Raw genomic sequence first — 48456 nt, 5'->3', positions numbered from 1 at the left:
GCTGTGGGGGCTTTTGGGGCTGCCGCTGCTGCTCGTCTGGCTGGGCGCGGCGGTGAGCCTGCTGGGCGCGCCGGTGGAAGCCCGGGCGGACCTGCTGTTCGGGCGCACCTGGCGCACCTGCCCGCTGAACATCGCCTTGCTCTCGGTACCCACCTTCATTGCGGTGTTCTGGGCGATACGCGGCCTGGCACCCACCCGCCTGCGACAGGCCGGTGCTGCGGGCGGCTTGCTTGCAGGTGGCACGGCCACTCTGGCTTATTGCCTGCATTGCCCGGAGATGGCTATGCCGTTCTGGGGGCTGTGGTACGTACTGGGGTTGCTGGTGCCGACCGCCGTCGGGGCGGCGCTGGGGCCACGCTTCTTACGCTGGTGATCCCGGCACTTCGAGCGCTGAACCCACTGGGTCACAAGGCTTCCGGTTCATCAGGCACACGCCCCGTCCAGCGCTGACTTGAAGCGGCGGTGTGAGGGTGCCGGGCGTCTCGTCGCACCGCTCATCTGCTGCGTCGAAATCAAAACGAATCCTTCAAGGTGGATTGGACTCGTCAGGGGTAAGTCTTTTTGAAAAACAACGAGAACCCTTGTGGCGATGACGAAGAGTGGTGCGGCGACCGACAAGGTGCCCGATGGGCTGGAGCATCGCTATCGGCTGATGCTCGACGGCCGCGACCCCACGGCCAAGGCCTGGCTGGAGGGGCAGTTGCGCTACGTCCGCACCCTTGCAGACGACATGCCGGACGATCCAGCCCAGTTGCCGCGATGGGCGAGCGCCCATGCAGACGGGGTTGCCAGTGAACATGCGGCGTACCTGGCACAACGGCGTGAGGGCGCTCCACGCCGCTATTTCGGCAACCGAGCCCATGCCTTGTGGTTCCTGCAGCAGATCGCGCCGACCAAGGCGGTGGATGGCGCATGGCTGCACGGTACGCTGTGGCATTGGCAAGACCCGCGCTTTCACGGGTTGATCCGCACCTACCTCGAAGAACTGGGTGACGGCGACCCGCACTGCAACCATGTGTTGATCTACCAGCGCCTGCTCAGTCGCCTCGGCTGCCTGCAAGGACCCCCGCTGCCCCCCGAACGTTATCTGCAAGGCGCAGTGCAGCTGGCCTTGGGACAGCTGTGCGAAAGTTTCCTGCCGGAGGTGATCGGTTATAACCTGGGCTACGAACAGCCACCCCTGCACCTGCTGATCACCACCCATGAGTTGGCCGAACTGGGTATCGACGCCCATTACTTCCAGCTGCATGTAACCATCGATAACGCCGCCAGCGGTCACGCACGGCGCGCCCTGGAGAGCTTTACGGCCCTTGCCCGGGATCAGCCGCCCGCGTTCTACGAGCGTGTCAGGCACGGCTACCGGCTCAATGACCTGGGCATCGACACCCCGTCGCTGGTCGCCTCGTTCGACTTGCAAGCCGAGTTGCTCGCTGCGCTGGAACGCAAGCGTATCTATGGGCAGTGCATGCATTCCGACCGCTGTCGTCTGCAAGGGCGGACCATCAATCAGTGGCTCGCCGAACCCGATGCGATGCCCGGCTTCCTGCAAGCTTTGCAGGAACAGGGTTGGGTCAAGCGCCACAGCGATCCCAGGCAAAGCCGTTTCTGGTCGTTGATCGATGGCCCGGTTGCCGCCATGTTCGGTGTGTTCGACGCCTATGAAAAGCAGCTCTGGCACGACTGGATCGCAGGAACCTGGCAAGGCACCACGACGCGTCGGGTACCGCCTGGGCAGTGGGAGCACGCCTTGCAACTGGAGGATGAGCCGCTCATCGGGCCGCAGGTAGCAGACATGGCTGCGCTGATAAAGGCATTGGCGGGTAATCGGCATTCCACCCCCCAGGGCCTGCGCGCCACTCGCGCGTTTATCCAGGCCACCGGACTGATGCACGGAGGGCCCAACTGATGGTGCTCGACCAGGACCAGACGCGTGCCGACCAGGCCCTGCTGCAACTTGGGCGGCGCCTGCTTGCCGACGGTTACCGTTTTACCTGCGTGACCCCGGCAACGCACGCCCGTGTCAATGCCCGCGCCGATGTTTGCCCAGCCAGCAGCTTGCGTGATGTGTTCGGCTGGAGCCGACCGTTCGCCGCGTCGCTGCTCAGCACCGACGAACTCGAGCAACTGCGTGCTGCCAGCCTGCTGGAAGCGCAGGGGCCGCTGTGGCGCAGCAGGGTACGCTGGTCCAGCCTGGACGATCTGCTGCTGGTCCACTCCGCCTGGCCGACCGATAGCCGCGACGCGGTGTTCTTCGGCCCGGACAGCTATCGATTCGCTCAGGTGATCAAGGATCATCTGCGCAACAGGACCCGGCGCGTGCAGCATGCCGTCGACATTGGCTGCGGCAGTGGTGTCGGCGCGCTACTGATCGCACGTGCCGCGCCGCACGCGCAGGTCAGCGCGGTGGACATCAACCCCTTGGCCTTGCGTCATACCGCCGTCAATGCCGCGCTGGCCGGTGTGGCCAATGTTTCGGTGCAGCCCAGCAACCTGCTCGACGACGTCGCCGGCACGTTCGACTTGATCGTCGCCAACCCTCCCTACATGCTCGATGCCGGGCAGCGCGCCTATCGCCATGGCGGCGGCGCGCTGGGTGCCGAACTGTCGCTGCGCATCGTCGAGCAAGCCTGTGAGCGCTTGTCCGCCGGGGGCACGTTGCTGCTGTATACCGGCGTCGCGATCGTCAAGGGACGCGACGCGCTGCTCGACACCGTTCGCCCAAGCCTGGCCGGGCCGGCACTCAGCTGGTCTTATCGGGAGCTGGACCCGGACGTGTTCGGCGAGCAGTTGCTCGAACCCGGGTACGAACAGGTCGAGCGTATCGCCGCCGTGGCCCTGACCGTCACTCGAAGCGGCTGATGCCGCCATGGCGCGGCCTTGCACGTTCGGCATCGAGGAAGAATACCTGCTGGTGGACCTGGCCACAGGTCGGGTCTTGGCCGCGCCCTCACGGGCCGTGGCCCGCTGTTGCCAAGACGTGCTGGGCCCCTGGTTCGCTGAAGAAATGTTCCACTGCCAGGTCGAGCTCGCCTCGCCGGTGTTCGACACGTTGCACCAGGCCCGCAAGTTCTTTGTCGATCAGCGCCAGCGCTTGAGCCAGGCGCTGGCCGTCGAGGGGGCCGGCCTGTATTGCGCAGCAAGCCATCCCAGCGCGCAGTGGCTACGACAGCGTCCGCGTGCTACCCCGCACTATCGCCAGTTGTTCGACGACTACCGGTTCGTGGCCCGACGCAGCCTTTTGAACGGCTTGCACGTGCATGTTGGGGTGCCGGCAGGCGTTGACCGCATGCAGGTGGTCAACCGGGTGCTGTACTGGCTGCCCTTGCTGTTGTCGCTCTGCACATCGTCCCCGTACTGGGGTGGCCAGGACACCGGATACATGAGCTATCGACGTGTGATGTGCGGGGAATGGCCGCACATGGGGCTGCCCGAATCGCTGCCGGACTGGAGCGCCTACACGCGCTATCGGGCGCTGTTGCAACGTACCGGCAGCCTGGCCGAGGACGGCGACTTCTGGTGGGCGATCCGGCCGTCGCGGCGGTTTCCCACGGTGGAGTTGCGCATCTGCGATGGTTGTCCGCGGCTGGAGGATGCCTTGGCCGTCGCCGGTCTGTTTCGCCATCTGGTCGAGCATGCGCTGGACCGGCACGATGGCGCCACCCGCCGCGAGATGCGCTGGGTGACCCAGGAAAACTACTGGCGGGCCATGCGTCATGGCCGGCTGGCCACCTTCATCGGCGTGCACGATCAACAGCCGGTGAGCGCTGAAGGCTGGCTGACGCAGCTACAAGTGCAATGCCCGGCCGACACCGCCGATGCCGAGCGTTCATTCATGCAGGCCCGGCGTATCCTGCACGACGGCACCAGTGCTGATCGCCAGCGCTACGCTTATGCCCTGGCCCGCGAACACGGCCTGGATGACCGCCAGGCGATGCGCGCTGTGGTAAAGCAGGTAATGGGAGACAGCCTGTGTACCTGAATTCGCAGTGCCAGGCACTTGCAGGGGCGGTGCCGGTGCGAGCCATTCAGGACGTGCGCGGGGCGGGCTTTCTTCCAGAAACTCTGAATCATTGCCCCCGAGGGGAGTCGACCGAATGAAGCCCACAGACGGAGAACGTTCATGTCCAAACCCGATGACCCAAAACCGCAGGTTGAGATCGACGACACCGAAGACCGCATGGGCTCTGTCCACGAGCTGGATTTCAGCGAGCGCCGTGATGAGCGCCAGGGCCGTATCGGCGACGAACGTCCGGCTCGCGAGGTAAACGAGGAATTCCCGCCCCGGCGTGTCGCTGAAAGTGGCATGACAGGCGGTGAGACCCTCAATGACAGCTTGCACGAGGACAATGTCTCCCTCGACGACTTGAGCCCGGACACCTTGCTGGATGAAAGCGGCGCCCGTGATCCCTATGAGCCAGGGACCGAGGGCGGCCCGGCGGACGAGACGTTGCGCCAGGTAGAGGCCCACGAGATCGGTGGCGGCATCGGCTTGGACGAGGCCGAACTGGCACGCTCCGCGCCGCTGGACGGCGAGCCATGGACCGATGATGTGGCGTCTGAAGACGACAGCAGAGAACCGTGAGCTAGGACAGTTCCTGGACCGTTTATGCCCATGCCGTAACCCGGCATGGGCATAAACGGTCCATCAGCGCTTGTCGGCAGCCAGCCCGGCCTGTTGGCGCAAAGCCTTGGCACGCTTCTCGAGGACCAGGTAGATGACCACTGCCAACAGCAGCGGTATCAGGTAGTACAACGTGCGATAGCCCAGCAGCGCGGCGACCAGGGTGCCCTGGCCGATCTGGCCGTGGAGCAGGGCGAGGAACACGGTCTCCAGCACGCCAAGGCCTGCGGGAATATGCGCCACCACGCCGGCCACGCAACTGATCAGCAACACGCCCAGCACCGAGGGATACACCAACTCAGGGGGCAGCAGCAGGTGGATAAGCGCTGCCATCAACGCCCAGTTGCTTGCGCCCAGCGCCACCTGGCACAGCGCCAGGCGCAGGCTTGGCAGGGTTACTTCATGGCCCCGCAGGTTCCACGTGCGCCGCTTGGCGAACGCGCAGGCAAGCAGGTAGGCCACCGCTATTGCCACCATCAGCATGCCGATCAGGCGCAGGCCGCCAGAACCGACCGCCCAGCTTTCCGGCAGTTTCACCAGCCCCAACGCGAACACGGTACCGGCCAGCAGCAAATAGCCCATCCAGTTGGTCAGCAGGCCCAGGGTAAGGATACGGGTGATGGTCGCAGTATCCAGCCCCAGCCTGCCGTAGAGTCGGTAACGCAGGGCCACACCGCCAACCCAGGTGGTGAAGCTGAGGTTGAACGCATAGCACACGAATGCCACCGGCAGCACCTGGCGGGCCGGCAGGCGGTGACCGGTGTAGGCACGGGCGAGCAAATCGTAGCTGGCGAACACCAGGTAGCTGCACAGGGCAAGCAACAGACCGAGGGCCAAGGTCGAGGGCCGATATGCCAGCAGCGACTGGCGCACTTCGTTCCAGTCCAGATTGCGCGCCAGGGTGAACAGCAGCATCGGGATCAGTATCAGGAACAACACGGTCAGAAGGCGTTTGCCCCAGGTCTTCCAGCGTGGACTGGCCATCAGGTTTGGCCCTCGTGGTAGTCGACCGGGATTTCGCTGCCTGCTTGCAGCGACTGCAGGCGTTGCCGGTGTGCAGGGAACCAGCCGGCGATGCGCGGAAAATAGCGGGTGAGGTGGAAGCCCAGGAAGATCAAGGGTGCACGCCACCAGTAACCACGCACCGCGCGTTCCAGAGTCACGGTCTTGCAATGCTCCTGGCTCAGTTCGCTCAAGTGAGCGTACAGGCCATGGTTGAATGCGCGGTCCCGGATGATCAGGTTGGCTTCGAGGTTGAACGACAGGCTCAGCGGGTCAAGGTTGCTTGAGCCGACAGTGGACCAGTCGTCGTCCACCAACGCCACCTTGCCGTGCAGCGGGCGCTTGCAATACTCGTGGATGCGCACGTCGTCGCGCAGCAGGTAGTTGTAAAGCAGGCGCGACAGGGCGCGTACCCAGCGCATGTCCGGTTGCCCCTGGAGGATCAGGGTCACCTCGACCCCGCGGCGGGCAGCGTTGCGCAGTTCGCGCAGCAGGCGATAGCCGGGAAAGAAGTAGGCGTTGGCAACGACGATGCGCTGCCTGGCCTCGCGAAAGGCTTGCAGGTAACAGACCTCGATATCGTTGCGATGGCGACCGTTGTCGCGCTCCACCAGCACGGCGCTGGCCGTGCCGGCAGAGGCGTTGGCCGGCTCGACCCGGCCCACGCTATCCAATACCGGTGCGAGCATCCTGCTGCAGGATGCGTGCACCTGGGCAACCACGGGGCCGACGACTTCCACCGCGTAGTCCTGCTTGGCCTGTGGCCCAAAGTCGCCGAGGTGGTCGGCGCTGTAGTTGATGCCGCCGATGAACGCGCGCTGCCCGTCGATCACCACGATCTTGCGGTGCAGGCGGCGGAACAGGTTGGTGCGCATGCCGGCCAGCCGTGGTTGCGGGTCGAACGAGTGAAAACGCACGCCGGCCGCGGTCATGGACGAAATGAAATCGTCGGGTAGATCGGCAGTGCCGTAGCCATCTGCCGCCACCTCGACCCGCACCCCACGCTGGGCGGCCTCGATCAGTGACTGGCGCAAGGCCTGGCCGACCTTGTCATCGAAGATGATGAAGGTTTCCAGGAGCACTTCCTCGCGGGCCTGGGCGATGGCCTCGAACACGCGTGGATAGTACTGCTCGCCATTGATCAGCAGTTCGACGTGGTTGCCGTCGCTCCAGGACCGTTTCATAGCATCACCTCGGCTACCAGCGGGGCATGGTCGGAAAGGTGCGACCAGGGGTAGCTGGACAACACCCGCGCCTTGCAGGTTTGCGCGTTGCGCAGGTAAATACGGTCCAGGCGCAGCAGGGGCAGGCGGGCCGGAAAGCTGCGCGCCGGTTTGCCGAAGGCTTCGATCAGGTGCCCCGAAAGCCGCGCATCGGCTTTCAGGCGCCAGTCGTTGAAGTCACCGGCGACGATGACCGGCTCCTCCGGCGGCAGGCTCTCGAGCAATGCCATGAGCAGGTCGAGCTGACGCTGGCGATGGTTTTCGCGCAGGCCCAGGTGTACGCAGATCGCATGCACCTGTTCATGGCCCGGCACTTCGAGCTGGCAGTGCAGCAGGCCGCGCTCCTCGTCGCCCTGGATCGAAACGTCCAAGTTGTCGTAGGCGCGGATCGGGAACTTGGACAGCAGCGCGTTGCCATGGTCGCCATGGGGGTAGGCCGCATTGCGCCCGTAGGCGAACTGCGGCCACATGCTGTCGGCGAGAAATTCGTATTGCGGGGTCTGCGGCCAGGCCGAGTGGCGCTCGGCATGGTGTTGGTGGCTGCCATGCACCTCTTGCAGGAACACCAGATCGGCGCCGGTGGCGCGCACTGCCTCGCGCAGCTCCGGCAGGATGAAGCGGCGGTTGAGCGGCGTGAAGCCTTTGTGCACGTTCAGGGTGAGCACCGTCAGGCGGTGCACGGCGGTCACCTTGTCGATAATGCAGCTGGGGGTGGGCAGGGTCTTGGTCATAGCTGCTCCTGCAGCCCGTTGGGGCAGGGCTTGTTGCGCCATGTGCGCCATAGGCCACGGGGCCAACCGGAAATACCTTTGCAGTTCTCGCTCACGAGGGCTCCCATACATTCGTGCACTCATCATTAGCGACCGGCGTCGGGGCGAGAGGTTTCAGCAAGATTGACGAATGGGCGGGCCAGCAAGAGAAACCGGGGCTTTGCCGGGGTCGTGAGCGCCCATGGATACCTGCCAGCGGTGCGAAAGCTGGCAGGTTATGGCTTCGTCAGGCCGCGCGCAGCTCCGCTTTGCGCATCTTTTTCTGCATTTCCATGGTCTGCCCCAGCTCTTCCAGAGTGTCTTTGCCGAGAAGCTTCTTGGCAGTGGGGAAGAGCTCGCCTTCCTCTTCCTCGATGTGGTGCTCAAGCAGCTCCTTCATCACTTTCAGCCGGCCGGCAAATTCAAGGGTGCCGGTATCCGTATGAAGCAGGTCAGGGAGCACCAGGGAATCGACTGTCCGGTGTTCTTCCTTGGCCTCGTAATACATTTTGGCTTCCTCTTTACCACCGGCTTGTTTGATCGCGGGGTAGAGGATTTCCTCCTCCAAGGCAGTGTGGATTTGCAGTTCCTGCTCAATGCGGTGCAGCAGTTCTGCGCGTTTTTTTACGGCACGTTCAGTGGTCGATGAGAGTTCTTCCAGCAGTTTCTTGACCACTTTATGGTCTTGAATCAGCAGATCGATGGCATTCATGGCGGCACCTCGTCGTGGGCGGATAAACACGGGCTTCCCAGAAGTTGAGTGGCCGTCATTGGCAGGGTTCAACCTTGATGATGATTGGTGCAGAGTCGGCCTGTTTCAGCGCTTTGGCCTTTGAGCTGAACTTTGTTGCCCGCGTTGAAATCACTGTAGGGAAGACCCAGCGGGGCTGCGAACTGCTGTTTCAATCAGAGAGAAAAGGTGAGGGCAGGCCATGAAAAAGCACACAGACGGGGGACCCAGGCCGCACGCGCCGTCAAAACCTCAGGGTGAAGAGGAACGCGATAACGATGCACATCGGCCGGACGGCTCGTCAGGGACCGATCATGACTCGACCGCGCAGAAAACGGCGCGTCACGAAGGCGAGAAGAAGCGTTGAGACCAGCAACAGCTGGCCTCGTTAATGCCATCAGAGGATCGGTTTGCCACCGGTTACCCCGTAGCGCGAGCCCGAGATGTAACTGGCTTCGTCAGAGCCCAGCAAGACGTAGATCGGAGCCACCTCCACGGGCTGCCCAGGCCGCCCCATCGGGTAGCTGGAACCGAAGTTCCTGACTGCTTCATCGGGCATGGTGGCAGGGATCAGCGGTGTCCAGATAGGGCCGGGCGCGACGCTGTTGACCCGAATGCCTTTCTTGCCCAGTGACTGTGCCAGGCCTGCGGTGAAATTGGCGATGGCCCCCTTGGTGGCGGCATACGCCAACAGGCTGGGTGAGGGGTCGTCGGAGTTGACCGAGCTGGTGTTGATGATCGAGCCACCTTTTGGCATCGAGGGCAGCGCGCGCTGGCAAATGCGGAAAATGGCGGTGATGTTGGTATCGAAGGTCTTGACCCATTCATCATCGTCAATCTCGTCCAGGCCTTCATGGGCCATCTGGAACGCGGCGTTATTGACCAGGATATCGATACGACCGAACTGCGCCACGGTCTTGTCGACGATGTCATAGCAATGCTGTTTCTGCGCCAGGTCGCCGGGCAGCAGCAGGCATTGGCGGCCAGCGGCTTCGACCCAACGCGCCGTTTCCTGCGCATCTTCGTGCTCGTTCAGATAGGAAATGGCAACGTCAGCGCCCTCGCGGGCATAGGCAATCGCTACCGCCCGGCCAATGCCGCTGTCGGCACCGGTGATCAAGGCGATTTTGCCTTCCAGTCGGTTGTTGCCGGTGTAGGTTTGCTCACCACAATCCGGATACGGTTCCATTTTGCGTTGTGAGCCCGGCACGCTTTGCGGTTGGGACGGGAATGGAGGGGTAGGGTAGTCGCTCATGGTGGAAGCTCCTGCAGGTGGGAACGGTCATTACCGTTCGAGACGTGCGCGAAGCCAGCGTTGAAGTGGATGCTCGGTCAGCGCGACGAGCGGATGGTACACGCAGTCCTAATGAATTTTTGCCAAGCGGCTAGCTCTATCGCTGACTGGTCTTGCACTGTCATGGGTGGGGCTTACGATATCAAGGAGTACCCAGGTGCCTCGAATCATCACGCCCACCACACCGCAACACGAGATCGACCAAAGCAATGCGAGGATGTTCGGCACGCCGAAAGAGCGGCTGGATTTCTATCGACGCGAAATCCAGTACGAGACCACCATCCTGGCCAACCGCACTGACGCTTATCTTGCTGCCCAGTCGTTTCTGGTGATCGCGTTCGTGTCATCGATGGGCAACCTGAACCAGAGCTGGGGCGAAATGTTCACCTTGATGGTGCCGGCTTTTCTCGCACTGCTCGGCGTGCTCAGCACGTTGAATGCCTGGCCAGGCATCCGTGCGGCCTTCCGGATTATCGAGCACTGGCAGATGAAACAGAGCCACTTGCTGCGCAGCGAGCCGATGATGGGCCTGGCCTATGACGAATCGCCGTTGTTCTGCGAGGCGGAAACCTCTCAGGCGGGGCACCGCAAATCACTGCTGTTTTCCCTGCGCACGCCCTGGATTTTCCTCTGCTTCTGGGTCTTGCTGGGGAGCTATTCGGTGTATATCCAGTTGGCATGACCAGCGCTACTCGCCCTGATAGAACTCCCGAATGCCCGCCGGTGGAAGATAAGGCTGTGCAGCCCACGCAGCCCATGAACTTGGCCTACAGTTAGCGACACAGAAGATGGCGCAATCATTTATTGACCAGTGCCACAACTATTTTCATCGGTAGATGTCATTTTCGAAGCCGGCACGAACATCGGTGAGCCGGCCAGGCATTTTTCAGGAGCAAACCGCACATGGCAGCACTGCAGAACAGTACCTTGGAAGCAATCGCCGGTAATCAGGCGCAGTTGTTGGCGCAGTGGCTCAGCGCCCTGGAGGCCAACGGCGCGACACGCAATATTCGTGAACACGACTTGCGCCAGGAAACCCGTGACTTCCTGCAGCTGCTGATCGACGGGCTGCGCAAGGAGGCGGGTACGCAGATCGGCGTAGAAGAGTGGGAAGAAACGCGTAGTTTCCTCGAAAAACTGTCTGCCAGCCGTGCGCAGGCTGGGCACGAATCGCACCAGACTGCCTATTTCATCTTCGCCCTCAAGGGGCCGCTATTTACACTGCTGCAAGCCCATTACCGCGAACAGCCAGCGCTGTTAGCCGAACAACTGTGGGAAATCTCCCAACTGCTCGATGCGCTCGGCCTGCACACCATTCGCACCTATCAAAAAAACCGCGAAGGCGTCATCAAGCGCCAGCAGGAAGAGCTGCTTGAGCTATCCACGCCGGTGGTCAAACTCTGGGAGGGTGTACTGGCCCTGCCGTTGATCGGCACACTCGACTCGCAACGCAGCCAGACAGTAATGGAATCGCTGCTGCAGCGCATTGTCGATACCGGCTCCGAGATTGCCATCATCGATATCACCGGCGTGCCTACTGTCGACACCCTGGTCGCCCAGCACCTGCTCAAGACCGTGACGGCCATCCGCCTGATGGGTGCCGATTGCATCATCAGCGGTGTTCGCCCGCAGATCGCCCAGACTATCGTGCACCTGGGCCTTGACCTGGGCACGCTGACCACCAAGTCCAACCTTGCGGATGCCTTGAAGTTGGCGCTTTCGCGTCTCGGTACCAGCACTGGCGAGAAGGTGTGAGCCGATGGAGCGTATTCCCATTCTGCAAATGGGTGAATTCCTGCTGGTAACCATTCAGGTCGACATGCATGACCAACTGGCGCTGCGCCTGCAGGATGACCTTACCGACCGTATCGACCACACCTCGGCCCGTGGCGTGCTGATCGATATTTCCGCGCTGGATATGGTCGATTCGTTCATCGGCCGCATGATCGCCAGTATCTCCGGGCTTTCCCGGATCATGGATGCCGAGACGGTCCTGGTCGGTATGCAACCCGCGGTGGCCATCACCCTCGTGGAGCTCGGCCTGACCTTGCCCGGCGTAAGCACTGCACTGAATGTGGACCGCGGCATGCACCTGTTGCGCCAGCGGGTAGGCCACTCATGAGCATCCGCCAAAGCGGCAGCCAGCCGGTGCGCATTGAGCAGGACGTGGTGCTGGCCCGTCAGTTGGCACGCAAGATCGCCAGCGAGTGCGGCATGCGGTTGGTCGACCTCACCAAACTGGTCACGGCTGTGAGTGAGCTGGCGCGTAACACCGTGGTATACGGCGGCGGCGGTGACATGGACTGGTCGGTCATCGAAGAAACCGGGCGGGTTGGCCTGCGCCTGGTGTTTCGTGACGAGGGGCCGGGTATCGCCGACGTCAAGCTGGCCCTCACCGATGGCTGGACATCGGGCGGGGGGCTTGGCCTGGGCTTGACCGGCGCCCGCCGACTGGTAGACGAATTTGAACTGGACACCACCCCCGGGCAAGGCACCCGGGTAACGATCACACGATGGGCCTGAACCTGGCAGCGAGTTTGACACAGGTCCTGCGCCTTGATGATGCCAGCCAGGTCGGCCATGCCCGGCGTGTTGCCCAGAGGCTGGCCGAGCAGCTTGGTTTCAATGCCGCCGACGCCGGCCGGGCGGCCATTGTCGCCACCGAGCTTGCCAGCAATGTACTCAAACACGCCGAGCGTGGTGAATTGCATCTTCGCGTGCTTGCGGATGGCGCCCACCCGGGTATGGAACTGGTGGCGGTGGACCGTGCACAAGGGTTCGACCTGGCTAACTGCCTGGCCGATGGCTATTCCACCGGAGGTACCCAGGGCATCGGGCTGGGGGCGGTCAGCCGCCTGGCGCAGGTATTCGATGTGCATGCGGACGCGCATGGCGCTGTGGTGCTGGCGCGCCTTTACCGTCAGGACCATACGGGCCGGGACATACGCATCGGCGTGACCCAGCATTCGCTGCACGATGACCCGGCCTGCGGTGATAGCTGGCATGTGACGCTGGCCGAACAGCGTATCAGCGCCGTGCTGATCGATGGGCTTGGCCATGGCGAGGAGGCCGAGCGTGCGGCCAAGGCGGGTGTTCAGGCCTTTACCCTGGCGCCCTTCAGCGCACCGGAGCACTTGCTTGGCGAACTGCACCATGCCATGGCCGGCACCCGCGGCGGTGCGGTTGCCATTGCCCAGTACGAAGGTACGGGTGACCACCTGTCGTTCATCGGCATCGGCAATATCGGCGCAACCCTGGTCGGCACCGAACGGCCGCGCGGCCTGGCCTCGCACCCCGGTATCGTCGGCGGGCAATACCGCAAGGGCCAGGTGTTCGACTACGCTCACGTGAAGGGAACTCTGTTGATCATGTTCAGCGACGGCCTGCAGTCCCGTTGGAACCTGCAAACCTACCCGGGCCTTGTTCACCGCCACCCGGCGGTCATCGCTGCCGTATTGCATCGCGATTTCTGCCGTGGGCGGGACGACGTGACGGTGTTGGTCATCGACCTGGAGACCGTGCATGGCTGAATCATCATCCAACAACAGCGTCGAGCAGGCCGACCTCATCGCCCGGTTGCAGGCGGAAAACCAGGCGCTGCGCGCCGAACTGGAGGAGACCAACCAGGGGGTGCTGGCGCTGTATGCCGAGCTGGACATCCAGGCTGAGCAACTGCGCCAGGCCTCGGACCTGAAAAGCCGCTTCCTGTCCTACATGAGCCACGAGTTCCGCACGCCGTTGGGCTCGATCCTGAGCATCACCAGCCTGCTCGCCGACGAGGTGGACGGGCCGCTGAGCAAGGAGCAGCAGTTGCAGGTGGCTTTTATCAACACTGCAACCCGTGAGCTGGGCGACATGGTCGACGACCTGCTCGACCTTGCCAAGATCGAAGCCGGCCGCATCACCATATCGCCTGCCTGGTTCGATATGCTCGACCTGTTCGCGGCCCTGCGCGGCATGTTCCGCCCGATCGTCGACACCGGGAGCGTGGACCTGATCTTCGAAGAGCCGCAGGGCCTGCCGAAGATGTATACCGATGACAAGAAGCTGGCGCAGATCCTGCGCAACTTCATTTCCAACGCCCTGAAGTTCACCACCCGTGGCGAAGTGCGCGTGTCCGCGCAGCTGCTGGGCAGCGAACAGGTGCGTTTTGCCGTGAGCGATACGGGTATCGGAATTGCGCCCGAGCTGCTAGGTGGCTTGTTTGAAGATTTCGCCCAGATTGACTCGCCGCTGCAGAAGCGCCTGCGTGGCACGGGGCTGGGGCTTTCGCTGTGCAAGCGTTTTGCGGCGCTGCTGGGCGGCGAGGTTGGGGTGGAAAGTACACCCGGCAGCGGATCGTCGTTCTTTGTCATCCTGCCAATGGCGCTGGCCCAGGAGGGCGCTGATGAACGCTGACATCCGCCTGCTGATCGTTGACGACAATGCCGCCACACGTTATGCGCTGCGCCGTCGCCTGGCATTGCATGATTACATCGTGACGGAGGCCGGCACCGGTGGCGAGGGGCTGGCGTTGATCGATAGCGAGCATTTCGATGCCCTGATCCTGGACGTCAACCTGCCAGACATGAGCGGCTTCGATATCGTCCGCCTGCTGCGTGCCAGGCCCGAGACCGCCTTGCTGCCGGTGATCCACGTGTCGGCAGCGTCGATCCAGACGGGTGACATCATTACCGGGCTCGACGCAGGCGCCGACGCCTATCTGGTTCACCCCGTGGACGCCGATGTGCTGGTGGCCACCCTGCGGACCCTGCTGCGGGTACGCGACACCGAGCGGGCCTTGCGGGAAAGCGAGGCCAGTTTTCGGGAAATCTTCACCAATGTTTCAGCCCCGATCGCTGTGCTTGATGCCGGGCTGAAGGTGCATGAATGCAACCATGCCTTCGAGCAGTTGACCCAGGACAACCGCAACCCCGAGGCGCTGCAGGAATGCTTTGCCGATGACCAGCAAACCGCCATGGCCGAGTTGCGTCAGCACCTGCTTGCGGGGCAGCGCTGGCGTGGCACGTTGGGCATGCACGTGGGCGGCATGCCCAGGGACACCGAATGGCAGCTATCGCCCTACCGCGCGCCTGGGTTGTGCCTGGTGTTCGTAGAAGACGTCACCGAACATCGCCACCGCGAGCGCTCGCACCTGGCGCGCCTTGAGGACGCCAACACCCAGTTGGCGCGGGAAACGGCCCAGCGCGAGCAGACCGAGGCGCAACTGCTGCAACTGCAGAAGATGGATGCCCTGGGCAGTCTGACAGGCGGCATCGCCCATGACTTCAACAACCTGTTGACCGGCATCATCACCAGCCTTGAGCTGATTCGCAAACGGGTGGCAGAGAACCGTCTCGAAAAGGTCCCTGCATACGCCGACGCGGCTCTGAGCTCTGCCATGAGCGCCGCCTCGCTGACCCATCGGCTGCTCGCCTTCGCGCGGCAGCAGCCTCTGGACACGCGTCCGGTGGATATCAACGAGCGGGTGCGCTCGCTGGAGGAACTGATCAACCGCACCATCGGTGAGCGAATCGTGCTGCAACTGGAGCTGTCCCGTGAGCCGACGATCGCGCTGGTAGACCCGATCCAGCTGGAAAGCGCGGTGCTCAACCTGGTGATCAATGCCCGCGACGCCTTGGCCAAGGGCGGGCATATCTGGGTGAATACGGCCGCGACCTTCTCACTCGGCGACCCCAACCTGCAGGATGGCCCTTATGTTGCGGTGACGGTACGCGATGATGGCTGTGGCATTGCGCCAGATCTGCTGGAAAAGGTATTCGATCCGTTTTTCACCACCAAGCCGGTAGGGCAGGGTACCGGGCTGGGGTTGTCGACCATCTACGGTTTCGCTCGCCAGTCGGGCGGGCACGTGACCATCCACAGCGTGCCGGGGCTGGGCACTCAGGTCATCCTGATGTTGCCTGCCAGCAACCGGCAGGCATCCTGCGAGCAGCGCAGCCTTCAAGTCGACCAGCAAGGGGCAGGTGAACATGTGCTGGTGGTCGAGGACATGGCCTCGGTGCGCTTGTCAGTGGCAGAAGTGCTGGCCGATGCCGGATACCGCTGCAGCTTGGCCGAGACCATCGAGCAGGCACTCGATCATCTGCGGGAAGATGCCAGTATTCAGTTGCTGCTCACCGATGTCGGTCTGGCAGGGATCAGTGGGCGCGAGCTGGCCGACATGGCGCGGGCCTACCGCCCGGGGTTGCCGGTGCTGTTCATGACCGGCTATGCGGAGACGGCCCTGGACCGTCAGGCGTTTCTGGGCAGTGGAATGGACCTGCTGATCAAGCCGTTCCAGATCGGCGAGCTGCTGGCCAAGGTACGCCGGGGGCTTGATCAGGCGGCTTGAAGGGTGTGGCTGACCGTTTCGGAGCAGCGTTAACTGTGGGGGCTCAAGCCGCGAACACCGGCCAGGCCGAGCCCAGTCATCGCAGCGGAACGACGCGTCGTAACGGCAAGTCAAAAGCTGATCGACAACTCTACCAGGGCACCTGCGCAGATGACCTTCATCGTCTGGTTCGCCATGCTGGGCGTGGTCTTGCTGCTGCTCGCGCTCTCATCCTCCTATCTACGCTGGATGCCTGTGACATCCTCTGTGGTGTGCCTTGCCCTGGGCATCGGGCTGGGAGCCTCCGGGCTGGGTTTTCTTCATCTGGATGTCAGCAAGTCCAGTGAGTGGATGGAGCACCTGACCGAGGTCGCGGTGCTGTTTTCGCTGTTCTTCAGCGGTTTGAAACTGCGCCTGCCCTTGCATGACCGCCGATGGTTGGCGGCGTTTTACCTGGCAGGGCCTGTGATGATGATCTGCATCGGTGGCGTAACGCTGGTGCTGCACTACGGCCTGCACCTTGAATGGGGTGTTTCGGTGCTGATCGGGGCGATCCTGGCACCCACAGACCCAGTGCTTGCAACACTTGTGCAGGTGGCCGATGCCCAGGACGAAGATCCTGTTCGTTTGAGTTTGTCCGGGGAGGCGGGCCTGAACGACGGAGTGGCCTTTCCCTTTGTCATCCTTGGGCTGCTGCTGCAACAGGACACGGGCCAGGCCTGGCTCGGTGGCTGGTTGATGAAGGACATGCTGTGGGCGGTAACAGCGGGTCTGCTGCTTGGCTACTGGATGGGGCGCGGGCTGGGCAAACTCACGCTGTTCCTGCGGCTGCGCAACGACGACAGTACCGTATCGCCCAACGATTACCTGGCCCTGGCACTGATCGCGCTGGCCTATGTGATCGCCGAATCGATTCAGGCCTACGGTTTTCTCGCGGTGTTCGCCGCCGGGCTGGGCCTGCGTCAGGCAGAGGTTCATACGTCCAGCAGCCCGGAACAGCCGGCCGCCGAACACCTGGTGCAGCCTGTCGTCGGCCACCAGCATGTCGCGCCCGAGTTGGCCGTGACAGGTGATGTGAAAGGGCTGGAAGATTCTCAGGTTGCAGCGGGGATCATGCTGGGGGACATGCTGGCCTTCGGTAGCTTGATCGAGCGGGCAATGGAAGTGTTTCTCGTGACCTTGCTCGGGGTGGTGCTGATAGAACACTGGGACTGGCGGGCGTTGCTGGTCGCCGGTGCGTTGTTCCTGCTGATTCGTCCCTTCGCCATTGCCCTGTTCCCCATTCGGGGGCTGGTGGATATTCGGCAACGTGGGCTGCTTGGATGGTTTGGCATCCGGGGGATCGGCAGTTTCTACTACCTGTTCTATGCCCTTAACCATGGGCTGCTTCCGGGCTACGCGGCACTGAGCACCAACCTGGTGTTGTCGGTGGTGGCGTTGAGCATCCTGCTGCACGGGTTGAGCGTTCAGCCGCTGCTTGCCCGCTACGAAGCATGGAAGGAGCGGGCGTCATGAGGATGCTTCAGTCGAACGGAGGACAGGCCGATCATTCTCGCGGGTAGCCGGTTGCAGCAGGATGGCCTTGCACAAGTGGGTGGGCATTTGCGGGCAAAAGAAAGCCCGCTGCTAGGCGGGCAAGGTCTATCACACGTAGGGATAGCTTCAGGTTCTCAGGAATGCTGTGAAAATTTAGTCAAAGAAAAGTCCTTACCGCGTGATCGAGTTGCTCCCGGTATACGGGCTGGTTCCGCAAGCAGCGCCAAGCCGACTGCTCCATGCCGAGCCGCAGGCGTGATGGTATTTGGCGCTACGTTATTGATGATCCATTCGGGGTTCTGAATGCAGGGCGGCTCGATCAGTGAGACGAGACTCGGTTTCGATCCTGATAGCCGCCCAGGCGACCTGCATCTAGTCCGCTTTCGTCCACTCCAACGTACCAGGGAACTTGGCTACGAAGCGCGTGCCAGCTTCAGGCGTAGAGGTTACTGTCAGCGTGCCGTTGTGACCCGTGACGATCTGAGATGCGATATACAAACCCAGCCCCAGCCCCTCTGCGCGACCACCGCCTGCCGACCGTTTAAACGGCTGGAACAGTAGCGGTAACAAAACGTCGGGGATTTCTGGGCCCTGGTTCATCACTGACAGGACTATATGATTTTCTTGCATGCTTGCAATCACCTCTATCGGGTGATCACACGCCCCATGTGCAACTGCATTACCCAATAGGTTGGAAAGCAACTGCCCCATTCTCCCGGCATCACAGAAGATGCCAGGTGAGATGATGACTTCTTGATGGATTTTGACATTGGGATGACTCGTCATGATTTCATGTATGACGGCGATAAAAATGTCACCAAGGTTGTCCACCAGAGTCCGTTTGACCGGAATGCCGCCCCCCAGCTTGCCTCGGGAAAAATCCAGGACATCTTCAATCAAGTTGTTCATCCGCTGCGAGCTTTGTCGTATGGCAGTGGCAAGCTTCTGCTCGCGACCGGCGGGAAGCTTAGCCTCCAGCAGATCGGCGCTCATTCTGATAGCGCTCAGTGGTGAACGGAGGTCATGGCCCAGTACGGCAATGAATTGCTCCCGGACAATACCCGCCTCGGCGGCATCGGCCAGTTCAATCGTTTTGGTCTCAAGATCCGCCAAAACGTCTAGTTGAACTGCTATTAGCTGGGCGAATAGCGACAGTGTTTTGCACACCGCATCTTCATCAAAATGGGCCGGAACCTCATCGATAGCGCAGAGCGTGCCGAAAAAATCTCCGTTTGTCCTGGTGATAGGAATTGAGACGTAGCTTTCCAGACCGTAGGTCTGAGGTGTGTGATGGGCCGAGTATACCGGATGCTCAGTGGCATTCTTGAATATAACGGGTTGGCGGTGCTGACGAATTTCGTGGCAAATAGTCGTTTCCAGTACCAACTCGCCGCCAGGTATGAGCCCAAAATCAATAGCGTCATCGACGGCGCAAGCCACCCATCTTGTCTCGGTGACACGCGCAATGGCAGCAAAGCGCATGCCGGTAATGTGCTTCACCATATTGAGAATAAGCGGCACGGCCTCAATCCTGGCAATCGTACTGATGTCGTGTGAAAGGTCAGACGGATGAGGCATCTATATAGCCGATTGGGTAAGTGGCAAATTGGAATTAAAGCGTAAGGCCCAGCTTTTGACAACGAGCCCGCGTAGGGTACGCGGTCGTCGACACGGCCATGGGGGCCTGTGCCATCCAACTTTTCAAATGGAATTTTTTGGCTCTGCGGCCGCTCATACTGAGGATGAAAACCAGGTATCGATGTCGGGAAATTTTCGAGACTTCTGAAAGCGCTTAGTGACAGACATCTGATCCATTAGCTTGGAGGTTTTGCCATGCAACCGAAGACCGAGGGCACTGAAGAAAAGGGGCCAAGCGATGTCCCCTACATCAACGACCCGCACAAGCCTACCTCACCACCCTTGAATGACGCTGATGCAACGAATGAAGCGGAAGCTGAAGAAGATATCCAGGACGATGGGCAGTCAATTTAGCCAGGGTTGCATTCGCGATGCTGAGCGGTTCAAATCAGCGGCGCCTGCGTTGCGTGCAGGCCACGCAGGCCGAACTTGCTTGCCGAGTACGCCGCTGCGTAGGGCTGGGCAACCCAGCTGCCCAGTGACAGGGTGTTTATCAGAGTGCCAGCCGACAGCCGTCAGCAGTTCAGGGCCAAGGTAGTATTTCCCATCCAGAAAGAAACCCGGAAATTGATGGGCGCGCTCGACGTTCTCTACGCTGTATCGTTCGCCAGGTTTCATGCCAGTCGCTTGATCAATCATGTTGCAACCCCCTATAGGTGGTAATCAGATTTCCGCCACGGCAATTCAGAAGTAACTGGCGAGACCGTTCATGACCTTGGCTCCTCTACACGTAGTCAGGGCCCAGGGTGCCCGCCGCAGCGCCTGGCACGAGGATGACCTTGCGGCAGTTGTCCTGCTTCTGATCGAACATCTTGTAACCCATGGCCGCTTCTTCGAGTGCTAAGCGGTGGGTGACGATAAGCTCCGGTTGCAGGCGTCCTGCTTCGATGTGCTCCAGCAGTTCGGGCAGGTATTTCTGGACATGGGTCTGGCCCATCTTGAAAGTCAGGCCCTTGTCGAACGCATCGCCGAACATGAAGGCGTGAATGAAGCCGGCATACACACCTGGGACGCTCACAACGCCGCCACGACGCACTGCAGCAATGCTCTGGCGCAGCGCCTTGCCACTGCTGCCTTCGATTTTCAGTGCGGTCATCACCGTTTCGGCAGTGCTGCCTTTGGCCTCGAAGCCGACCGCGTCGATCACCGCGTCAACGCCGCGCATACCTGGCGTTTGCCGGATGATGCTGTCTGCGGGATCGTCGTCCCGCTCGAAGTTGATGGGTACAACACCGTAAGCGTCCCGGGCATATGCCAGGCGGTAATCGTTGTCATCGACCATGAAGATGGTCTGGGCACCGAGCATTCGCGCACAGGCGGCACTCAGCAAACCCACTGGCCCGGCGCCGTAGATTGCCACCGATGAACCCTGGCCAATTTCGGCATTAATGACCGCCTGCCAAGCGGTCGGCAGAATATCGGACAGGAAAAGCACCTTGTCATCGGCCAGGTCGGTGGGGACTTTGAACGGGCCGACATTACCTTTGGGTACCCTGACGTAGTCAGCTTGTCCGCCAGGGATGCCGCCATATAAATGGCTGTAGCCAAACAGCGCCGCGCCTGGAGGAATGCCCTTTTTATTGATGATTGAGCCACGCCCAGTGTTTGTGGTTTCGCAGGCGGCAAACAGATCGTGCTGACAGAAGAAACAACTGCCGCAGGCGATAACGAAGGGAATCACTACCCGGTCGCCAATCTGTAGATGAGTGACTGCACTTCCGGTGTCCTCGACGATGCCCATGAACTCGTGGCCGAAAATATCGCCAGCTTCGGTTTCCGGAATCTTGCCTCGGTACAGATGCAGGTCGGAGCCGCAGATCGCGGTGGCGGTGACCCGGAGGATGATGTCGTCTGCTTGCTCGATGATGGGATCAGGGACGTTATCGACCCTGACGTCGTTTGCTCCGTGGTAGGTCAGCGCTCTCATATACTTCAGCTCCTGCAGCCGTAAGGTTTGTGGGCGGGTATGCAGGTGAAGCCATGTGGGGCATCAAAGTTCAGCAATTTTACAAATCAGCCGCTCATTTCTGCTTCTCCAACACAATTCACATCCCGTCATCTTTCGGATCCATAATCCGCTCGGCGGTGCTGTTGTCCCCGCTTCGCTGCGCTATGGTGGAGGCACCCCACATATAAGACTAAAGTCGTAGGAGGGCGGCATGCGGATTCGCGGTGATGTGTTTTGGAAATGGGCTGATCCATCGCTCCACCATAGAAATCACCATGAAACCCTGGACGACGGCACAACCATGGACATCCAGGTGCGGCTGTCGCGCACGGGCGATACTCAGATGTTCATTGGCGTCTACGCCGGCTCAGGCATGGTGCTTCATGAAGAGGCTTACGACTCTCGCCCGGGAGAGTCGATGACACGCGCTTTGGCATGGGGGGTAGGACGCGCAAGATGCTTGGCGACCGAGCAGCGTCCTGCCGAGAAGCATGTAGCCTAGACGCCTATGCGACGGATTGGTGGTCGCTGGCAGTCGTATCAGCGACCGCCACAGGAACGCTCAGGATGATTCATATTGGTTGCGCGGGTTGGAGCCTGTCACGGCTTCATGCCGGTGACTTTCCTACGCAGGGGAGCCAGTTGCAGCGATACGCGGCCCGATTGAACGCGGTCGAAATCAACTCTTCGTTCTACCGCGCTCATCAGCCAAAAACCTATGCCCGATGGGCTGAGTCGGTGCCTGAGCATTTTCGGTTTTCCGTCAAGTTGCCCAAGGCCATTACCCATGAACATGGCCTGAAGGGCTGTACAGGCTTGCTTGAGCAATTTCTCCATGAATGCGGGCATCTGGGCGATCGACTTGGTTGCCTGCTGGTGCAATTGCCGCCGTCACTGGCGTTTGACGTCGACACTGCCAATCAATTCTTCACCAGCCTGCGAAAACGCTATCGTGGATGCCTGGCGGTCGAACCAAGGCATCGTTCCTGGGCGACGGCCCAGCCAATGCTCGTCGACTTCCAGGTGGCTCAGGTAGCGGCCAGCCCTTCGCGGTTTGGCGTGGATGCCCAACCTGGCGGCTGGCACGGGCTGGTTTACTGGCGCTTGCACGGTGAGCCGCAGATCTATCGCAGCGCTTACGAGCGCGATTACCTGCAGCGCCTGGCTGCTCGTTTGCAGCAGTGTGCCGCCCGGCAACCCACCTGGTGCGTATTCGACAACACCGCAAGCGGTGCGGCCTTGGGCGACGCCCTGGCTACCGATGCCTGGTTGCACGGGGGCGCCGCTGCGTGAACCGGCTCGGTCGAGCCCCCGCCCAATCACAGCACTTTGTCCAGCGTGATCGGGAACGCCCTTACACGCTTGCCGGTGGCATGGTAGACAGCGTTGGCCACCGCCGCTGCCACCCCGACAACGCCGATTTCACCCACGCCCTTGGAACCCAGCTCATTGACGATGTCATCGTTCTCTTCGACGAAGATCACCTCGATATCCCCAATGTCTGCATTGACCGGGATGTGGTAGTGCGCCAGGTCGTGGTTGACGATGCGGCCCAGCCGATGGTCGGTCAGTGCCTCTTCGTGAAGGGCCATGCCCACACCCCACACCACGCCTCCCAGAATCTGGCTGCGTGCAGTCTTTGGGTTGACCACCCGTCCTGCCGCCACGGCGCTGACCACCCGGGTGACCTGGATGGTGCCAAGGTCCTCGTCAACGTGGACTTCCACGAACACCGCCGAATGAGTGGCGGTGGAGAACGGTTGGCGCCTGGCGCCTGGCTCGGCATCGATCTGCACTTCGAAACTACCACCCGCGGCGCTGCCCACGATGTCACCCAAGGCCAGGCGATGGCTGCCGGCGTACAGGTAGCCATCAGCGAAAACGATCTGCTCCGTGGGTGTATTGGCGAGCTGTGGGTACGTGTTGCGCGCGTGCTCCAGCACTTTGCTGCGCAGCACCAGGCAGGCTTGACGCACGGCCGAGCCCACTGACGACACGGTGAAAGACCCGCCCTGAAGTGGCGCGGTGGGCAGCGAGGAGTCGCCCAGCACGAAGGTGATATCCTGCACCCTGACCCCGGCAGCGTCGGCGGCGATCTGAGTCATGACGGTGTAGGTGCCGGTTCCAATGTCGGTGGTGGCACTGCTGACCGTCAGCTGGCCCTGTGCATCGATGCGGGCCTTGGCGCTGGCCTTCATCTGCATCGCTTCCCAGACGCCGCCAGCCATGCCCCAACCGACCAGCTGATGGCCATTGCGCATGTTGCGAGGCTGCGGGTTGCGGTTTACCCAGCCGAAACGGTCGGCGCCTTGCTGGTAACACGCCAGCAACTCCTTGCTGGAATAGGGCTTGCCCTCGTTGGCATTGTTGGCGGCGAAGTTGCGCCGGCGCAAATCGAGCGGGTCGATCTGCGCTGCGCAAGCAAGTTCATCCATGGCGCATTCCAGCGCTATCATCCCGGAGGCCGCGCCGGGCGCGCGCATGTCCAGCGGGGTGTACACATCCAGTGGGGCCAGGCGATAGCTGAGCGCAACGTTGTCACACTGGTAGAGCATGCCGCTCCATTCCACCAGATGCTCGGTGAAGTCCTCGAAGCGGGATGTCTGGCCAAGCGCATCGTGGGCAATCGCCAGCAGCCGACCGTGCGCGTCTGCGCCCAGGCGCAGCCGCTGTTCGGTGCGGGGCCGGTAACCGAAGGTGAACATCTGCTGGCGCGTCAGCGTGACGCGCACCGAGCGTTGCAGGTGCAATGCCGCCATCACTGCCAACGGCAGCTGGTACTGCGGGCGCAAGCCCGAGCCGAAGGCGCCACCGACAAATGCCGCACGCACCCTGATGTCAGCCTTTGGCAGGCCGAACACCTTGTGCAGGTAGTCCTGGCAGTTTTGCGTACCCTGGGTCTTGTCGTGGACTTCCAGGGTGCCGTCGGTTTTGTAGTGCACGGTCGACGCATGTGGCTCCATCGGGTTGTGATGCTCATTAGCGGTCAGGTAAGTGGCATCTACCTGCACCGGTGCACCGGCGAACTGCGCGACAAAGTCGCCACGCGGTGCCGGTGTCTCGGCCGGTGCTTCATGCGATTGCGGGCTGGCACCCAGGTCTGTCTGGTGGGCCTCTTCGTCATACTCGATATTGATCAGCGACCCTGCGTACCGCGCCAGTTCCAAGGTGTCAGCCACCACCAGGGCCAACGGTTGCCCGCTGTAGAGCACGCGGTCGTTGAACAACGGCCGAAACGGCGACCCCTCGGCCGAGTCGGCGTCACTGTAGTCGTCGTCGTAACCGGAAATGTGCGGCCGGTGGCGATGGTCGAGCACGGCGATCACCCCGGGCACGCGGGTTGCCAGGTCGCTGTCGATCTTGAGTACCCGGCCTCGGGCGATGGTACTGCACACGACACTGCCATGAAGCAGCCCGGCCTCGGGGTACTCACCCGCGTAGCGTGCCTGCCCGGTGACCTTGGCCACGCCGTCCACGCGGTCCAGGGGGGTGCCGACCAACGGTGTGGTTCTGTTCATGGTCGTGCCCCCATGCCTGCAGCGCCCAGCGCCGCCTCGCTCAATGCCCGCACGCTTGCCCGCTGCGCGAGCGTTACCTTGAAACCGTTGTGGCTCAGGGGCTGTGCACCTTGCAGCAGCATTTGCGCGGCTTGGGTGAAAAGCGCTTCGCAAGGCACCTGGCCGACCAGCATGCGCTCCACGTCCGGGACTCGCCACGGCTTGTGGGCAACACCTCCCAGGGCCAGACGAGCCTGCTGAATCACCGCGCCATCGAAGCGCAGGGCAGCGGCAACCGACACCAGCGCGAACGCATAGGATGCGCGGTCCCGAATTTTCAGGTATCGATAGTGGTCTGCGAACACCGGGGGCGGCAGCTCGATGCCTGTCACCAGTTCATCGACTGCCAGTTGATTGTCGTGCTCGGGGGTGTCCTCGGGCAGGCGATGGAAATCTGCGAAGGGTATCTGGCGGTCACCGGACGGCCCTTGTACGTGCACCACGGCTTCGAGCGCTGCCAATGCCACGCACATGTCCGAGGGGTGGGTCGCGACGCAGGAAGCGCTGGCGCCAAGAATGGCATGGATACGGTTCAGGCCATCACGCGCGGGGCATCCGCTGCCGGGTTCACGTTTGTTGCAGGGGGTGCCTGTGTCATAGAAGTAGTAGCACCGGGTACGTTGCAGCAGGTTGCCACCGGTGCTGGCCATGTTTCTCAACTGCGGGGATGCCCCTGCCAGGATGGCTTCTGACAGCAGTGGGTAGTGCTGCTGAATCATCGGATGCCAGGCAAGGTCGGCGTTGCTTACCAATGCGCCGATCAGCACGCCAGCGTTCGCGGTGGCGTGGATGCCGTTCAGCCCAAGGCCGGAGATGTCGATCAGCCGTTCGGGCCGAACCACGTTTTCCTTCATCAGGTCGACGAGGTTGGTACCACCGGCAATGAAACGCGAGCTGGGGTCTGCCAGGCTGATGGCTTCGCTGACCGATGCAGGCTTGTGGTAGCTGAAGGGCGTCATGGGTTCGGCCCTCCTTGCGTGGCCTGGGGCCGGTCGTTCATTAACGGCAGGGCTTCTTCCACCGCAGCGACGATGTTGCTGTAGGCACCGCAGCGGCACAGGTTGCCACTCATCTGTTCCCGAATTGCCTGTGGGGTATCGGCATGGCCTTCGTTCGCCAGCCCGACTGCGGAGCAGATCTGGCCCGGGGTGCAATAGCCGCACTGGAAAGCATCATGGCGGATGAAGGCGCGTTGCAGGGGATGCAGCTCGCCGCCGCTGGCCAGCCCTTCGATAGTCACCAGGTGGGCACCTTCACACATGACGGCGAGGGTGAGGCACGCATTGATGCGCTTGCCATCACGCAACACCGTGCAGGCCCCACACTGGCCGTGGTCGCAGCCTTTCTTGGTGCCGACCAGGTCCAACTGCTCACGCAGCAGGTCGAGCAACGTTGTCCAGGGAAGGACCTGCAGTGATCGGGGCTGACCATTGATGGTCAGGCCAATGCGGTGTTCTTCGGTACCCACGGGGGCGGTTGCGCTCATGGAAGGTCCTCACGGTCAGGGTTCGCACAGTTGGCTGTGTCTCTGTCGTGCGACCGGGCCGGCCGGGAAAACGTTCAGCCTGCTTGCCGAGCTGCGGGGCAGCACCCTCTCTGGCGCTGATTACCATTGCGGTCAAAGCCTCGGCGCCGGGTTCAATGCCGGGGGTTGATCGCGCCGTTTCATTTTGATCGCCAGGTAAGCGTCATAGATCACACACGCTGAACTACCGCCGTCCTGCCTGCGTCCTCCGAATGAATGCCCAGTAATGACGGCATTCGCTCATTACTCAGTTACGAGGGCGTAACGATGGACAGGACCGATCAAGGCTCGACATCTCCACCCGGCAGCACTCAGGATCACGCGCAGACCATCACCGATGAGGCCGGTGCGCTGCTAGGTGAGGCCAGGCAGAAAGGCAGCGAGCAGTTCGAGCACTACCGCGATACCGCAGCCGATCAGCTTGATTCGCTGGAGCAAGGCGCACGCTCGGCCGCGCAAGCACTGCAAGAAAACGACACCCTCGGGTTATCGCAGTACCTGAGCCAGGCAGCAGGGTGCGTGGGCGACTTCGCCGCGCAGCTGCGCCATGAAAACGCCGAGAGCCTGCTGCAACGCGGTGCCCAGTTGGCGCGGAGCAACCCGGCGCTGTTTTTGGCCGGTAGCGTCGCACTTGGGTTTGCCGTGTCGCGGTTCATGCGGGCCAGCGCCACTCATGGCGAGGCTACCGCTGCGTCATCCGACGATTGGCGCCACTCCCGGCCTGCGCAGCCTGTGACGCCCGATCGCGGTAGCGACGTATCCACCCGTAAACCTTACACCCCCATCGACCCGATCGGGCCAGGCGCCGGTACGCCGGTCAGTGGTAGCCCGTTCGAGCGTGATCCACTCAAAGGAGGTGAATGATGAACAAGGACCCCTTGCACACCACCCCGGGGTTACGCCCGGCGGACGAAGACGCGGTCGGTGTCGGTGGCCTGCTGCGCCAGCTGATGCGCGAAGTACCGGAGCTGTTCACCAAGGAACTGGCACTGGCAAAGGCCGAGCTGCAGCACAACCTGGCTACCCTGAAAGCCGGGACGGCGGCCGTTGCAGCGGGGGCTGTGGTGATTCTGGCGGGGTTCATCATCCTCTTGCTGGCGGCAGTCTATGCCTTGGCAATGGTGGTTGAGCCCTGGCTGGCCGCGTTGATCGTCGGCGCAATCACCGTGGTGATCGGTTTCATCATGCTGCAGTCGGGCAAGAAGCAGTTCGAGCCCGCGCATCTGGCACCTGATCGTACCTTGCATGCCATGCAACAGGACAAGGACACGCTGAAGAGGAAATTGTCATGACCACTTCCTTCGAACATGACGCACAAAAAGACCCGGACCTGCTCGAGCAGGAAATCAACGCCAGGCGCGAGCACATCAGCGACCTGGTGGATGCACTCGAACAGCGCCTGAGCCCCGGCCAGATGGTCGATCGGCTATTGGCCTATGCAAAGGGCAATGGCGGCGAATTCTTCCAGAACCTTGGCACCACCCTCAAGAACAATCCCGTACCCGCTACCCTCACGGTACTGGGCCTGGCCTGGCTGGGTTTGAACCAGAACCGCCCCTTCAACCCAGGGCCCGTGCATCAGGGACCTGGATTGGGTGAGAAGTTCGCAGACGCGGTGGACACGGTAAAGGATGCCTTTGCCCATGCCGGGGAGGCGGTGCACGATGCCAGCCAGGCGGTGCGCATGAAAGCCCATGACGTGCGGGACCGGGCAGGTGAACTTGGCAGCAATGCGCGGGACTCGATGGGTGCTTCTGCAGATAACCTGCGCCACTCAGCACACAAGGTTGCAGACCAGACCACGGCGTTGAAGGGGCAGTTCGATCAGATGCTCCAAGAGCAACCGCTGGTATTGGCCGCCTTGGGTATAGCGCTGGGCGCGGCATTGGGGGCGGCGTTGCCCGGTACCCGCAAGGAAGATGAGCTGATGGGCGCCAGTAGTGACCGGTTGACCGACGCGCTCAAGACCAAGGGTAGCGAGTTGAAGACGTCGGTCGAAGATTCGATGGATCAGGCAGGTGGCAACGCGTCGCCGCGGGTAGAGCGCAAACCGGAAGGCACCGACCTTTCCGACGGGCTTGGCTTCGCGCCTTGAGCCTGATGGATGTTCACAACCAGCTCCATGCCAGGGCAAAGGGCAGGCACGATGGGTGGGGCCATCCCTCACGAGGATGGCCCTGACCGCCGAGCAGGGGCAGGATCGGGTGGCCGCTGGCAGCAATGTCAGCAACTGGCACCGGCGTGAATCCACACTGCGTATGCCGACTTCAATGCTTGTGGAAGGTGAGGTTTATCCCGTTGCAACTCTGCCCGTGCTTGAGGGGTTCGGACCCACTCCGTTAGCCACGCGACCAGCAATAGCCGGGTAACCGGGCAGGGCGCTACTTGGCGTTCAAGCTCGTTGGCGATCTCACCGAGCCACGCAAGCTCCGCGTCCAGCTGCATTATCGGATCTACCATCAGGGCCCCTCCGTCGACTTTGGCTGTGCCTGCTTTAACGTATTTGCAGTCTGTTCCAGCGAATACCCGACCACTGCCAGCGCCCCACGCCATGGCGTGAGCAACTGCCTGCACCGGCCGTAAAGGAACAGATTTTTGGCTTGGTGGTCAGGTTGAAAAGTCCCGTAAACCTCGAGGTGAGCATGACAATTTATAGCATCGTGTATCGCTTGGCTGAAGAGCCAAAAAGCTACCGGCTGGAGTTGGACCAGGACAAGCTTGGTCGTCACGAGGCTGCTATGCACCTGATCGTGTTGCACTTTGGGGACAGTGAAAACAGCCTTGTACTGCCTGCTGCTGATTCATCGCCGGACGAGATCATGGCTCAAGCCGATTTGCTTGGGTTGTCCCAGATATCGGTCTCGGCCGAATCGTGACGCTGGCAGATCACGCCAACGTGCCGGATTGCGCTTTTTGGTGATCAGGTGCGTCCTTGAACAATGCTTCGACTGAACCCGGCTCGTGAGGGGCAGGTCGCATGTTCACATTCACAGCAAAAAGGAAGTTGGCGATGAAAGCGATGACTCGACTGTTCACTGGCTTGGCGTTGGTAGGTGCCATGGGGGCTTCTTGCGCTTGGGCTGATACGCCCGGTGCTGACTGGAAGGTCAGCAAGGATCAGGCTGAGGCCACGTTGAAAGGCGCTGGATATACGCAAATTATCAAGATCGAAGCCGACGACGGTCACTGGGAAGGTGAGGGTATGAAGGCTGACGGCAAGCAGTACGAGTTCCAGGTCGACCCGCACGACGGCAAGATCATCAAGGACGAACTGGATAACTGATTGCCTTGTGATCAAGGCTTGCCCGCGCTTCGGCGCGGGCACCGTTTCCTGCTTGCGGCCATTGAGCTTGGGCGCCGCCAGCGCTGTCACCTCGCGTGTGTAGATCAGGTGATCAGCGGTGCAAACGGACGGGTGCTTACGGGTGAGAGTTTGCGGGCAAAAGAAAGCCCGCTGCTAGGCGGGCAAGGTCTATCACACGTAGGGATAGCTTCAGGTTCGCTCAAACCCTGTGAAAATTAAGTCAAAGAAAAGTCCTTACTGTGTGAAGGATCAATGATCAATTTTCCGCAATAAGTGGGTTCGCTCAGAGGCTATCGGGTCGCCGCAATGGACTGCACAGGGGTTTACAGTGGAGGGCCTCTTCTATTGAGGCAGCGTACCGGTACGGGTGAAACTCACACAGAATGCTGTACCACTTTCGTTCGTGGAACTGACTGCCACATCGCCGCCATGGGCCTTGGCTATTTCCCGGACAATGAAAAGGCCAAGACCTACGCTTCTAAGATCAGTGTCCAGCTCGCTCACTCTGGTCATCGGCTCAAAGAGGTTGCCTAACGAGGACTCGGGTATGGCTGTACCCTCGTTATGCACCCATAGCATGGCCATCTCGCCCTGCAGGGTAGAAGTAACCGTTATGGGTTGGCCAGGATCCCCGTAAGCCACGCTGTTAGCCACCAGGTTTCCAATGATCTGATGCATCCTGTCAGCGTCGACCTCTGCCATACCTGCGCCTTCCTGCTTGTGGATCACTTTTGCCTGCGGGAACGCAACGCGTAGCTCTTTTACGCTTCGCTCAATGACCAGGTGCAGATCAACCATCCTTCGTGTGATGCCGATCCCACGGCCTACCCTGGCCAATGCAAAGTCCAGAAGATCCGCGATCATACGTTGAGCGCGCTCGGAGGATTGACTGATATGGCCAAGTAATTCTATATCTCTTGGTGTACGTTCGCCTCGTGCCAGCAAGTCTGCCGCCATCTTGATGGCGGTGAGAGGGTTCTTGAGGTCATGGCTTGCGATAGCGACCATTTGCTCCGCAAAAAAAGCCCGCTGCAGGGATTTTTCATAGGCTAGATCAAGTTCCACTTTTGCCTGCTGTAAAGCGGCCTCTGTGGTTGTTTTTTCCCATAACAGCTGTTCGGCACGCCGGCGTGCTTCCAGAATCTCGCGCTCATACTTGTCCCGGTCAGTTGTCCCGAACAGCGCCAGTTCGTAATAAACGCCATTGACATGCTCGCGCCTCACGCCATTGAGCAGCGTGGTGACTGTGTGCCCACTGGCGTTTTTGAGGTCAAGTTTCACCTCCGCGACGGAACCCTGCATGCGCATCAGGGGAGCCCAGTGGGTCTGATGAAAGATTTTTCCACCCATGGTCAGCAGATCCTGAAACCGACGCTGGGCAAGATCCTTCTGGCTGATGCCGATCCAAATGCTGAAAATCCGATTGCTGCGCAGGATGGTGCCGTCTTCATCGGTGACAACCAGGCCACAGGGGGCACTGTCGAAAAGATCTTCGAACTCGGGCAGCAGAGGCTGATCAATCGACATTTTCGCCTACCCAGGGCTTGAGGAAATCGTCCATTGCTTTGGCACATGCTTCTGGAGCACTCATGTGCGGGCAATGGCCCACGTTATCTACGAGATGGAAAACACTGTTGGGCAAGGTCGCATGCATGTACCGGCCCACTTCCAACGGAGCGATCAGGTCATCGGAAGATTGTAGAATGAGAGTTGGAGTATCCAGGCCGGCGATGTCTTCGCGGTTATCTGATAAAAAGGTCACGCGGGCAAATTGCTTGGCGATCTCCGGTTCTGTACGGCAAAAGCTGTTGGTAAGTTCATCGCCTAGTGCTGGCTGCCCTGGTGAACCCATGATGGCAGGTGCCATTGCGCTGGACCATCCCAGATAGTTGCTGTCCAGGGTGTGGAGCAGCGAGTGGATGTCTTCGAGCTTGAAACCTCCCACGTAACCATCGCAATCGATATAGCACGGAGAGGGCCCAACCATGACGTGCGCGGCAATGCGATCCGGATAAAGACGGTCGGCCAGTGCGCCGATCATCGCACTCACAGAGTGGCCGACAACAATCACCGGGCCGCGCCCAAAGTGATCTATGACATCGTTCAGGTCTCGTGCATAACCGGCCAGTGAACCGTATTTTGCGCTCTCATACGCATCCAGGTCCGATCTGCCTGCGCCGACCAGGTCATACAGCACCACGCGAAAACGGCTGGTGAAGTGCTGGAACAGGTAATGCCACATGGTCTGATCGCAGCCGAAGCCATGAGAGAACACCAGCGTCGAAGTGCCTTCGCCATGGACTCGAACGTTGTTCCGGCGCTGAATGTCCATGTATCACTTCTCCGATCAGCCAAGAGGTTTTGGCTCAGGGGAGAATAGTGCCGCTCAGGCAATCGAAAGGGCAAGATGTTGAGTGCATCTGCCGACACGCCTGCAGGGTATGAAACCGTTGCAGGCGAACAGCAGAGGTGGCTATCACTTCTTGCCAGGCAGCACCGAGCTGAGCACCTGCTTGGCTGTCTGCACGATTATGCCCCCTTGGTCGGGGTCGCCCTTGAGCAAGGTAGTGGCAAACTTCTTCGCCTGCTCCAGCTTGATGTGGGGTGGCAGGGGCGGCACGTTCGGGTCGGTCTTGAACTCGATCAGTACTGGCCGATCAGCAGCCAGTGCGCGCTCCCACGCAGCGGCAACGTCCTCTTCGCGATCTACGTAGATACCTTGCAGGCCAATGGAAATGGCGAACAGATGGTAGGGCACGTCAGGGATCGACTGCGAAGCTTCGAACTTGGGGTCGCCTTCCATCACCCGTTGCTCCCAAGTTACCTGGTTGAGGTCCTCATTGTTGAACACGGCACAGATCCATTGTGGGTTGTCCCACTGCTGCCAGTATTTGGCCACGGTGATCAGTTCGGCGAGGTTGTTCATCTGCATCGCCCCATCGCCCACCAAGGCAACTACAGCCCGTTGCGGGTGGGCGAACTTGGCTGCAATCGCATAGGGCACGGCTGCGCCCATGCAAGCCAGGCCGCCGGACAGCGAACACTGCATACCCTGGCGAATCTGCAGGTCGCGGGCAAACCAGTTGGCACAGGAGCCGGAGTCGCTGGTGATGATGGCGTGATCGGGCAGGCGAGGGGACAGCTCATGGACCACGCGTTGCGGGTTGATCGGGTCAGCCTTGACCAGCGCGCGCTTGGCCACGGTCTTGTCCCACTGCGCACGCCAGGTCTCCACCTTGTCGCGCCAGCGCCGGTCGGTCATGTGCTCAAGCAACGGCAACAGTGCGCGCAGTGTTTCGCTGGCATCACCGACCAGGTTGACCTCCATCGGGTAGCGCAGGCTGAGCATGTCGGGTTGCAGGTCGATCTGCACGCCGCGCGCCTGGCCCTCCTTGGGCAGAAACTCGGAATAGGGAAAGCCGGAGCCGATCATCAGCAAGGTGTCGCACTCGGTCATCAACTGATAACTGGGTTCGGTGCCGAGCAGGCCGATCGACCCGGTGACCCACGGGAGGTCGTCCGGCAACACAGCCTTGCCCAGCAGCGCTTTGGCCACCCCGGCGCCGAGTTTTTCGGCAATTGCAATGACCTGCTCTGTCGCCTGCAGTGCGCCGGCACCCACCAGAATCGCCACCTTGTGCCCGGCGTTGAGTACCTCGGCGGCGCGCTGCAGGTCTTCGTCGAACGGCAACACCCTGGGCTTGCTGTAGCCGATGCCGGAATGCACCGTACCGTGAGCCCTCGGCGGTTCGTTGTAGGGCAGGTCCTGCAGATCATTGGGCAGGATGATGGCGGTAACGCGGCGTTCGCCGACGGCCGTGCGCACCGCACGGTCGAGCAGGTGGCGCACCTGCTCCGGTGTCGATGCCTGCTGGACGAACGCACCTGCAACGTCCTTGAACATCGACAGCAGGTCCAGCTCCTGCTGGTAGTGCCCGCCCAGTGCCGCACGGGCCTGTTGACCGACGATGGCCAGCACCGGCTGGTGGTCCATGCGTGCATCATACAGGCCGGTAAGCAGGTGCGAGGCGCCTGGGCCGGAGGTGGCCATGCAAACACCGAGCTCGCCGGTGAACTTGGCATGGGCGCTGGCCATGAAGGCGGCCATTTCCTCATGGCGGGCCTGGATGAATTCAATCTTGCCGTTGGCCCGGCTCAGCGCGCCGAACATGCCATTGATGCCGTCGCCGGGGTAACCGAAGATGCGCCGTACGCCCCATTGATACAAACGTTCCACCAGAAAGTCGCCTACCGTGCCGGTCATTGCCTGCTCCCGTTCTGTTATCGATAGGTGTCTGGACTTGGCACGTGCGGGGAAAGTTTCAACGGCATGCGCACCGGTCTGCTGGCTGGAACCTGGAAACAGCCGGGGGTTCGAAGGTGAACCGATAACCCCTCAGGGTGCGCATCATGACGCTCATGAATACACAAGATGCCAGCGTGCAGGCCTTGTATTTCGAAGACGACGGCGCCACGCCGAACAGCCGTTTTCCCGTACTGTTCTACCGGTTGAAGGTTGATCCGGCGGCGGACAATGCCAGCGCATTCGAAGCGCTGTTTGCGGCTCACCAATGGACCCCGCTGTGGCGCGACGGAATCTTCGATTATCACCACTTTCACCCTAACGCTCATGAGGCGCTGGGCATTGCCTGTGGGCAGGCGCGATTGACGCTTGGCGGGGAATCAGGGCAGAGCGTTAGCGTGGAGCGGGGCGATGTGCTGGTGCTGCCAGCAGGTACCGGCCATCGCTGCATCGAGTGCAGCGATGAGTTTCTGGTGGTCGGCGCCTATCCCTACGGGCAGGAAGACTACGACATCCAGCGGCCCGGCAGGGCAGTGCACCAGCGTGCCGTTGCGCGCATCGCCAAAGTACCGCTCCCTCAGCAAGACCCGGTCGGCGGCATTCGGGGTGCGTTGATGACGCATTGGCGCTGAGTGCGCGGCAAGCAGGCCAAGTGGTCCATTGCCATCGACCATTTCAGCTAACTGCCGGAACCTGCGCCGGATCCATTACCCGAGGAGTTACCGTTACCACTGCCCGAGCCGGTACCGCTGCCACCAGAGCCATTGCTGCCGGTGCCTGAACCACTGTTGGTACCGTCACCGCCCGTGTTGTCCGTCCCATTGTCATCAGTACCGCCATTACCCGTACCCATGCCATCGCCTGGTGTTCCTGAGCCCGTGGCACCGCCTTGGCCGTTCATTTGACCATTGTCGTGCGGTTGCACGCCCGGTGCGTGCTGATCGTTCAGGTCTGTGGCAGCCAAGGCAAGCGGTGCAGCGAAGCCCAGGCACAGTGCGAGCACAAACGTAGAGGGTTTTGTTGGTGTCATGGTGAAACTCCTTTCAGGGTTGTTCACCTAATGTTCGGCCTGCCGCTCGCGGGAGGGTGCCTGCTGAGCGACGGAAGGCGCATTGCTTCGACCGTCTATGGCGACTCATTTTGTAACTTGGCATACACCACCAAACGTAGGTGGCGGTCTTCGTCGATGGTCAGCGAGGTGTGTTCGAACTGCTCGATCTTGCCGTCAATCGTCAGCTTGTGCATGCCCGCAGAGGGGGCATGCACATCGTGCCTGCGCCACCAGATCTTGAACTCCGGTGAGACGCGCTCCAGCTCTGCCACCAGTTCATGGATGTCCGCATCTTGCGGGGCGCGGGCGAAGTCGCGCCGGAAGGCCGACAACATCTGCGGCGCCTGTTCATCCCAGGTACACAATTGTTCGCGCAGAACTGAATCGGTAAACAGCAGCCAGAGTAAATTGCGTCGCTCGGGTGTGTGCGAGCCAAAGTTGAACAGCTGATCCGCCAGCGCATTGAAGCCCAGTACATCCCAGCGCAGGTTCAGTACAAAGGCGGGGTGCGGCAAGTCGTGCATCAGGCGCCGCACCAGTGGTGGTAGCACGCACCAGGTTTTGCCTGGCTCGGCAGGCGGCCGTTCGTGAGCCAACAGGAACAAGTGGCGTCGTTCTGCGGCATCGAGCTTGAGTACCCGCGCAAGGTTGTCCAGAAAAGCAGCCGAAACCCCTATATCACGGCCCTGTTCCAGCCACGTGTACCAGGTCAATCCGACACCTGCCAGTGCGGCGACTTCTTCACGTCGCAGCCCTGGCGTGCGGCGGCGACCACCACTGGGCAGCCCCACATCGACGGGTGATAGTCGCTGGCGGTGCGCCAGCAGGAATGCCGCCAGATCGACGCGTGTACGTGCCAAGGTTCGCATCGTTTATCTCGTTACTTTGAGTAATAGCATAAGTGGTTAAATTGTAATTGCTTAAAGGTGGTTTGAGAATGCTGACGTCTCTTCCCAAGGATGCGCAAGATGAACTCAAACACCCACCCCTCGGTGCTGCCTGCGCCGCGCACCCTCGACGGCCCGCCCTGGCTCGGTTTGTCCGTGCTGCTGTTGGCGGGCTTCGTGACGATCTTCGACCTGTTCGTGGTCAATGTGGCCATCCCCAGCATGCAAGCAGGCTTGGCGGCCAGCTTCGCACAGATTGGCTTCATCGTTGCCGGTTATGAACTTGCCTTTGGCGTCTTGTTGATTACCGGTGGCCGTATGGGCGACCTGTTCGGGCGCCGCCGCCTCTTCGTGATCGGCATGGCCGGCTTCACCTTCGCCTCCCTGCTGTGCGGGCTGGCTCCCACTGCCGGCTTTCTGATGGGTGCGCGGGTATTACAGGGGCTGGCGGCGGCCTTGCTGTTCCCGCAGGTCTATGCCTCTATCCGTGTCAATTTCCACGACGGCGATAGCCGTCGTGCCTTTGGTCTACTGGGCATGACATTAGGACTGGCCGCCATCGCAGGCCAGGTGCTGGGGGGAGGTTTGGTTCATGCCGACGTGTTCAGCCTGGGGTGGCGTAGCATCTTCCTTATCAACGTGCCTATCGGCCTGTTGGCCATCGCTGCGGCACGTTATATCCCTGAGTCGCGCGCACCACAGCGACCAACCCTGGACTGGACGGGTGTAGGGTTGGTCACCACCGGCCTGGTGCTGCTGTTGGTGCCGTTGATCGAAGGACCGGCGCTAGGCTGGCCAGCCTGGAGTCTAGGGTCGTTTGGCCTGGCGGCAGTACTGCTGGTGCTTTTCCATCGGCAGCAGGAGCAGCGAAGAGCGGAGGGCGGATTGCCACTGGTGGATATGCGCTTGCTGGCTCAGCGTCACTTCGCGCTGGGCGCATTGCTGGTGTTTCTGGTTTATTCCACGTCCAGTTCGTTCTTTTTGTGCTTCACCTTGTTGGTGCAGACCGGGCTGGGGCTTGATCCTCTCACCGCGGGTGGCATTTTCGCGCCATGCAGCGTGGGCTTCGTGCTGGCGTCGCTTGTCGCGCCGAGGCTGGTGGCGAGATGGGGAGCGAGCGCCATCGTCGCAGGTGCGATGGTGTATGCCGTGTCGATCGGGCTACTGATTGCGCAGGTCTGGATGGCGGGTGCGGCCCTGATGCCCACGGGGTTGATTCCCGTGCTGGTGGTGCTCGGCGCCGGTCAGGGTTTGATCATGACGCCACTGCTGAACCTGGTATTGGGTTTTGTCGATGAAGCCCAGGCGGGCATGGCGTCGGGTGTGATCTCGACTGTCCAGCAGGTGGGGGCGGCGCTGGGAGTAGGGGTAGTGGGCATCCTGTTCAACAAGGCGCTTGTCGCGGATGCTGGCGGGGGAGTGCAGGCAGATCACTACGCGTCGGCTTTCGTTACGGGCATGCTCTACAACTTGATAGCAGCGGTGCTGGTCGGTATTTTGTTGCTGATGTTGGCGAGGGGACAGCAGCGGGCGGCAGGCTGTTAAGAGGGACCGTGCGATAGCAGGTGTAGCGCTATAGCGATCAACGGTTCCCAACGTGCTGAAAAAGGTCGAGAAGGCTCGGCGCTCATGCTTTGGGTTCGTCCCAGTCGCTACGCGTCGCAGCAATCAGCGCATCCCAGTCATCAGGAGGGTTGCCGCGGCCCAGCATCTTCTCAAATACGGCGTATGGATCGGATTTGCTGCCTGCGGACCGTAGGGTATTTTCGTCGTTGATCCATGCATAGACGATGACCTTGGATCTTGAGTCGTAGCGAAAGAACAGCCGAAAGCGCCTGCCGATTTTTGCCCGCCGCCAATGTCGGTAGGCCGTGCCTAGCGTGTTGCCTTGGCGGAACTCATCACGGCCCGGGTCGGCTGGTACAGCTTCCATGATCAGGTGGCTCAATGCCCGAAACAGCTTAACGTTGGCGTTGCTTTCAAAACCTTGCGGATCGTGCTGCTCAGCTCGGGCGGCGGCTTCTTGCAATTTGCGTAGCTGTAAAGTCACACCTTCATGGAACAACAGTGTCCAGCCATGTCGCAGCATCAGATCGCGACCTCACCATCAATATCTTCGTCCAGGTTTACGGAGTGGTTTACGTTGGCGAGCATGGTTTGCGCCAAGTCTTCCGGCAGAGTGTTGAGGTTGCGGCCGCCTCGGATATCAGCCTCCAGCAGGTCCAGAAACGCACCGATGGCGGGGTCTTTGTGATCGGCCTCCACTACGCTGACCACGACTTCATTTCCTCGCACGTCGAAGGCGATCTTGGTCCCTGCATTCAGGCCCAGTAATTGGCGGATAGATTTCGGTAGAGTGACTTGGCCTTTCGAAGTCAGCGTGGCGATTTCGTGGATGGCAGGCATGAATGTTCTCCCGGATGCTAGAGTTGGATGGTAAGGAAAAATCCTTACGTCGTCAATCTCAGCTTTTTCCTGGTTCAGAATCGACAGGGTGGAGACTCGAAAGCGCCTCAGGGTGAATTACGCAATTTCCGCAGACACGATCAGTTAGAGACTATCCGGATCCCCGAAGAACATTTTGACTAGGCTCTAGGACGGTAGTTTCAGGTCATAAAAAACTAATGATGCCCCCAGTTTTGCCCCCAGTTACACAGGGTGCGAGAGCGCTCGCGAGCGGCGATTTCTCACGGACTCCAGTATGGCAGTGACTGGCTTTCGGTGTAACTCCTCATTGGATCTGGAGGTTGGTTGCAGGGCTCATCAAGGACACGCTAATCCGCTCTCGCTCGAGAGCAGCAACTCCGATCGGCTGTGTTCGACTCAATATTTGCATCCGCGTAATTGGTTTGCTGGTCTTGGAGGTTTCTACGAAACCAGGGACGATTCAGTCCAGCTCTGCCAGCTTCAACGATCCTTTCGATTGCACGATTAACTTAACCCCAAGAGGCTGCACGAGTCTGTCGCACATGCCCTCGAGATCATCATGAAAAATGCCGTGGTGGGCGATGCCCTGAAAGTACCGAGTCACTGCGCTGAGTACCACAAGGGCTTCAGCGTGCCGTCACCCACTGGGTCAATTCGACATCATCGAGCGCATGTTTGGCTGGCTGAAAGAGAACCGCAGGATCGTGACACGCTTCGACAAGCTCGCGAAAAGCTATCCGGCCATGGTCTCACTGGCTTTTTCCATGCGGTGTTTGCGGCATCTCTTTTCGTACAGAGCCTAGCATGCACCTTTCGTTAGGGTGCTATCAATTGGTTTGATGACAAAACTGTGTTGGGTTGCCAGCAAGGATCGAACACCTGCGTTGAAAGCGAATGGACGGCCTGCCAGGTAAGCTTTGATCAGACGAGGCGCTTCTCGAAACCAGCCAGATATTCGCGAACCATCGTCGAGTAGGGTGCTTGAGGCTTGGCCATCTCTTTCATATGTCGCACCGTACGGTCTATCAATGCCTCCATTCGGTTTATGATGCGCTTGTTTTCATCCGCGCACGGAGCATTCCTGCACACTTCGAGTTTCAGAATCATCGCGCAAAGATCCTTTACTGACTCCTCCATAAAGGCGAGTTGGCGCAGTACTCGCGTGCGATCCTGGACCAACCCCAAACGGTTCAGTCCGTAGGTATGGATCGATACCGCGCCACGAAGACTGAGCTTGTCTTCAAGCGCCTTATCAATTTCACCTTTGAATTCCGGGAGTAGATCTTGGGTTGGAATGACTTCAGGTAGCCCCGCGCCATCGTGTGGTTTTGGTAACACCAACCCAATGAGCTTTTCGCAGTCGACATGGAAGGCTAAATGCTCTTGTGGATCATCCCGGCAGGGATTGAGTAACAACGCGTATTCCGTTGAACAGTCCCTCGAGTCCTGTGTCGCGCGCGGCCCCAGGATTGGAAAATGGTTGCCTTTGCCTGTAGTGACCCTGCGTTGCTTGCTGAAGCCTAAGTGGTCACTGCGCAGTTCAACCAATTGGGTCGAGAGCACCGGTGTGATGTGTTCGTTCAGTCGGTTGCAATGGATACAGCTGGGAAGCAGGTTTTCCCAATCCATCGCCAGCCACCAATACCCCGTATGGTCAGTATCATTTACGCCCCCCTTCGGCCTGTAATGCTCTACGTCAACCGGGGCCACGGCAGGGTAGAACGTTTCGCAATACGCGCACTTGCCATGAAACAGCGCTAACAACTGGGTTTTGACCGAATTTTTGCGATAGGTCTTGAAAAGGGGTTTTTTCAAGGAGTCCACTGCCTTTGCGGCTTCAATCACAACCGGATCATCGGCCGCCAGCGTGGCTCTGGCGCGCGCCAAGGTCTCAAGTGCAGCCGTTTTTTCTTTGAAATAGGCGGTTAAATCAGTGAGTTCCTGATCCGCGGCACTGACTGTGGTCTTTCTCGGCAACATCGCCAGGGGCTTTTTCACGAGGGATCGGTTAACGAAGCGCACGGTTCAAAAGTCCTTGAGGATATTCAGTATTTTGGTCTTGGTTTCCACACGTATCGTTTCCCACTCACTGGAAGGTTCCTTCTTTCGCCGCTGAAGAAATTCGGCGACAGCCTCCTGAACGACACGCTGGGCCTCACTGGTGCCAACGGGAAGCGCGTCGTTGACCTCATCTTCGAAATAGGCCATGACCCGCTGTTCTTGGGCGGTCAACACCTCTCTGTTTTTGCGCTTGCTCAATAGATCGGCCACGCTGGCCAGTTGTTTCTCCATTTCCGGCTGATCAGTTGACATCAAATTGAAAAAATCGGACGTCAGCAACTGCTCGATCGTCAACCGGGAGGAGTCCGGTAGATCACTCAATTGCTCAATGCACGTGGCGTACTGAGTTTTTGCCCCGCCAGCCTTGGACCGACGTTGAACGACCACGACTTCTCCTTTCTGCATGCCGCGCAGACACAGGGGGTCATGGCTGGTGGCGATGAACGTGACCTTGGGCAAGGCCTTGCGCAACACATGCATGATCTGAATTTTCCAGCGCGGGTGCAGGTGCGCTTCGACTTCGTCGATTAACACCACAGCCTGGGCATGCTCAAGTCCTTGAAAACGGGGATGGACGCGACGGTCCATGAGCCGTTGCATGATGTCGCACACCATTGCCAGGATGGTTCTGTAGCCTGAGGACACATCATTGAGCGGTGTCCTGGTCACTACACCGGCGGGGACCGTCACGATCAGGCAGGATTTACCGTCGGGCGCTTTTTCGATGACTTTTATGTCGCCGTCCACAGACATGATGATTTTCAATGCACGGGCTACGTCATTGAAGTCTTCGCCTTCCAGCCCGAGCAGCCATTGCTCCGGATTGGCCAGCAGGCGATCCGTTTCGAACAGGTTGATGATCGCGTGATTGGCTTCATGAGCCTGAGGAGATCTTTTCTGGTATTGGCGAAAGGCGCCATAAGCGAACACCGGCGGTACATCATCCAGTCCATCCGGTCGAAAGACGTTGTCATCAATCCTCAAGACTTTGGCTTGCCCCTCGTCGAAACTCAAACGTACCTGTGCCAGGGTTTTAGAGGCCACGTCATCCGAGCCCAGTTGGGCTGGAGAAAGTACGAAGGAGGCAGGTGTCAGGTTCAAGGTGGCAGGTGTATCTGGATGGCTCAGCGCAAGCGCAATCGCTTCGAGAATCGAGCTTTTCCCGGTGGCGTTTTCACCCAGTATCAGCAGTGCTGGCTGTAGAGTTTCATTGCTCAACTGCGATTCGGCGCTGAGTGTGCCGAGATTCAATTCGAGGTGCTCGATCGCCTTGAAATGCTGAAGTTCGATGGAATGCAAGGACGGGTAAACCAGCGGCACAGGTGTCTTCTGCTGGTCTGGCTCAGTGCCCAGAACGCCATAGTCCGTTGGCGGTATGTTCAAGGTTTTACGGCCGAAGTCAGTTTCTTCAATCCACCCCTGCAATTGTTCACGCGTCTGCTGATAGTCCCCGACTGAAAGCAGGGTTTTCAGTGTCTTTGCCACCCCGGAGCGGCCGGTAGGCATTGTCAGGCCAGCTCTTTGTGACAAGTACAGCGCAATTCGCCGGCATTGCAGGTACCACAGGCCACCGAACTCAAGTTCGGCGAAGTCAAAATAGGTCTGAAAGGTAGCCTGGCGTAATCGCGGCAGGTGTTCACCAGACGCCAATAGTTCTTCACGGTACTGCCGAAGTCTGGCTTCCCGCAGTTCATTCAATTCTGGACGGTCCAGGCGAAAATTAGCGATTGTGATATCGCCCTCTTCAGACAGTGGCAGCAGCTCGCCATTAACGGAGGGGAAAAAGTGCTTTTCAAAACGCTGATCAACGCACGGATCAAGCAAAACGGCTGTCTCGCGGTATGTGGAGAAGCGCCATGAACCGAGATTGTCATCGGCATACTGGCGCAATTGCTCAAGGTTCGGAATCGGAGCACGTTTGCCCTTGACCGGAAAGAACGAAGGCTGACGCGGAATACACTTCAGACAGATGGGATAGATATTTTCCCAGGCATTGGCGAGCCAGACATAGTAGAGATGCGAGTCAATCCCTCCCATCGTAGAGGTTGCAGACGACGTTGGTCGGAATCGGTAGGGAAGTGGATGATCCTTGCTTTCGCAAAATGCGCATTTCCATCGAAACATTTGTCCCAGCGCATCATAAACAGGGCTGACCTGGTTCAGATTCAGTTCCAGGTCTTCCATGGGCACACGGGTTTGAGAGCGCTCCTGAGTGTCCAGACTGAAGAACTCCAGCAGTTGCTCTCTGGACTTCCTGAATTGCTTTTCGCGGAAAATGGAGGGAGGTACTTTGTTGCGTAAAAATCGTTGCATTGCTCATCTTCCCTGACACGGCGAAACAAACCGCCACAGATCATCGCCAAACACAGGGTGCACGATATAGCATGGGGCCACTATCGAAAAGTCTGTGATGGTCCGCGAAGGCTGTCACGAGTCATTGGGGCATACCTAGTGTCCACGGCTACAGGAATGGCTTGTTTCAAGCAATAGCCGTTACTCCCAGCCGGCCGCCTTCGACCTACAACATGCGGTGGCGGAAAGCAGCATCCGGCAATCAGGTCGACAGCTACTCCCCACTCATACAGTTTCCTTCCGTGCACTCATTCAATTCTTGCCGCGGTTCGGTGATCACGTCTTTTATTGACGCGGTCACTGATAAACGTTCACCGGGTACGGCTATCATCGCGCGACAACATCCAGAGCGGAGCCGGTATGCCATTCCCCATCCTGCCGTGGGCAGAAATTTCTAACAACTACCGTCGCGGCACTATCTTGCTCGGCAACGGTGCGAGCATCGCGATTGCGCCGACCTTCGCGTATGGCTCTCTGCTGACGCACGCTCGCGAGAATGAGTTGCTCGACGGCGATGTGCAGCGCCTGTTCGACTTCTTCGAAACCAGCGATTTTGAGCTTGTCCTGCGGCTGGTCTGGCAGGCCAGCAACGTGAACCGGTCACTTGAAATTCCTGACGAGCGAACGCACCAGGCGTATGTGCGAGTTCGAGACTCCTTAATACAAGCGGTCCGCAGCGTACACCCTGAGTACGAGCAGGTCACACAACATCTGCCCAACATGTACCAGTACCTTAAAGGGTTCGACACGGTGCTCTCGCTGAACTACGACTTGCTGGTCTACTGGACCATGGCGCACGGCTTTAACGTCGACGATGGTCACAAGTTCAAGGACTGCTTCCGCGACGGCAGTTTTGACGACGATTGGCGGCGATTCCGTTCGCTTTACGGCGAGCGCGAAAATACCTTGGTCTTCTACCCCCACGGTAGCTTGGCTCTGAGCCGTAATAACGTGGAGGAAGAGTTCAAAATCCATGCTGCAGGCCATGGGCTGCTGGAAGCGATCCTGCGGCAGTGGCGTAGCGAACGAGTTGTGCCTCTGTTCGTCAGTGAGGGCACCGCCGGGCAAAAAATCAACTCAATCCGTAGCAGCTATTACCTGTCCACGGTCTATCGGGAGGTCCTCACATCGCCACGCAGATCGCTGACCCTGTTCGGCTGGGGACTGGGGGAGCATGACAGGCACCTGCTCAAGCGAATGCGAGGCAGTGGCATCCAGCGTGTGGCCGTTTCAGTATTTCGGGGCAGCCAGGCTTACTGCAATACGGCCCATCAGATCATCCAGGATGACCTCGGCGAGGTAGAAGTAGATTTCTTCGATAGTGAGAGTCCCGGGTGCTGGATTCACCCGGCAGACGAATAGACTGGAACTTTTGGGAGCTAGAAAGGCCATGCAAACAGCGTCGCTGCCGGCATGGCTCTACCGGACAGGATTGGCTGCTGCAGAAGACTGCTTTGTCACCCGGCGTGGTAATTGCCGACGACGATGGTCTGAGGTATGAACTTCTGCATCACGACCTTGATAGGGGTATTGCCGCAGCCTGGACATTCGGCAGGCCAGCGCGCCAATTGGCCAGGTAAGCAGTCAGGTCTTGGCATTTACTACGCTGCGGTCTCCTTCAAAAGCGACGCCAGTGTGGTCGCATGGCAACATAGCTTCCCGGTGAAGGCTTTTCTGCGTGTTCCCGGGCTAAGCACCTAGCTCTTCTTTAATGCCTACATCTAGCCGAGCGGTAGGGATGATGCTTGCGCCTGCACCTGCTGTGATTCTATTAGGGCGTTGAGTCAGCGGCGGACGACATATTTGCGGAACTGTCGGCGCAAATTGCATAGGAGGTGGCGTGACTGTTATCGCCAGCACAGCATTGACCCTGTTGCTGAAACCTTACTGATCCAAGCTTCTACCTTATGAACCGTTACCAGTGCTGGTTTTATGCGGTTGCTGTTGGAACATCATGGCATTGGCCAATGGGTCAATTTGACGCCAGCGCCAACAGCAAGACCTTCGCAAGCGTGTTCGTGCACGGCCTGCGGAAAGGGTGGGCGACCACGTCTTTGGACTTGCGCTTACTTGAGCAGATCTTACGTGGGGCCTAACCGCGCATGACCCACCGCTCTGCGAATCTAAAAACCATGTCGTTCGTCTGCTTGGCAAGAGCTATCGCCAAAGGAGTGGGTGTGGAATTGCCGCACCCTAGCTATACGCGCTTGATCATCAAGGCAGCAAGCGAAGGGCTGGAGTCGGTTTCCCAGTCGGGACTGGCGTTCAGCAAGGTTGAGCTCATGCTGCTCGATTTACGTCAGCCCGGCGAGCTCTCAGGGGGGCTAGTCGAGGTGACCCAGCACGAGCGTAGCGGTGAGGTGATGCAGGCGATGGATTGCATCAATGCACTTTCGGAGAAAGGCACGGTCCGCTCTGCAATTGCACCTGCTGAGCCGATTTGATCAACCGGAGTTTACGAGATGCCTGAGTCAGCTGTGGAGCGCACATTGAAGGTGAGGCGACTTGAACTTCCTTATACTGCTCGGCCCCCATGGCTGCCGGTAAGTCGTCGGCAACCATTTAGAATGCGTTGCACAAGGACATTGAAATGCAAGATGAAGCCGCCGAGGTAAAAGCGAAACTGCTCGTAGAAATAGAGAAGGATCGTAGTGCTATCAACGAGCAGATTAGCCGGATCAAGACAGAGCTAGACGCTCCGACAGTTCCTGATGACGACGAAAGCCGTACTCAAGAACAGCGATATCGCAAGCGTGCGCTAGAGTACTTTCTCCAGAAGAACGAGGCTGCTGCGGCCGAAATAGAAGAGTACATCAAGGTTCAACTCGACAACGCTTCGCTCACTATTGCGTTTCAATGCAGCCCTGAGATGAAGAGGGCGTTTGGCTCCGGGTCACTTCTGGGCTTCAGTCCACCGTGCCTCTTTGACGCCCTCACTTATAGCTATCGGTTCCGTAATCGGCGAACCCGAAACTTGAATCCCGATCTCCTGGAGGAAATTGATTTTCGCTTCCTGTCACTGCCTGTATCTGTGTACCGCGAGAATATCGACGAGATTCGGGCGTACTACAAGCGTCGGGAGGTAACCGATGACTACTACCAGGTAGCTGAGTGTTACATCGAGGAGAACATCATTCCGAGGTTTTTGGAGGCCGGTCGTAACGACATTCATGTTGCTGGCAAGGGCGATCTCGTAGAGCACATCGTCGAGCGTTTCAAACAACGCGATTACATTTCGTTGTCGTTCATCCTCCCGCCGTTCATCGAAGGGACCATTCACAACATCTGCCAGACGCTTGGCCTGAAGGAGTCGATGAGTGAGAGAGCTGCTCTTAATCACCTGCTCGAGACGATCCAGAAGCACACCGATGTAATCGGCATGGAGTACCTCCTCTTCATCATGCCGATTCGTCGCAATCGCATCGCTCACGGTCGGGATCTCTACGCCAGCTTCCGGGAGGTCGCAGTGAGCTTCATGCTAGATCTCGATCTCCTTCTGGTGCTCGCCAAGCACAGTGAACTTCCGTTGAACGGTCTCCTGGATGTGCTTCGGCAGCCGACAGTAAAGAAGGTCAAGAAGATCTTCACCATGGGAATCGAACAGCATCACGTTCGGCTTGAATCCGAATGCAGGGAGTTGGGCGCATGGATCAACACTGAGGAGTTCTGGAGCCAACTGGATAAGCAACTCACACAAGCTGATGTCGACGCAAAGGAGACCCAACGCTTCGTGTGCAAACTCGAATACCTTGCGGTGTTGTTCGGCGATGATGACGTCGCAGCGCTGATAAAGGCTCGTGCCAAGGAGTTCCTAAGATACACCTTGTCCGCAGCACGTCAGCGTCTGGTGGAGGATGCTGAAAAAAGAGCCCGCTTACTCGATATGCTCAAAGCGAGGCTTGCCGGTCACGACTGAACTTCACCGTCAGTGCTTAATGAGATCATCACACCTGCACCTTACGAGACCTACGATTTAGCGAAGATCGTCATCAAGAGTAAGAATCCGGTCTACGCTCAACTGTGCGTTTGGGCCTGACATGTGAAATTCCAACGTTCTGGACTTCTATGGTTCGTCAAGGGCTCCGCGTATCTGTCTGGGTACGTGGGCCTGCTCAACATAGCCTCCGGAGGGGGAATGAATGGAATCATGGCATTGAAATACTACTATTTGTGACAAGCCAAAGGATGGGGATGGAAATGCGGATTTCTCGTGTCAGGCTAATCAATTTCGCTAATTTCTCGGATGTTGACGTCGAGACCGGTGACAGCATAGTCATTGTTGGAGAAAACAAGGTTGGTAAAAGCAACTTCATTCGCGGGCTGCAGCTGATTCTTGATCCGAGGTTGTCTGAGCGGGATAGGCAGCTGGGCCTTGAGCATTTTTGGGATGGACTAGGCGCCAATAAGATTGGCGAGAGCATTGAAATTTCCGTGGATCTGACGGACTTCACCGGCGACCCTCGGTTGATGGCCCACCTCAACGATTGCGTGATCGATCCAGGCCCTCCTATGGTGGCTCGACTTACTTATCGTTACCAGCCTAAAGCCGCGCTTCGAAATGCAGCAGAATCACTAACTGACTATGAGTACGTAGTCTTTGGTGGTCACGATCCCGAAATGCATGTCGGAGGCGGCCTTCGACGCATGTTGCCAATGGATGTACAGGGAGCGTTGCGTGACGCCGAGAAGGATCTCGCAAGTTGGCGCAATTCGCCATTGAGGCCGCTCATCGAGGATCTTGCCGCGTCTTTGGACGACGATGCCCGTGAAGAGATTCAGAACCAGATCGATGAAGCACAGCGCGAACTGGCCGGCCACGATGAAGTGGTGGCTGCGGCAAACCGCATCAGCGATCGGCTAATCGCTATCGCTGGTGGTCAGCATGCGGTTCCTGTATCGCTCGGACTCGCTCCCACTCGAGTGGACGCGTTACTGCGTAGCTTGCGGTTACTGATCGACAATGGCGTACGCAGCGTCGGTGAAGCCAGCCTGGGAACCGCAAACCTGATTTTTTTGGCGTTAAAAAGCCTCGAGCTTGATCGGCTCGTCACCGACGGGGAGCGTGACCATACCTTCTTTGTAGTCGAGGAGCCTGAAGCGCATCTGCATCCACATGTGCAGCGCCTCGTCTATCGCTATTTTCTCGGAAGAGAAACTGAGGATGGCGAGGATTCCCCCCCGCTGACAACAATCCTCACTACACATTCGCCACATATCGCGAGCGTAGCTCCGATCAGATCAATCGTTCTACTGCGGCATGACGCGGTGTTAGGTGAGACTGTCGCTGTTTCCACAGCGAACGCGCCTTTTACTCAGCGTGACGAGGAGGACCTTCAGCGTTACATCGATGTTACTAGAGGCGAGATTTTCTTCGCTCGAGGTGTGATTTTAGTTGAGGGAGACGCGGAGCGCTTCCTCGTTCCCGCATTCGCCGAGGCTCTAGAAATCCCGCTCGACATGCTTGGAATTACCGTGTGTTCGGTTGGGGGAACCAACTTTACACCCTACGTAAAACTTCTGGGCCCCGAGGGCCTAGACATCCCCCATGTGATTCTCACGGATCTTGATCCCGTCAACGGCAATCATCCGTTGGTCCGCAGACGACTGATCAACGTTCTTAATGTGGTTCAAAGCGACGTAGACCATGAGGACCTGGATGCGGATGAGGTGATTGAGCTAGGCGAAGAGTACGGATACTTCGTCAACGAAAACACCTTGGAAACTGAGCTTTTCGCGGGCGGGCTCGCGGAAGCGATGCAGGAGGTCATTTTAGAGGAACTCTCTCTAAGGCGGGTTACTTTGGGCGCCCTACAACAGTGGGTCGACGATCCGGGGCAGGTCGATGAAGACCGCTTGCTGAAGTTGATCGATAGGATCGGGAAGGGGCGATTTGCGCAGGCTCTAGCTCCATCTGTTTCGGAGCACGTTTGTCCGG

At 59.6% G+C, this 48456-nt stretch carries 46 protein-coding genes and 2 pseudogenes (1 of these 48 running past the window's edge); 28 read left to right on the top strand and 20 right to left on the bottom strand.

Going from position 1 to position 48456, the window contains the following annotated elements; genetic code table 11:
* The 5 genes from AK81_RS02500 to AK81_RS02480 all read left to right on the top strand — a co-directional run.
* The coding region (locus AK81_RS02500; RefSeq protein ID WP_043196562.1) for a DUF1109 domain-containing protein at positions 1-373 on the top strand (373 nt) is incomplete at its 5' end.
* A 216-nt stretch (positions 374-589) separates the two neighbouring features.
* Positions 590-1906, top strand: a complete 1317-nt coding sequence (locus tag AK81_RS02495; protein ID WP_043196532.1) for an iron-containing redox enzyme family protein — start codon at positions 590-592, stop codon at positions 1904-1906.
* Positions 1906-2859: a methyltransferase gene (locus AK81_RS02490; RefSeq protein ID WP_043196530.1), complete on the top strand. Its 954-nt coding sequence runs from the start codon at positions 1906-1908 to the stop codon at positions 2857-2859. Before AK81_RS02495 ends, AK81_RS02490 begins: the two co-directional genes overlap by 1 nt.
* Before the next feature lie 7 nt (positions 2860-2866).
* Complete coding sequence (locus tag AK81_RS02485) at positions 2867-3979, top strand: carboxylate-amine ligase (protein WP_043196529.1); 1113 nt, start codon at positions 2867-2869, stop codon at positions 3977-3979.
* 141 nt (positions 3980-4120) lie between these two features.
* Positions 4121-4582: a hypothetical protein gene (locus AK81_RS02480; RefSeq protein ID WP_043196527.1), complete on the top strand. Its 462-nt coding sequence runs from the start codon at positions 4121-4123 to the stop codon at positions 4580-4582.
* 63 nt (positions 4583-4645) lie between these two features.
* Here the strand turns inward: AK81_RS02480 and AK81_RS02475 are convergent, their stop codons facing one another.
* The 5 genes from AK81_RS02475 to AK81_RS02455 all read right to left on the bottom strand — a co-directional run bounded on the left by AK81_RS02475 (position 4646) and on the right by AK81_RS02455 (position 9580).
* Positions 4646-5605, bottom strand: a complete 960-nt coding sequence (locus AK81_RS02475) for a lysylphosphatidylglycerol synthase domain-containing protein (protein ID WP_043196525.1) — start codon at positions 5603-5605, stop codon at positions 4646-4648.
* Positions 5605-6807: a cardiolipin synthase ClsB gene (gene clsB, locus AK81_RS02470; protein ID WP_043196524.1), complete on the bottom strand. Its 1203-nt coding sequence runs from the start codon at positions 6805-6807 to the stop codon at positions 5605-5607. The genes AK81_RS02475 and clsB overlap by 1 nt, the downstream gene beginning before the upstream one ends.
* Positions 6804-7577 (bottom strand): endonuclease/exonuclease/phosphatase family protein, encoded by a 774-nt coding sequence (locus tag AK81_RS02465; protein WP_043196523.1) that lies wholly within the window; start codon positions 7575-7577, stop codon positions 6804-6806. The genes clsB and AK81_RS02465 overlap by 4 nt, the downstream gene beginning before the upstream one ends.
* A gap of 265 nt (positions 7578-7842) precedes the next feature.
* Positions 7843-8307 carry a hemerythrin domain-containing protein gene (locus tag AK81_RS02460; protein WP_043196521.1) on the bottom strand — a complete coding sequence of 155 codons (465 nt, stop codon included), beginning with the start codon at positions 8305-8307 and terminating at the stop codon, positions 7843-7845.
* Between the two features lie 415 nt (positions 8308-8722).
* Positions 8723-9580, bottom strand: a complete 858-nt coding sequence (locus tag AK81_RS02455) for a glucose 1-dehydrogenase (RefSeq protein WP_043196519.1) — start codon at positions 9578-9580, stop codon at positions 8723-8725.
* 196 nt (positions 9581-9776) lie between these two features.
* Here AK81_RS02455 and AK81_RS02450 point away from each other — a divergent pair, with 196 nt between their 5' ends.
* The 8 genes from AK81_RS02450 to AK81_RS02415 all read left to right on the top strand — a co-directional run bounded on the left by AK81_RS02450 (position 9777) and on the right by AK81_RS02415 (position 17447).
* Entirely contained in the window at positions 9777-10301 is a 525-nt protein-coding gene (locus tag AK81_RS02450) for a hypothetical protein (protein WP_043196518.1), read from the top strand.
* A gap of 221 nt (positions 10302-10522) precedes the next feature.
* Complete coding sequence (locus tag AK81_RS02445; protein ID WP_043196517.1) at positions 10523-11374, top strand: STAS domain-containing protein; 852 nt, start codon at positions 10523-10525, stop codon at positions 11372-11374.
* 4 nt (positions 11375-11378) lie between these two features.
* Positions 11379-11741, top strand: a complete 363-nt coding sequence (locus tag AK81_RS02440) for an STAS domain-containing protein (RefSeq protein WP_043196515.1) — start codon at positions 11379-11381, stop codon at positions 11739-11741.
* Complete coding sequence (locus AK81_RS02435; RefSeq protein ID WP_043196514.1) at positions 11738-12142, top strand: anti-sigma regulatory factor; 405 nt, start codon at positions 11738-11740, stop codon at positions 12140-12142. Before AK81_RS02440 ends, AK81_RS02435 begins: the two co-directional genes overlap by 4 nt.
* Positions 12133-13149, top strand: coding sequence for an ATP-binding protein (locus tag AK81_RS02430; RefSeq protein ID WP_081041999.1), 1017 nt, complete (start codon positions 12133-12135; stop codon positions 13147-13149). The genes AK81_RS02435 and AK81_RS02430 overlap by 10 nt, the downstream gene beginning before the upstream one ends.
* Complete coding sequence (locus tag AK81_RS02425) at positions 13142-14017, top strand: sensor histidine kinase (protein WP_043196512.1); 876 nt, start codon at positions 13142-13144, stop codon at positions 14015-14017. Before AK81_RS02430 ends, AK81_RS02425 begins: the two co-directional genes overlap by 8 nt.
* Complete coding sequence (locus AK81_RS02420; RefSeq protein ID WP_043196510.1) at positions 14007-15953, top strand: response regulator; 1947 nt, start codon at positions 14007-14009, stop codon at positions 15951-15953. Before AK81_RS02425 ends, AK81_RS02420 begins: the two co-directional genes overlap by 11 nt.
* Before the next feature lie 150 nt (positions 15954-16103).
* On the top strand, positions 16104-17447 hold the full coding sequence (locus AK81_RS02415; protein WP_043196507.1) for a cation:proton antiporter: 1344 nt from the start codon (positions 16104-16106) through the stop codon (positions 17445-17447).
* 393 nt (positions 17448-17840) lie between these two features.
* Here AK81_RS02415 and AK81_RS02410 read toward each other — a convergent pair whose 3' ends face one another.
* Positions 17841-18989, bottom strand: a complete 1149-nt coding sequence (locus AK81_RS02410; RefSeq protein ID WP_241496051.1) for a GAF domain-containing sensor histidine kinase — start codon at positions 18987-18989, stop codon at positions 17841-17843.
* 312 nt (positions 18990-19301) lie between these two features.
* Here AK81_RS02410 and AK81_RS30190 point away from each other — a divergent pair, with 312 nt between their 5' ends.
* Positions 19302-19460: a hypothetical protein gene (locus AK81_RS30190; protein ID WP_193393742.1), complete on the top strand. Its 159-nt coding sequence runs from the start codon at positions 19302-19304 to the stop codon at positions 19458-19460.
* 147 nt (positions 19461-19607) lie between these two features.
* On the opposite strand, the pseudogene AK81_RS29035 reads toward AK81_RS30190, so the two are convergent.
* Both AK81_RS29035 and AK81_RS02405 read right to left on the bottom strand, forming a co-directional pair.
* Positions 19608-19745 (bottom strand): annotated as a pseudogene (locus tag AK81_RS29035) (SDR family oxidoreductase); the annotation flags it as partial.
* 85 nt (positions 19746-19830) lie between these two features.
* Positions 19831-21033: a zinc-dependent alcohol dehydrogenase gene (locus AK81_RS02405; RefSeq protein ID WP_043196504.1), complete on the bottom strand. Its 1203-nt coding sequence runs from the start codon at positions 21031-21033 to the stop codon at positions 19831-19833.
* A 232-nt stretch (positions 21034-21265) separates the two neighbouring features.
* Here AK81_RS02405 and AK81_RS30355 point away from each other — a divergent pair, with 232 nt between their 5' ends.
* Positions 21266-21556, top strand: a complete 291-nt coding sequence (locus AK81_RS30355) for a hypothetical protein (protein WP_043196501.1) — start codon at positions 21266-21268, stop codon at positions 21554-21556.
* Positions 21557-21621: 65 nt separating this feature from the next.
* Entirely contained in the window at positions 21622-22347 is a 726-nt protein-coding gene (locus AK81_RS02395) for a DUF72 domain-containing protein (protein WP_043196500.1), read from the top strand.
* A gap of 26 nt (positions 22348-22373) precedes the next feature.
* On the opposite strand, the gene AK81_RS02390 is transcribed toward AK81_RS02395, so the two are convergent.
* Genes AK81_RS02390 through AK81_RS02380 form a run of 3 tightly spaced genes read right to left on the bottom strand, consistent with a single transcriptional unit; the run spans position 22374 to position 26097 of the window.
* Positions 22374-24572, bottom strand: a complete 2199-nt coding sequence (locus AK81_RS02390; RefSeq protein ID WP_043196499.1) for a xanthine dehydrogenase family protein molybdopterin-binding subunit — start codon at positions 24570-24572, stop codon at positions 22374-22376.
* Positions 24569-25570, bottom strand: coding sequence for an FAD binding domain-containing protein (locus AK81_RS02385; RefSeq protein ID WP_043196497.1), 1002 nt, complete (start codon positions 25568-25570; stop codon positions 24569-24571). Before AK81_RS02385 ends, AK81_RS02390 begins: the two co-directional genes overlap by 4 nt.
* On the bottom strand, positions 25567-26097 hold the full coding sequence (locus AK81_RS02380) for a (2Fe-2S)-binding protein (protein ID WP_043196487.1): 531 nt from the start codon (positions 26095-26097) through the stop codon (positions 25567-25569). Before AK81_RS02380 ends, AK81_RS02385 begins: the two co-directional genes overlap by 4 nt.
* A 306-nt stretch (positions 26098-26403) precedes the next feature.
* Between AK81_RS02380 and AK81_RS02375 the strand changes: the two genes are divergently transcribed.
* The 5 genes from AK81_RS02375 to AK81_RS02350 all read left to right on the top strand — a co-directional run bounded on the left by AK81_RS02375 (position 26404) and on the right by AK81_RS02350 (position 29419).
* On the top strand, positions 26404-27000 hold the full coding sequence (locus tag AK81_RS02375) for a hypothetical protein (protein ID WP_043196486.1): 597 nt from the start codon (positions 26404-26406) through the stop codon (positions 26998-27000).
* Positions 27000-27428, top strand: a complete 429-nt coding sequence (locus AK81_RS02370) for a phage holin family protein (RefSeq protein WP_081041997.1) — start codon at positions 27000-27002, stop codon at positions 27426-27428. Before AK81_RS02375 ends, AK81_RS02370 begins: the two co-directional genes overlap by 1 nt.
* A complete protein-coding gene (locus tag AK81_RS02365) occupies positions 27425-28231 on the top strand; it encodes a DUF3618 domain-containing protein (RefSeq protein WP_043196484.1) in 807 nt (268 codons plus the stop codon). Before AK81_RS02370 ends, AK81_RS02365 begins: the two co-directional genes overlap by 4 nt.
* A gap of 547 nt (positions 28232-28778) precedes the next feature.
* Positions 28779-29012: a hypothetical protein gene (locus AK81_RS02355; RefSeq protein ID WP_043196559.1), complete on the top strand. Its 234-nt coding sequence runs from the start codon at positions 28779-28781 to the stop codon at positions 29010-29012.
* A 134-nt stretch (positions 29013-29146) separates the two neighbouring features.
* On the top strand, positions 29147-29419 hold the full coding sequence (locus tag AK81_RS02350; protein WP_043196481.1) for a PepSY domain-containing protein: 273 nt from the start codon (positions 29147-29149) through the stop codon (positions 29417-29419).
* A 363-nt stretch (positions 29420-29782) separates the two neighbouring features.
* Here AK81_RS02350 and AK81_RS02345 read toward each other — a convergent pair whose 3' ends face one another.
* From AK81_RS02345 to AK81_RS02335, 3 genes are all read right to left on the bottom strand, one after another.
* Positions 29783-30967 (bottom strand): ATP-binding protein, encoded by a 1185-nt coding sequence (locus AK81_RS02345; protein WP_043196480.1) that lies wholly within the window; start codon positions 30965-30967, stop codon positions 29783-29785.
* On the bottom strand, positions 30957-31772 hold the full coding sequence (locus AK81_RS02340; protein ID WP_043196478.1) for an alpha/beta fold hydrolase: 816 nt from the start codon (positions 31770-31772) through the stop codon (positions 30957-30959). Before AK81_RS02340 ends, AK81_RS02345 begins: the two co-directional genes overlap by 11 nt.
* A 144-nt stretch (positions 31773-31916) precedes the next feature.
* On the bottom strand, positions 31917-33704 hold the full coding sequence (locus tag AK81_RS02335; protein WP_043196476.1) for a thiamine pyrophosphate-requiring protein: 1788 nt from the start codon (positions 33702-33704) through the stop codon (positions 31917-31919).
* A 146-nt stretch (positions 33705-33850) separates the two neighbouring features.
* Here AK81_RS02335 and AK81_RS02330 point away from each other — a divergent pair, with 146 nt between their 5' ends.
* A complete protein-coding gene (locus AK81_RS02330; RefSeq protein ID WP_043196473.1) occupies positions 33851-34375 on the top strand; it encodes a cupin domain-containing protein in 525 nt (174 codons plus the stop codon).
* A gap of 47 nt (positions 34376-34422) precedes the next feature.
* On the opposite strand, the gene AK81_RS02325 is transcribed toward AK81_RS02330, so the two are convergent.
* Together AK81_RS02325 and AK81_RS02320 are read right to left on the bottom strand one after the other, a co-directional pair.
* Positions 34423-34773 (bottom strand): hypothetical protein, encoded by a 351-nt coding sequence (locus tag AK81_RS02325; RefSeq protein ID WP_043196471.1) that lies wholly within the window; start codon positions 34771-34773, stop codon positions 34423-34425.
* A 95-nt stretch (positions 34774-34868) separates the two neighbouring features.
* Positions 34869-35663 (bottom strand): helix-turn-helix transcriptional regulator, encoded by a 795-nt coding sequence (locus AK81_RS02320; RefSeq protein ID WP_043196470.1) that lies wholly within the window; start codon positions 35661-35663, stop codon positions 34869-34871.
* A 99-nt stretch (positions 35664-35762) separates the two neighbouring features.
* Here AK81_RS02320 and AK81_RS02315 point away from each other — a divergent pair, with 99 nt between their 5' ends.
* Positions 35763-37226, top strand: coding sequence for an MFS transporter (locus AK81_RS02315; protein WP_043196469.1), 1464 nt, complete (start codon positions 35763-35765; stop codon positions 37224-37226).
* A gap of 82 nt (positions 37227-37308) precedes the next feature.
* Here the strand turns inward: AK81_RS02315 and AK81_RS02310 are convergent, their stop codons facing one another.
* Positions 37309-37770, bottom strand: a complete 462-nt coding sequence (locus AK81_RS02310; RefSeq protein ID WP_043196468.1) for a type II toxin-antitoxin system YhaV family toxin — start codon at positions 37768-37770, stop codon at positions 37309-37311.
* Complete coding sequence (locus tag AK81_RS02305; RefSeq protein WP_043196467.1) at positions 37770-38087, bottom strand: type II toxin-antitoxin system PrlF family antitoxin; 318 nt, start codon at positions 38085-38087, stop codon at positions 37770-37772. Before AK81_RS02305 ends, AK81_RS02310 begins: the two co-directional genes overlap by 1 nt.
* Before the next feature lie 671 nt (positions 38088-38758).
* On the opposite strand from AK81_RS02305, the pseudogene AK81_RS27820 reads away from it, so the two are divergent.
* Positions 38759-38911: pseudogene (locus tag AK81_RS27820) on the top strand (IS5/IS1182 family transposase); the annotation flags it as partial.
* A 118-nt stretch (positions 38912-39029) separates the two neighbouring features.
* Here AK81_RS27820 and AK81_RS02300 read toward each other — a convergent pair.
* Entirely contained in the window at positions 39030-40130 is a 1101-nt protein-coding gene (locus tag AK81_RS02300) for an endonuclease (RefSeq protein WP_241496050.1), read from the bottom strand.
* A 3-nt stretch (positions 40131-40133) separates the two neighbouring features.
* A complete protein-coding gene (locus AK81_RS02295; RefSeq protein WP_043196466.1) occupies positions 40134-42482 on the bottom strand; it encodes an AAA family ATPase in 2349 nt (782 codons plus the stop codon).
* A gap of 399 nt (positions 42483-42881) precedes the next feature.
* Here AK81_RS02295 and AK81_RS02290 point away from each other — a divergent pair, with 399 nt between their 5' ends.
* From AK81_RS02290 to AK81_RS02275, 4 genes are all read left to right on the top strand, one after another.
* Complete coding sequence (locus AK81_RS02290; RefSeq protein WP_043196465.1) at positions 42882-43883, top strand: DUF4917 family protein; 1002 nt, start codon at positions 42882-42884, stop codon at positions 43881-43883.
* Between the two features lie 815 nt (positions 43884-44698).
* Positions 44699-44965, top strand: coding sequence for a hypothetical protein (locus AK81_RS02285; RefSeq protein ID WP_043196463.1), 267 nt, complete (start codon positions 44699-44701; stop codon positions 44963-44965).
* Between the two features lie 146 nt (positions 44966-45111).
* Entirely contained in the window at positions 45112-46437 is a 1326-nt protein-coding gene (locus AK81_RS02280) for a hypothetical protein (RefSeq protein ID WP_043196461.1), read from the top strand.
* Positions 46438-46712: 275 nt separating this feature from the next.
* On the top strand, positions 46713-48456 hold the 5' portion of the coding sequence (locus AK81_RS02275) for an ATP-dependent nuclease (protein ID WP_241496049.1). It continues 47 nt past the right edge of the window; only the first 1744 of its 1791 coding nucleotides appear in the window; it begins with the start codon at positions 46713-46715; the stop codon falls past the right edge of the window.

The organism is Pseudomonas putida W15Oct28 (assembly GCF_000708715.2).
Taxonomy (GTDB): domain Bacteria; phylum Pseudomonadota; class Gammaproteobacteria; order Pseudomonadales; family Pseudomonadaceae; genus Aquipseudomonas; species Aquipseudomonas putida_R.
Note: the sequence above shows the minus strand (reverse complement) of the source record. Positions and strands in the feature narration are given on the sequence as shown.

Excerpts from the sequence above, each read along its gene's own strand:
- AK81_RS02495 (WP_043196532.1), top strand. The coding sequence starts at position 590 with ATGACGAAGAGTGGTGCGGCGACCGACAAGGTGCCCGATGGGCTGGAG.
- AK81_RS02490 (WP_043196530.1), top strand. The coding sequence starts at position 1,906 with ATGGTGCTCGACCAGGACCAGACGCGTGCCGACCAGGCCCTGCTGCAA.
- AK81_RS02485 (WP_043196529.1), top strand. The coding sequence starts at position 2,867 with ATGGCGCGGCCTTGCACGTTCGGCATCGAGGAAGAATACCTGCTGGTG.
- AK81_RS02480 (WP_043196527.1), top strand. The coding sequence starts at position 4,121 with ATGTCCAAACCCGATGACCCAAAACCGCAGGTTGAGATCGACGACACC.
- AK81_RS02475 (WP_043196525.1), bottom strand. The coding sequence starts at position 5,605 with ATGGCCAGTCCACGCTGGAAGACCTGGGGCAAACGCCTTCTGACCGTG.
- clsB (WP_043196524.1), bottom strand. The coding sequence starts at position 6,807 with ATGAAACGGTCCTGGAGCGACGGCAACCACGTCGAACTGCTGATCAAT.
- AK81_RS02465 (WP_043196523.1), bottom strand. The coding sequence starts at position 7,577 with ATGACCAAGACCCTGCCCACCCCCAGCTGCATTATCGACAAGGTGACC.
- AK81_RS02460 (WP_043196521.1), bottom strand. The coding sequence starts at position 8,307 with ATGAATGCCATCGATCTGCTGATTCAAGACCATAAAGTGGTCAAGAAA.
- AK81_RS02455 (WP_043196519.1), bottom strand. The coding sequence starts at position 9,580 with ATGAGCGACTACCCTACCCCTCCATTCCCGTCCCAACCGCAAAGCGTG.
- AK81_RS02445 (WP_043196517.1), top strand. The coding sequence starts at position 10,523 with ATGGCAGCACTGCAGAACAGTACCTTGGAAGCAATCGCCGGTAATCAG.
- AK81_RS02440 (WP_043196515.1), top strand. The coding sequence starts at position 11,379 with ATGGAGCGTATTCCCATTCTGCAAATGGGTGAATTCCTGCTGGTAACC.
- AK81_RS02435 (WP_043196514.1), top strand. The coding sequence starts at position 11,738 with ATGAGCATCCGCCAAAGCGGCAGCCAGCCGGTGCGCATTGAGCAGGAC.
- AK81_RS02430 (WP_081041999.1), top strand. The coding sequence starts at position 12,133 with ATGGGCCTGAACCTGGCAGCGAGTTTGACACAGGTCCTGCGCCTTGAT.
- AK81_RS02425 (WP_043196512.1), top strand. The coding sequence starts at position 13,142 with ATGGCTGAATCATCATCCAACAACAGCGTCGAGCAGGCCGACCTCATC.
- AK81_RS02420 (WP_043196510.1), top strand. The coding sequence starts at position 14,007 with ATGAACGCTGACATCCGCCTGCTGATCGTTGACGACAATGCCGCCACA.
- AK81_RS02415 (WP_043196507.1), top strand. The coding sequence starts at position 16,104 with ATGACCTTCATCGTCTGGTTCGCCATGCTGGGCGTGGTCTTGCTGCTG.
- AK81_RS30190 (WP_193393742.1), top strand. The coding sequence starts at position 19,302 with ATGCAACCGAAGACCGAGGGCACTGAAGAAAAGGGGCCAAGCGATGTC.
- AK81_RS02405 (WP_043196504.1), bottom strand. The coding sequence starts at position 21,033 with ATGAGAGCGCTGACCTACCACGGAGCAAACGACGTCAGGGTCGATAAC.
- AK81_RS30355 (WP_043196501.1), top strand. The coding sequence starts at position 21,266 with ATGCGGATTCGCGGTGATGTGTTTTGGAAATGGGCTGATCCATCGCTC.
- AK81_RS02395 (WP_043196500.1), top strand. The coding sequence starts at position 21,622 with ATGATTCATATTGGTTGCGCGGGTTGGAGCCTGTCACGGCTTCATGCC.
- AK81_RS02390 (WP_043196499.1), bottom strand. The coding sequence starts at position 24,572 with ATGAACAGAACCACACCGTTGGTCGGCACCCCCCTGGACCGCGTGGAC.
- AK81_RS02385 (WP_043196497.1), bottom strand. The coding sequence starts at position 25,570 with ATGACGCCCTTCAGCTACCACAAGCCTGCATCGGTCAGCGAAGCCATC.
- AK81_RS02380 (WP_043196487.1), bottom strand. The coding sequence starts at position 26,097 with ATGAGCGCAACCGCCCCCGTGGGTACCGAAGAACACCGCATTGGCCTG.
- AK81_RS02375 (WP_043196486.1), top strand. The coding sequence starts at position 26,404 with ATGGACAGGACCGATCAAGGCTCGACATCTCCACCCGGCAGCACTCAG.
- AK81_RS02370 (WP_081041997.1), top strand. The coding sequence starts at position 27,000 with ATGAACAAGGACCCCTTGCACACCACCCCGGGGTTACGCCCGGCGGAC.
- AK81_RS02365 (WP_043196484.1), top strand. The coding sequence starts at position 27,425 with ATGACCACTTCCTTCGAACATGACGCACAAAAAGACCCGGACCTGCTC.
- AK81_RS02355 (WP_043196559.1), top strand. The coding sequence starts at position 28,779 with ATGACAATTTATAGCATCGTGTATCGCTTGGCTGAAGAGCCAAAAAGC.
- AK81_RS02350 (WP_043196481.1), top strand. The coding sequence starts at position 29,147 with ATGAAAGCGATGACTCGACTGTTCACTGGCTTGGCGTTGGTAGGTGCC.
- AK81_RS02345 (WP_043196480.1), bottom strand. The coding sequence starts at position 30,967 with ATGTCGATTGATCAGCCTCTGCTGCCCGAGTTCGAAGATCTTTTCGAC.
- AK81_RS02340 (WP_043196478.1), bottom strand. The coding sequence starts at position 31,772 with ATGGACATTCAGCGCCGGAACAACGTTCGAGTCCATGGCGAAGGCACT.
- AK81_RS02335 (WP_043196476.1), bottom strand. The coding sequence starts at position 33,704 with ATGACCGGCACGGTAGGCGACTTTCTGGTGGAACGTTTGTATCAATGG.
- AK81_RS02330 (WP_043196473.1), top strand. The coding sequence starts at position 33,851 with ATGACGCTCATGAATACACAAGATGCCAGCGTGCAGGCCTTGTATTTC.
- AK81_RS02325 (WP_043196471.1), bottom strand. The coding sequence starts at position 34,773 with ATGACACCAACAAAACCCTCTACGTTTGTGCTCGCACTGTGCCTGGGC.
- AK81_RS02320 (WP_043196470.1), bottom strand. The coding sequence starts at position 35,663 with ATGCGAACCTTGGCACGTACACGCGTCGATCTGGCGGCATTCCTGCTG.
- AK81_RS02315 (WP_043196469.1), top strand. The coding sequence starts at position 35,763 with ATGAACTCAAACACCCACCCCTCGGTGCTGCCTGCGCCGCGCACCCTC.
- AK81_RS02310 (WP_043196468.1), bottom strand. The coding sequence starts at position 37,770 with ATGCTGCGACATGGCTGGACACTGTTGTTCCATGAAGGTGTGACTTTA.
- AK81_RS02305 (WP_043196467.1), bottom strand. The coding sequence starts at position 38,087 with ATGCCTGCCATCCACGAAATCGCCACGCTGACTTCGAAAGGCCAAGTC.
- AK81_RS02295 (WP_043196466.1), bottom strand. The coding sequence starts at position 42,482 with ATGCAACGATTTTTACGCAACAAAGTACCTCCCTCCATTTTCCGCGAA.
- AK81_RS02290 (WP_043196465.1), top strand. The coding sequence starts at position 42,882 with ATGCCATTCCCCATCCTGCCGTGGGCAGAAATTTCTAACAACTACCGT.
- AK81_RS02280 (WP_043196461.1), top strand. The coding sequence starts at position 45,112 with ATGCAAGATGAAGCCGCCGAGGTAAAAGCGAAACTGCTCGTAGAAATA.